The 48,592-nt window shown below is 74.5% G+C and carries 36 protein-coding genes, 1 tRNA gene and 1 riboswitch (1 of these 38 cut by a window edge); of the genes, 23 read left to right on the top strand and 14 right to left on the bottom strand.

What is annotated here, in order from left to right:
- Positions 1-577 precede the first annotated feature (577 nt).
- Entirely contained in the window at positions 578-739 is a 162-nt protein-coding gene (locus tag ACFV1L_RS00970; protein ID WP_380361723.1) for a hypothetical protein, read from the bottom strand.
- 125 nt (positions 740-864) lie between these two features.
- Here ACFV1L_RS00970 and ACFV1L_RS00965 point away from each other — a divergent pair, with 125 nt between their 5' ends.
- The 4 genes from ACFV1L_RS00965 (at position 865) to ACFV1L_RS00950 (ending at position 5,489) form a co-directional block, all read left to right on the top strand.
- Positions 865-1,476, top strand: coding sequence for a hypothetical protein (locus ACFV1L_RS00965; protein WP_380361722.1), 612 nt, complete (start codon positions 865-867; stop codon positions 1,474-1,476).
- Between the two features lie 116 nt (positions 1,477-1,592).
- On the top strand, positions 1,593-2,111 hold the full coding sequence (locus tag ACFV1L_RS00960) for a SigE family RNA polymerase sigma factor (RefSeq protein ID WP_380361720.1): 519 nt from the start codon (positions 1,593-1,595) through the stop codon (positions 2,109-2,111).
- 163 nt (positions 2,112-2,274) lie between these two features.
- On the top strand, positions 2,275-3,195 hold the full coding sequence (locus ACFV1L_RS00955) for a hypothetical protein (protein WP_380361718.1): 921 nt from the start codon (positions 2,275-2,277) through the stop codon (positions 3,193-3,195).
- 95 nt (positions 3,196-3,290) lie between these two features.
- Complete coding sequence (locus ACFV1L_RS00950) at positions 3,291-5,489, top strand: hypothetical protein (protein ID WP_380361716.1); 2,199 nt, start codon at positions 3,291-3,293, stop codon at positions 5,487-5,489.
- A 27-nt stretch (positions 5,490-5,516) separates the two neighbouring features.
- Here the strand turns inward: ACFV1L_RS00950 and ACFV1L_RS00945 are convergent, their stop codons facing one another.
- Together ACFV1L_RS00945 and ACFV1L_RS00940 are read right to left on the bottom strand one after the other, a co-directional pair.
- Entirely contained in the window at positions 5,517-7,169 is a 1,653-nt protein-coding gene (locus tag ACFV1L_RS00945; RefSeq protein WP_380361714.1) for a translation initiation factor 2, read from the bottom strand.
- Between the two features lie 181 nt (positions 7,170-7,350).
- Entirely contained in the window at positions 7,351-9,219 is a 1,869-nt protein-coding gene (locus ACFV1L_RS00940) for a flavin monoamine oxidase family protein (RefSeq protein ID WP_380361712.1), read from the bottom strand.
- Between the two features lie 189 nt (positions 9,220-9,408).
- Between ACFV1L_RS00940 and ACFV1L_RS00935 the strand changes: the two genes are divergently transcribed.
- Together ACFV1L_RS00935 and ACFV1L_RS00930 are read left to right on the top strand one after the other, a co-directional pair.
- Positions 9,409-10,674: an MFS transporter gene (locus tag ACFV1L_RS00935; protein WP_380361710.1), complete on the top strand. Its 1,266-nt coding sequence runs from the start codon at positions 9,409-9,411 to the stop codon at positions 10,672-10,674.
- Complete coding sequence (locus tag ACFV1L_RS00930; RefSeq protein ID WP_380361708.1) at positions 10,671-10,961, top strand: sulfurtransferase TusA family protein; 291 nt, start codon at positions 10,671-10,673, stop codon at positions 10,959-10,961. Before ACFV1L_RS00935 ends, ACFV1L_RS00930 begins: the two co-directional genes overlap by 4 nt.
- A 4-nt stretch (positions 10,962-10,965) precedes the next feature.
- Here ACFV1L_RS00930 and ACFV1L_RS00925 read toward each other — a convergent pair whose 3' ends face one another.
- Positions 10,966-12,267: a YncE family protein gene (locus tag ACFV1L_RS00925; RefSeq protein WP_380361707.1), complete on the bottom strand. Its 1,302-nt coding sequence runs from the start codon at positions 12,265-12,267 to the stop codon at positions 10,966-10,968.
- A gap of 416 nt (positions 12,268-12,683) precedes the next feature.
- A riboswitch (cobalamin riboswitch) is annotated at positions 12,684-12,828 on the top strand.
- A gap of 63 nt (positions 12,829-12,891) precedes the next feature.
- Here ACFV1L_RS00925 and ACFV1L_RS00920 point away from each other — a divergent pair.
- From ACFV1L_RS00920 to ACFV1L_RS00900, 5 genes are all read left to right on the top strand, one after another.
- Positions 12,892-13,341 (top strand): acyl-CoA thioesterase, encoded by a 450-nt coding sequence (locus ACFV1L_RS00920; protein ID WP_380361705.1) that lies wholly within the window; start codon positions 12,892-12,894, stop codon positions 13,339-13,341.
- 217 nt (positions 13,342-13,558) lie between these two features.
- Positions 13,559-15,283, top strand: a complete 1,725-nt coding sequence (locus tag ACFV1L_RS00915; protein WP_380361703.1) for a putative Ig domain-containing protein — start codon at positions 13,559-13,561, stop codon at positions 15,281-15,283.
- 230 nt (positions 15,284-15,513) lie between these two features.
- Positions 15,514-16,776 (top strand): MFS transporter, encoded by a 1,263-nt coding sequence (locus ACFV1L_RS00910; RefSeq protein ID WP_380361701.1) that lies wholly within the window; start codon positions 15,514-15,516, stop codon positions 16,774-16,776.
- Complete coding sequence (locus ACFV1L_RS00905; protein ID WP_380361699.1) at positions 16,773-20,072, top strand: type I polyketide synthase; 3,300 nt, start codon at positions 16,773-16,775, stop codon at positions 20,070-20,072. Before ACFV1L_RS00910 ends, ACFV1L_RS00905 begins: the two co-directional genes overlap by 4 nt.
- Positions 20,069-27,514, top strand: coding sequence for a MupA/Atu3671 family FMN-dependent luciferase-like monooxygenase (locus ACFV1L_RS00900; protein ID WP_380361697.1), 7,446 nt, complete (start codon positions 20,069-20,071; stop codon positions 27,512-27,514). Before ACFV1L_RS00905 ends, ACFV1L_RS00900 begins: the two co-directional genes overlap by 4 nt.
- A gap of 48 nt (positions 27,515-27,562) precedes the next feature.
- Here ACFV1L_RS00900 and ACFV1L_RS00895 read toward each other — a convergent pair.
- Positions 27,563-27,650, bottom strand: a tRNA-Leu gene (locus tag ACFV1L_RS00895).
- 247 nt (positions 27,651-27,897) lie between these two features.
- Between ACFV1L_RS00895 and ACFV1L_RS00890 the strand changes: the two genes are divergently transcribed.
- From ACFV1L_RS00890 to ACFV1L_RS00880, 3 genes are all read left to right on the top strand, one after another.
- On the top strand, positions 27,898-29,220 hold the full coding sequence (locus ACFV1L_RS00890; protein ID WP_380361696.1) for a M20/M25/M40 family metallo-hydrolase: 1,323 nt from the start codon (positions 27,898-27,900) through the stop codon (positions 29,218-29,220).
- A gap of 245 nt (positions 29,221-29,465) precedes the next feature.
- Complete coding sequence (locus tag ACFV1L_RS00885; protein ID WP_380361694.1) at positions 29,466-29,702, top strand: chaplin; 237 nt, start codon at positions 29,466-29,468, stop codon at positions 29,700-29,702.
- 381 nt (positions 29,703-30,083) lie between these two features.
- Positions 30,084-30,938, top strand: coding sequence for a chaplin (locus tag ACFV1L_RS00880; protein WP_380361692.1), 855 nt, complete (start codon positions 30,084-30,086; stop codon positions 30,936-30,938).
- A 119-nt stretch (positions 30,939-31,057) separates the two neighbouring features.
- Here the strand turns inward: ACFV1L_RS00880 and ACFV1L_RS00875 are convergent, their stop codons facing one another.
- Positions 31,058-31,267 (bottom strand): DUF5703 family protein, encoded by a 210-nt coding sequence (locus tag ACFV1L_RS00875; RefSeq protein ID WP_043912690.1) that lies wholly within the window; start codon positions 31,265-31,267, stop codon positions 31,058-31,060.
- Positions 31,268-31,633: 366 nt separating this feature from the next.
- On the opposite strand from ACFV1L_RS00875, the gene ACFV1L_RS00870 reads away from it, so the two are divergent.
- The gene (locus ACFV1L_RS00870) at positions 31,634-32,236 is read left to right on the top strand and encodes a hypothetical protein (RefSeq protein WP_380361690.1); all 603 of its coding nucleotides are present in this window, start codon (positions 31,634-31,636) and stop codon (positions 32,234-32,236) included.
- A gap of 81 nt (positions 32,237-32,317) precedes the next feature.
- Here ACFV1L_RS00870 and ACFV1L_RS00865 read toward each other — a convergent pair whose 3' ends face one another.
- The 3 genes from ACFV1L_RS00865 to ACFV1L_RS00855 all read right to left on the bottom strand — a co-directional run bounded on the left by ACFV1L_RS00865 (position 32,318) and on the right by ACFV1L_RS00855 (position 35,829).
- Complete coding sequence (locus ACFV1L_RS00865; protein ID WP_380361688.1) at positions 32,318-34,291, bottom strand: ATP-binding domain-containing protein; 1,974 nt, start codon at positions 34,289-34,291, stop codon at positions 32,318-32,320.
- A 28-nt stretch (positions 34,292-34,319) separates the two neighbouring features.
- The gene (locus tag ACFV1L_RS00860; RefSeq protein ID WP_380361687.1) at positions 34,320-35,297 is read right to left on the bottom strand and encodes an aldo/keto reductase; all 978 of its coding nucleotides are present in this window, start codon (positions 35,295-35,297) and stop codon (positions 34,320-34,322) included.
- 133 nt (positions 35,298-35,430) lie between these two features.
- Positions 35,431-35,829 (bottom strand): hypothetical protein, encoded by a 399-nt coding sequence (locus tag ACFV1L_RS00855; RefSeq protein WP_380361685.1) that lies wholly within the window; start codon positions 35,827-35,829, stop codon positions 35,431-35,433.
- Between the two features lie 112 nt (positions 35,830-35,941).
- On the opposite strand from ACFV1L_RS00855, the gene ACFV1L_RS00850 reads away from it, so the two are divergent.
- Together ACFV1L_RS00850 and ACFV1L_RS00845 are read left to right on the top strand one after the other, a co-directional pair.
- On the top strand, positions 35,942-36,988 hold the full coding sequence (locus tag ACFV1L_RS00850) for an LLM class F420-dependent oxidoreductase (protein ID WP_380361683.1): 1,047 nt from the start codon (positions 35,942-35,944) through the stop codon (positions 36,986-36,988).
- A 407-nt stretch (positions 36,989-37,395) separates the two neighbouring features.
- Positions 37,396-37,515 carry an LPXTG cell wall anchor domain-containing protein gene (locus ACFV1L_RS00845; protein ID WP_380361681.1) on the top strand — a complete coding sequence of 40 codons (120 nt, stop codon included), beginning with the start codon at positions 37,396-37,398 and terminating at the stop codon, positions 37,513-37,515.
- 30 nt (positions 37,516-37,545) lie between these two features.
- Here ACFV1L_RS00845 and ACFV1L_RS00840 read toward each other — a convergent pair whose 3' ends face one another.
- Entirely contained in the window at positions 37,546-38,604 is a 1,059-nt protein-coding gene (locus tag ACFV1L_RS00840) for a magnesium and cobalt transport protein CorA (protein ID WP_380361679.1), read from the bottom strand.
- Positions 38,605-38,667: 63 nt separating this feature from the next.
- Between ACFV1L_RS00840 and ACFV1L_RS00835 the strand changes: the two genes are divergently transcribed.
- From ACFV1L_RS00835 to mshC, 4 genes are all read left to right on the top strand, one after another.
- Entirely contained in the window at positions 38,668-39,363 is a 696-nt protein-coding gene (locus tag ACFV1L_RS00835) for a histidine phosphatase family protein (protein WP_380361678.1), read from the top strand.
- 134 nt (positions 39,364-39,497) lie between these two features.
- Entirely contained in the window at positions 39,498-40,061 is a 564-nt protein-coding gene (locus ACFV1L_RS00830; RefSeq protein ID WP_380361677.1) for a DUF3090 domain-containing protein, read from the top strand.
- Positions 40,031-40,912: an SCO1664 family protein gene (locus ACFV1L_RS00825; RefSeq protein WP_380361675.1), complete on the top strand. Its 882-nt coding sequence runs from the start codon at positions 40,031-40,033 to the stop codon at positions 40,910-40,912. The genes ACFV1L_RS00830 and ACFV1L_RS00825 overlap by 31 nt, the downstream gene beginning before the upstream one ends.
- Positions 40,913-41,001: 89 nt before the next feature.
- Positions 41,002-42,231 (top strand): cysteine--1-D-myo-inosityl 2-amino-2-deoxy-alpha-D-glucopyranoside ligase, encoded by a 1,230-nt coding sequence (mshC, locus tag ACFV1L_RS00820; RefSeq protein ID WP_380361673.1) that lies wholly within the window; start codon positions 41,002-41,004, stop codon positions 42,229-42,231.
- Between the two features lie 167 nt (positions 42,232-42,398).
- On the opposite strand, the gene ACFV1L_RS00815 is transcribed toward mshC, so the two are convergent.
- Positions 42,399-43,310 carry a PAC2 family protein gene (locus ACFV1L_RS00815; RefSeq protein ID WP_380361671.1) on the bottom strand — a complete coding sequence of 304 codons (912 nt, stop codon included), beginning with the start codon at positions 43,308-43,310 and terminating at the stop codon, positions 42,399-42,401.
- 118 nt (positions 43,311-43,428) lie between these two features.
- A complete protein-coding gene (locus tag ACFV1L_RS00810) occupies positions 43,429-44,181 on the bottom strand; it encodes a hypothetical protein (protein ID WP_380361669.1) in 753 nt (250 codons plus the stop codon).
- Between the two features lie 238 nt (positions 44,182-44,419).
- Here ACFV1L_RS00810 and adhP point away from each other — a divergent pair, with 238 nt between their 5' ends.
- Positions 44,420-45,433: an alcohol dehydrogenase AdhP gene (gene adhP / locus ACFV1L_RS00805; protein WP_380361667.1), complete on the top strand. Its 1,014-nt coding sequence runs from the start codon at positions 44,420-44,422 to the stop codon at positions 45,431-45,433.
- Between the two features lie 48 nt (positions 45,434-45,481).
- Here the strand turns inward: adhP and ACFV1L_RS00800 are convergent, their stop codons facing one another.
- Together ACFV1L_RS00800 and ACFV1L_RS00795 are read right to left on the bottom strand one after the other, a co-directional pair.
- Positions 45,482-47,008 carry an FMN-binding glutamate synthase family protein gene (locus tag ACFV1L_RS00800; protein ID WP_380361666.1) on the bottom strand — a complete coding sequence of 509 codons (1,527 nt, stop codon included), beginning with the start codon at positions 47,006-47,008 and terminating at the stop codon, positions 45,482-45,484.
- Between the two features lie 107 nt (positions 47,009-47,115).
- Entirely contained in the window at positions 47,116-48,228 is a 1,113-nt protein-coding gene (locus ACFV1L_RS00795; protein ID WP_380361664.1) for a hypothetical protein, read from the bottom strand.
- A 147-nt stretch (positions 48,229-48,375) separates the two neighbouring features.
- On the opposite strand from ACFV1L_RS00795, the gene metH reads away from it, so the two are divergent.
- Positions 48,376-48,592, top strand: the 5' portion of a protein-coding gene (gene metH / locus ACFV1L_RS00790) for a methionine synthase (protein WP_380361662.1). It continues 3,287 nt past the right edge of the window; only the first 217 of its 3,504 coding nucleotides appear in the window; it begins with the start codon at positions 48,376-48,378; its stop codon lies off the right edge, out of view.

Genomic DNA, 48,592 nt, shown 5'->3' with positions numbered 1-48,592 from the left:
GCCGGGGCGAGATCCGCAGGGGTGGGATCCGAGGGGTGCGGCATCCGGTGGTCGGTGACCGGCTGTGGCTGTGGCGGTGTGCCGTTCCTGCCCGGGGGCCGGCCGTGCGGCGGGTGGGAGTCCCTCGTCGAGCGGCTGCGCCGCCACTGCCCCGGCCGAACTGGTGCGGGGCGCCGCCGGGTTGGAGTGCGTCCAGCCGGGGCGAGATCCGCAGGGGTGGGATCCGAGGGGTGCGGCATCCGGTGGTCGGTGACCGGCTGTGGCTGTGGCGGTGTGCCGTTCCTGCCCGGGGCCGGCCGTGCGGCGGGTGGGAGTCCCTCGTCGAGCGGCTGCGCCGCCACTGCCCCGGCCGAACTGGCGCTGGGTGCCTGCGGGTTGGAGCATGGCAGCAGGGGTGGGAGCCCGTGGGCGGGCCTCGGGTGATCGGCGGGTGACCCGGCGCTGGGCCGTGGCGGTGTGCCTTCCCGGCCGGGGCGTGGGCCGGCGGCCGTCTGCTCCGTCACCGGCGTGCCCACCGTCGAGCAGAGGGGGCGCCACTGCTTCGGTCCGACCGTCGTGTCGGCGGGCCGGCGGTCGGTCAACCGCCTTGTGGTGGGGCCGGGTCGTGGTCGGATTCGGTGTCGGGGGGCTCGGGGTCGCACGCCGGACAGCGTCCGCGTTCGCGGACCTTGCCGCACTCCTCGCAGACCAGGTTCAGCCAGCAGGCGGGCTCGCCGCCCCCGCTCTCGACGTGTTCCATGCGGTCCAGTCTGCCGCAGTCCCACCGCGCGTGCGGCGACGGTGAGTTGGGAGTTTGCCACGGTGCGCGTCCGGGGCCTACGGTCGCTCCGTGAACGATCATCGGTACGGCCGGGGGGCGTGCGCGTGAACGGTGGGGCCGGGGCGGAGTACCGCGGTGAGGCGGCGCCCGGTAGTTGGACGGATCGGTTCCTCGGGCTGCCCGGGGGAGTCAAGGCCGGGCTGGTGGCGGGCGCGCTGGTGGTGCTGCTCGGCTGGGCGATCGGCCTGCACGCGGTGGTGAGCCCGGAGCGGGAGGCGATCCCGCTGCCCGACACGGTGGAGGGCGCGCAGCGGACGCACGCCGGCACGCCGGGGCGGAACCCCGGGTTCGACGACGGCGCCGCCGAGCGGTTCGGGATGGTGTGGACGAAGGCCGCCGCCTACTCGACCGACCCGGGCGGCCGCACCGGACAGCGGCGGGACGTCGACTGGCTCGTCCAAGTGGGTCGGAGGAACGGCGACTTCGAAGCCCGGACGGCCGCCGGCGTGGCGGACGGCACGCTCACCCGGATGCCGACCACGACCCTGGGCGGCGCCATGTACTGCACCGCGGACTACGGCAGGGAGGCCGCGTGCGTGTGGGCGAACGGCGCGACGGCCGTGCTGGTGGTCGAGTACGACTCCGACGCCCTGGAGGCCCGGGCCGCGGAGATCACCGGCGTGCTGGAGCGCACCGTCCAGCACCGCGAGAAGTGACAGCGGGCACCGGCCCGCCCGGCGTTACCCAATCTTGATCTTCGCGGCGCGACGAACGGCCCGGGGTGCGGCGTGTATGGAGAACGTCGACGAACACTTTCCATCCGGGGGACCACATGACCGAGGGGCTCGGCTTCGACGAGTTCGCGGCCAGTCGGGCACGCCGCCTGTTCCAGCTCGCCTACCTGATGTGCGGGGACTGGCACCAGGCGCAGGACCTCGTGCAGACCGCACTGTCCAAGATGTACCCGGTCTGGGGCAGGCTGCGGCGGTCCGACGGCGACGCCGGCGTCGACGCGTACGCCCGGAAGGTGCTGCTGCGCTGCTACCTGTCGCACCGTCGGCTGCGCCGGTCCAGCGAACTCGCGGTCGCCGAGTTCCCCGAGGAGCCGGCCGTCGGCGCCCGCGAGGGCAGCTCCGCCGCGCTGCGGATCACCCTGGTCGCCGCACTGCGCCAACTGCCGCCCCGCAACCGGGCCGCCGTGGTGCTGCGCTACCTGGAGGACTACAGCCTGGAGGAGACCGCCGAGGCGATGGGCATCACCATCAGTGCCGTGAAGAGCCTCAACTCCCGTTCGATGACCCGCCTGCGCGCCATCCTCGGCCCGGACCGCGCCCTGCTGCTCCAGGACTGACCCGCCGCCGCCCGGGATCGGCCCGCCGCCCGACGCCGCGCCACCGTCCGACGCCGCCCGCCGTCCGACCTCGGCCCACCGCCCGCACCATCCCCGACACCCGTGACACACCTGCCAGTACGGAAGGCATCGGACATTGGACCTGGACCAGGAGCTCTCCCGCATGATGGAGAGGAGCGTCAAGGAGCTGAGCGTCCCGGTTGCCGTGATCGTCGCCGAGAGCAGCCGCCGGGGACGCCGGCGCCGGCTGGCGCGTCGGCTGCGGACGGCCGCCACCGTGCTGACCGTCGTCGTGCTGGCGGGCGTCGGCGCGAACGCCGGACTGTCCACGCTGGCCGCGCAGGCGCCCAGCGGGAGCACCGGCCCGGCCGGGCCCGGCGCGTCCTCGCTCGCCGCCTCGCCGAGCCCGTCCGCCACCGGCGCGGAGGACGGCGCCGGCCCGCTCCCCTCGCCCTTCTACAGCCCGCTGCTGGACCTGCCGAAGGCCCCGGTGCTCGGCGAACCGGGGCCCAGCAGGTCCCCGAGCGGCGCGATGACGGTCAAGTTCACGCCCAAGCAGGTGTATTTCACGGTCAGCGGCCTGCTGCCGAAGAGCATGCAGTACCTCGAAACCCCCCAGCCGTACCCGCTCCCGCTCCCGTCCGGCACCGTCGGCGTGGCGATGCAGTACGTCGACGGCAGCGGCGAGCCCGCCGCCATCGAGGTGACGATGCGCCACTCCCGACTCCCGTTCCCGAAGGACGGGCGGGCGCCCGAACCGACCGACCTGCCGTTCCAGTGCGAGGAGACCGTCCGGGGCGACGGCACCCACAGCGTCGTGGGCTGTCACTACGGCTTCCTGCCGGACGGCAGCTGGGAGATGGTGGAGAGCAACGACGCGCTGGTGCCCGGCGTGTTCAGCAACCGGGTCAGGCTGTGGCGGCCGGACGGCACGGTGATGGAGTTCACCGAGTTCAGCGGGCTCCGCGACCGCGCCCAGGAGGGCGGGGCGCAGTCGACGCACCTGCGCACCACACCGCCGGTCCCGCTCGACATCTGGCGCGGCGTCGCGGAGAGCACCACCTGGCACTGGTTCTACGCCTGACCGCTCCGACTCGCGCCGACCGCTCCGACCCGCCCCGGCGGGCCCGGATCGCCGGTCTCCCGGTCGGCGACCCCCGCACCGCGTAGGGTTGACGCGTGAGCGAACAGACGCGCAACGTGGTGGGCGATCACGCCCGGCTGGACACCGTGGTGCAGGCGCACCACGTCGGCACCGTGAACGTCCATCAGGCCGCCGCCGTCGTCCACCTCCCGGCCTTCGAACTGCCGCCCGAGCGCGCCCACTTCGTCGACCGGGCCGAGGAGCAGCGCCGGATCGCCGCCCTCGCCGAACCGGCCGCCGATCCGGCCGACGGTCCCGCCGCCGATCCGGTCGGCGGTCCGGCCGCCGACGACCGCGGCAGCCGACCGCGGCTGGTCGCGATCAGCGGACTCGGCGGCATCGGCAAGACCGCCCTGTGCCTGCGCGTCGGCCACCGCCTGGCCGACCGCCACCCCGACGGCGCGCACTACATCGACCTCGACGACTACCGCCGCGACGGCGCGATCGACCCCGCCGAGGTCCTCGCCGACCTGCTGCCCGGCCTCGGCGTCGAACGGGCATGGCTGGGACGGGACTTCCGCTCCCTGGTCCGCCAGTACTGGGCCCGCACCCGCGGCGGCCGCCGGCTCCTGGTGCTCGACAACGCCCGCACCGGCGCCGAGATCCAGCCGCTGCTGCCCGCGTCCGCCGCCGGCCTGGTGCTGGTCACCAGCCACGGCCCGCTGTACGACCTCGGCGACACCGCCCCGCTGGAACTCGCCCTCGCCCCGCTCGGCACCGACCGGACCGCCGAACTGCTGCGCCTGCTCCTCGGCGAGCAGCGCTGGGCCGCCGCCGAACCCGCCGCCGTGCACGCCCTCGCCACCGCCTGCGCCGGACTGCCGAAGGCCGCCGAAGTGGCGGGCGAACTCGCCCGCCGCCTCCCGCACCGCAGCCTCGCCGCGCTCGCCGAACGCCTCACCGCCGAACTCCACCAGCAGGGGAGTGCCCCCGTGGAAGCCGTCTGGGACGCCGCGTACGCCGAACTCTCTCCCAGCGCCGCCCAGTTGTACCGCACCCTTGCGCAGTGCCCGGGCCCGTGCGCCACCGAGCACACCGCCGCCGCGCTGCTCGGCACCGGCCTCACGGCCGCCGAGGACGCCCTCGCCGAACTCGTCACCGCCGGTCTGCTCGACTACCGGGCCGGCGGCTACCGCCGGCACGCCCTGGTCCGCGGTCACGCCCACCGCCGTGCCGAACAGGCCGACCCCACCGGCGTCGAACGCGCCGGGGCGCGGGCCCGCGTGCTGCACTGGCTGCGCCGCCAGGCCGCCCGCGCCGACCTGGCGATCGCCGGCCGCCGGCTCACCGTCGAGCCGGAGGTCCCGGCCCTGCCGGGCGTTCCCGACGCGGACCTCGGCACCGCCAAGTCCGGTGCGCTGCACTGGATGGAGGCCAACCGGCAGGCCCTGTACGGCGCCGTCTCGCTCGCCCACGACGCCGGCCGCGACGACGACGCCGTGGCCCTCGCCGAATCGCTGTGGACGCACTTCCTCGACCACCCCCGGCACGCCGACGCGATCGACGCCTTCACGGCCGCCGTGTCCGCCGCCGACCGCGCCGAGAACCTCCGCGCCCGGGTGCGCACCCGCTGCCTGCTGGCCCGGCCGCTGTGGGAGACCGCCCGGTTCGAGGAGGCCGCCGCCGCCCTCGACCGGGCCCGCGCCCTCGCCGACCTGCTCGGCGAGGACTTCGCGGACCGCCGGCTGGCCGCCTCCGCCGTCGACTTCCGCGGCCAACTCGCCCTGGCCGAAGGCGAATGGTCCGCCGCGCACGGCGACCCCGGCACCGCCGGGGAGTGCTTCGCAGCCGCCCGCGCGGCGTTCGACGCGGCCCGCGCGATCCACCTGGCGATCGGCAACGCGTACGGTGCGGCGCTGCAGACCTACCAGAGCGCGAAGGCGGCCGCCGCCGCGGGCGAACAGACCGCCGCCGCCGATCTGTTCGCGCAGGCGCACGAGGCGTTCGCGGGCCTGGCGGACCGTCGGCGGATGACCGCCCGCGCCCGTCACGGCCTCGGCCGGGCGCTGCTCGGCGGTGGCCGACTCGCCGATGCCGAGGCGCACTTGGCTGCCGCGCTCGCCGACGCCGAGACCCGCCGCTCCAGCTTCGACGAGGCCCGCGTCCGCCTCGACCTCGCCGACCTCGCTGACCGCACCGCCCGGCCTGAGGAAGCCGCCCGTCACCGCGCCCGCGCCGCCGAGCTCCGCGCCGCGCACGGGGCGGAGACCGGAGCGGAAGGCAGCCTGGCGTAGCCCGGCGGGAGTTGGGGGAGGGCCGGGTCAGAGCTCGGCAGCCAGCTCCTCCGGACGGGCCGGGCGGAGCGCCAGGCGGTGGGTGAACGGGCCTGTGGTGCAGGTGAGTTCGCCGGGCGGTTCGGCGCCGGGGTGTGCGCCGAGCCAGGCGTGGACGGCGGACACGGCGACCGTGGGGTCGAGGCGGTGGACGCGCCCGTCCGCGCGGGTCGCGGCGAGGCGGACGGCCAGCGGGCCGTGGCCGCGGTGCAGCAGGACGCAGTGCTCGGGGGAGAGAACGGCGGCGGCCGTCCGGCAGGCGGGGAGTTCGGCGAGGACGTGCGCCGTCCAGCCGTCGACCGTCCAGCGGCCCGAGCCCGCGCGGCGCCAGAGGACGGCGGCGCTCCGGAGCTGGGCGAGGGCGGCCACCGGGTGCTCGGCCGACAGGTGGTGGACCGGCAGGTCGGTGGCGGCCGGGAAGCGCTCCACCCGGACCTGCTGCCCGGCCACCTCGGCGCGCACCGCCAGCGCCGCGGCCTCCGACCGGGGCACCGCCGGAACCGGCAGCGGCTCGGCGGGGACGGCGTGCCGAGGGGGCGTCAGGTCGAGCAGCCGGTACAGCTCGCCGCGCAGCAGGCCCAGCGCCTCCCCGGGCCGCCCGAACGCCTCCGCCGCCGCCCCGGCCCCGGGCGGCGCGGCGGCCCGCTCCGCGGGCCGTAGGTCGAGGGCGCGGACGGTCTCCGGGCCGGTGAAGCGCGGGGCGGCGGCGAGCAGCCGGGCCATCGGCGTGCCGGCGATCAACTCCCGTCCGCCGTCGTACGCGTCGAGCATCGGGCGGCCGAGCGCCGCCGCGTACAGCGCGGTCGAGCCGTGGTCGGTGACCACCGCGTCGGCGGCGACCAGGACGGCCGCCCAGTCCTGGTGCGGGGAGGGCAGCAGCAGGCCGGCCCGGAGCGCCGGGCGGAGCTGCTCCGTCAGGTCGAGGCGGCTGCGCCCGCCGACCTCGTTGGGGTGGACGAGCAGCGCGACCCGGTAGCGGTCCACCGGCAGGCGGTGCACCAACTCGCCCGGCAGGTCCGGGCGTCGGGACAGCAGGCTCTCCGGGCCCCAGGTGGACAGCAGCGCCAGCAGCGTCCGGTCGCCGAGGCCGAGCGCCGCCCGGTAGGTCTCGCGGCGGGCGTCGGACTCCAGTATCCGGTCCAGCGTGGGGTCGCCCACGACGACCGCCCGGGTGGCCGCCGGCGGGCAGAACTCGGCCAGCCGGGACAGCTGTTCGGCGTGGCCGAGGCCGTGCAGGTCGGCCCAGGGCACGCCGTCGGAGAGCAGGAACGCCGGGTCGAGCCCGGACGGCAGCTCGGCCGAACCCTCGTCCCGGAGCGCCTTGTTGAAGCCCGCACCGTGCGGCAGCAGGGCCCGGGCGCGGCCGGACAGGCCCGCCAGGGCGCCCTTGGGACTGGTGGTCAGGATCAGGTCGAAGGGCCGGCCGACGGCCTGCTCGAAGTCGATCACCCGGGCGCCGGAGCGGTCCAGCGCGGCCAGCGCCTCCAGGTCGAAGCGGGAGCCGGGGACCAGGGTGAACCAGCGGGAGATCCGGCCGTCGCCCTCGAACACCGGCAGGATGTCCAGCAGTCGGTGCAGCGCCACCGCCGAGCGGAACGCCAGCAGCACCGAGCGCCGCTGGTCCCCGCCGGTGTCGCGCATGCGCCGATGGTATCCGCGCCGCCGCCCCGGCGTCCGTCGGGACACGGCCGCCGGCGGGCCCGGCTCCGTCGCCCGGACGGCCGGACGGCCGACGGGACGCCGGACGACGGCGGAACGCCGAACGCGCCCGCCGCCCCGCCGGATTGACGGGGCGGCGGGGCGATGGGCGCGGGCGGGGCGGTCAGGAGCCGGCGGCAACCTGGATCGCGGCCTCCACGCCGGAGGCGATCGCGCCGGACACCCAGGCGTGGTAGCGCGGCATGCAGTGGTCGCCGGCGAAGAACAGCCGGTTGTCCACGGGGGTGGCCACGTGCGGGCCGAGGCTGAGCAGTTGGCCGGGCGTCTCGATGACGGCCTCGCCCAGCGCCCAGCGGTTGCGCAGCCAGGACTGCGAGACGTGCCGGTCGGTGACGTAGCGGCGGATCCGCTCGCCGAACAGGCCGGCCAGGTGGTCCAGCGCCTCGGTGTGCCGGTCGGCGGGGGTGAGGGCGTCGAAGCGCAGCGCGTCCTCGGCCCAGTTGTAGGCGGCCAGCACGACGCCGCCGGGTGCGCCGCCGTCGCTGGGGTGGGAGGGGAAGTAGACGAACCGGCCGGCCTCGTCGGAGACGCAGCCGCCGCCGACCGCGCCCACCGCCGGGCCGTGCGGGGCGGGCCGGTAGTCGTCGCCGAGCTTCTCCCGCCAGGCGTCCTCGTCCCACTCCCACCAGCGCTCGGTGAACTCCAGCAGCACCTTGTGCGCGGTGTCGTGCTTGAGTTCGTTGATCGCCCGCCGCTTGCCGTAGGGGAGCAGCGGTTCGAAGTCGACGTGCCGCAGCGCCGCGAACGGCACCGCCAGCACCACCGCGTCGGCCCGGTACTCGGTGCGGGGGCCGCCGATCGCGCCGTCGCAGGCCTCGTCCTCCGGGCCGGTCTCCGGCTCGGCGAAGACCGTCACGCCGCTGTCGTCCGTCCGGACCCGGGTGACGACCTGGCCGCGTTCGATGGCCAGGCCCTGGGAGAGCGCCTCGGTGAGGGCGTCGGTGCCCGCGCTGAACTCGAAGTAGGTGACGGACGGGTTGATGTCGCCGGCGTCGAACACCGAGTGCAGGAAGCCGTAGGACAGCCGGCTGGTCAGGTTCTCCAGGGTGCCGACCGCCTGGATCTGGGCGTCCTTCCAGCCCTCGCTCTCCTCCAGGTAGCGCAGCAGCGAGTAGCCGTCCATGTCGTACAGCAGGTTCGCCATGCCGGTGACCCGCTGCTCGATCGGCTTGTCGGTCCAGGTGCCGTCGTCGTTCTTGACCATGGTGTAGGCGCGGGCGGTGTCCAGTGCCCTGTCGAAGGCCTGCCCGGTGGTCTGGCCGCTGTCCCAGCCGAAGCTCTTGTTGACCGGGCCCGGGTCGGCCGCGTACGCCTTCTTGCTGACGGTCTGTCCGTTGACGTGGACGAAGCGCTCGCCGAGGCCCGCCGGCGCCTTGTACTCGGGGGCGTTGCCGGTGGCGAACTGCTCGCCCGTCCACGAGGTGTAGACCACCCGGGCGTCGTTCGAGACGACGTCCGGCACCGGCGGGACGTCCACCAGGTGGAACGGGCGGCGCGGCACGTTCAGGTGGTCGGCCAGCGCGAGGGTCAGCACGTGGCTTGACGGGAAGCGCATCGCGCCCGCCTCGGCGTGCAGCCGGGAGTCCTGCCAGACGTCGCCGCGGAAGGTCTTCACCCGGCCGCCGACCCGGCTGCGGTTGGCCTCCAGCAGCCGCACGTTGTGGCCGGCCGCCTGGAGCAGCCGGGCGCACACCATGCCGGCCACGCCCGCGCCGACCACCAGCACGTCGCGGGTCGCGGTCTGCCGCAGGCGCTGACGGCCCGTCAGCAGCTTCAGGTACTCCAGCGTCAGGTCGTTGTGGTCGGCGTCGGTCAGCAGGATCCGGCGCGCCATGATCAGCGCCGCCTCCTGCCGCGCCGGGTCCGGCGGCGCAGCGCCCGCCGCGCGAGAAGTACCGGCCCCGGGGCCGGCCAGGGCGGCAGCCGTCACCGCGCCGCCGGAGGCAAAGAGCAGTCCGCGTCGAGAGATCACCGGCCCAGGGTGGCAGCGCCGCACCCCTCGACACGCGAGCTCGGCTCACGAACGACCCGCCCGTCACCCGCCCGGTGGGCACTTGCGGTGAACGGGGGCGCGCACCGCTTCCGAACGCACGCCGGGCGCGGGGCCGGGTCGGCCGGGGCCTATCGTATTCCATAGAAACATGGAGAATCAGGAGAATCCGTGACCAGCACCGCCACCGCCCCGCCGCCCGCCGAACTGGCCGTCGACCCCGCCGTCCAGCGGCACATCCTGCGGACCCTGGTCACCTCCCAGATCCTCAGCGGCGCCGGGCTCGCCGCCGGCATCACCGTCGGCGCGCTGCTCGCCCAGGACATGCTCGGCAGCACCGGACTCGCCGGCCTGCCCAGCGCGCTGTTCACCGCCGGCAGCGCCCTCGCCGCGATCGTGGTCAGCCGATTGTCCGGCACCCGTGGGCGCCGGGCCGGACTCGCCGCCGGCTACGCGACCGGCGCCCTCGGCAGCGTCGGCGTGATCGCCGCCGCCGCGCTCGACAGCCCCGTCCTGCTGTTCCTCGCGCTGTTCGTCTACGGCGCCGGCACCGCCACCAACCTCCAGGCCCGGTACGCCGGAGCGGACCTCGCCGCCCCCGGGCACCGGGCCCGCGCCGTCTCCACCGTGCTGGTCGCCACCACCCTCGGCGGCGTCCTCGGCCCCAACCTGGCCGCGCCCACCGGCGTCCTCGCCCACGCCCTCCACCTGCCGCGCCTGGCCGGGCCGTTCCTGCTGGCCGGACTCGCCTACGCCGCCGCCGCGCTCGTCCTCGCCACCCGGCTGCACCCCGACCCGCTGCTGCTCGCCCGCGCCGCCGCTGCCGCCCCCACGGCCGGGAGCGACCCGCAGCCGACCGACGCCGCGTCAACCGCCCGCACCCGCAACCGCGTCCTGCTCGGCGCCCAGGTGATGGTGGTCACCCAGGTGGTGATGGTCGGCGTGATGACCATGACGCCCGTCCACCTGCACGACGCGGGTCGGGGCACCGCCGCGTCCGGACTCGTCATCGCCCTGCACGTCGCCGCGATGTACCTGCCCTCCCCGCTCACCGGACGGCTGGTCGACCGGCACGGCCCGCTGACCGTCGGCACCGCCGCCGGACTCACCCTGCTCGCCGCCGGCCTGCTCGCCGCCGCTGCCCCCGCCCGCTCCGTCCCGCTGCTCGCCCTCGCGCTCGTCCTGCTCGGCCTCGGCTGGAACTTCGGCCTGGTCGCCGGCACCGCACTCCTCACCGATGCCGTCCCGCTGGACCGCCGCGCCAGGACCCAGGGCAGCGTGGACGTCGCCATCGCGATCGCCGGCGCCACCGGCGGCCTGGCCTCCGGCGTCGTCGCCGACCGGGCCGGCTACTCCGTCCTCGCCCTCGGCGCCGGCCTGCTCGCCCTGCTGGTCCTGCCCGCCCTCGCCACCGCTGCCACCCGGAGCCGGCGGTGACGGCCCCTCAGTGCCCCGGGACGCCCGGACTCACCGTCGACGGCCGCGGACTGCTCTGCGTCGCCCTGCTGCTGCGCCTGCGCGCGGCCGTCGCCGACGCCCCCGCCGACACCCTGGTGCACGTGCTGGCCACCGACCCCGCCGCGCCGCTCGACCTCCCCGCCTGGTGCCACCTCACCGGCCACCGGTACCTCGGCCCGGTCGACGACCAGACCTACGCGCTGCGCCTGGCCGCCGACCCGGCCCCCACCCGCGCCGACGCCCCCTGGCACCGCGCGGACGGCTGACGGGTCAGCCCGCGGCGGGGCCGCTCCAGCCCGCCGGGACGTGGCCGAGGCGGACCCGCTGCGGGTGGTCGCCGACGTCGACCCCCGACGTGGGCAGCCCGGTGGCGAAGTCGATGACGGTGACCCGGTCGGCGCCGCTCTCCGAGATGATGCAGGACTTCCCGTCGCCGCTGACCGTCGCCCAGTACGGCTTGGACGCCGGCACCAGCGGCCCCTCCTGGAGGGTCGCCCGGTCCACCACCGTGGCGTAGTCGTCCATCGTGCCCGCGACGCAGAGCCGGCCGCCGTCCGGGCTCATCGACAGGCCGTGGTGGCGCGAGTCGTTGACCCAGGTGGTGCGGTCCTCGCTGGTCGCGGGATTCTTCGGCAGCGTCTTGACGCGGGTGATCCGGTCGCTCGCCACGTCGTACTCCACGAACCCGTTGAAGAAGGAGACCTGGAAGTACAGCGTCCCGCCGTCCGGGGCGAACACCGCCGGCCGCACCGCGTTGGACAGGTCGGAGCGGCCGACGGCGTCCAGCCGCTGGCGCATGTCGATGGTGCGCACCGTCCGGAAGGTGTCGGCGTCGACGACCGTGATGTGCCGGTCGCCCTTCGTCCAGTCCAGCCACGGCGCGTCCAGGGCGGTGGTGACCTCGCCGATCGACATGTTCCAGATCTGCCGGCCGCCGTCCGTGTACAGGTTCTCGTGCGGCTTGTCGCCGGCGGCGAACGAGCCGAGCAGCCGGCCGGTGGCGATGTCCAGCACCTGCACGGTGTTCGCGGTGGACGCGGAGACCACCACCCGGGTGCCGTCCGGCGACAGCGCCATGTGGTCGGAGCGGTAGCCGTCCACCGGGAAACGCCAGTTGATCCGACCCGTGGCCAGATCGACCGAGACCACGTCGGCGAAGCTCGGCCGCGAGACCACCAGCGCGGAGCCGTCCGGCGTGGTGTACATGTCGTCGACGAACTGGTCGTGGCCCTCCCCGGGGCCCAGCCGCACGCCCAGGAAGTAGGCCAGCTTCACCGGGTTCAGGGCGATCTCGGCCAGCCGCTGGTCCTTGTCCGGGACGACGTTGACCCGGCCCACCCGCGCCAGCGCCCCGCGCGAGGTCACCGCGTCCGCCGTGCCGTCCCAGTTGTTGCCGACGAACAGCACCTCCCGCAGACCGTCGGCCGCGGGGGTCGACGCGGCCGCCGCGTCCGGGGCGGCCGCACCCGCCCGGGCCACCGCGCCCGGACCGGACACCGCCAGGACACACACCGCCGCGACGCCTGCGAGGCGACTCGCACGTCGAGAGCGCCGGAACGGGGAACGGGACATCACGGCTCCTTCACGCGGACAGGCCAAGGGGGAACGCCCGGAGACCGGCGCCGGGACGCGCCGTGGCGCGGGCGTTACTCGACAGTAGGGAGGTGGGCCGGGGCTGACAAGACATCGGGAGCGAACTGGGGCCGTGGAAGCGGGAGTTGAGGTCCACGCGGGTGGTGGCCGGCGGTCCCGCCGCCCGAGGCCGCCCCGGGCGGCGGACCGGTCCGCGCCGCAGCTCCCGGAGGCGACGGCCGCGGCCGTCGCCTCCGGCGGCGCCGCGTCGGCGTCCTCGGCCGGGACGACCCGCGCGCCCCGCCGCCGGAGCGTCGCCGACCCGCCCCGCCGACCGCCGTCAGGAGCACCTCGGAACGGGATATAGGCTGGTCGGGCAGCGGTTCGCCCCCGTCCGACCAGGCCGGGCGCGTCGCAAGAGGGAACCTGGTGCGAGTCCAGGACTGCCTCGCAGCGGTGAGCGGGAACGACCGCCGTCACACGCACTGGGCCCGACCGGCCCGGGAAGCGACGGCCAGTAGGAAGCCCCCCACGGGAGAGGGCCCGCGAGTCCGAAGACCTGCCGCCGCCCGCAGCGCCCACCGGCGCCGCGGCCCGAGTCGCAACTCGCGAAGGAGAGTTGACGTGGCAGACCAGACCGCGACACCCGTGATGACCGCCGCCAAGCCCGCGGAGGCGTCCGAGGTCACGCTCGCGCACATCATGAGCGAGCACGACACCAACCTGTACGGCACCATCCACGGCGGCGTGGTGATGAAGCTCATCGACGACGCCGCCGGCGCGGCCGCCGCCCGGCACGCCGAGGGCCCGGCCGTCACGGCCGCGGTGGACGGCATGTCCTTCCTCGCCCCCGTCCGGGCCGGCGACCTGCTCACCGCGCACGCCGAGCTCGAACGGGCCGGCCGTACCTCGATGACCGTCCGGGTCAGCGTCACCGCGCAGCGCTGGAACGCCGCCGCCGGCCCGGTCACCGAGGTCGCCACCGCGCGGCTCACCTTCGTCGCCGTCGACGCCGACAGCCGCCCGCGGCCGGTCCCGGCGCTGCTCCCGGCGGAGCCTGCCGCGACCGCCTGACGTCCTGTCACCGTCCGGGCCCCGGAGCGCCGATCCCCTTCGGTGCTCCGGGGCCTGCGGTCTACGTGATCACTCTCACGTCGAACAAACCGCCGCATTTGCGGCGGCGTGAGATCGACATGTTCCGTTCAAGCTCCGCTTACCCCACCATGGCAGCGTGTGCCCGCCTACGCGCGTAGCGCACCCCATGGTTCCTGTGGTTCGAGGAGATTGACAGATGATCAGAACGTGGAAGGCCGCCCGCCCGCTGGCCCTCACCGCCGCCGCCCTGGTGGCCGCAGCCGGAGCGAGCGCCGTCCCGCAGCACGCCACCGCCGCCACCCCCAAGACCACCACCGCCGCGGCCGCCGCCGCCACCCCCAAGCGGGTGCTCTTCGACAACTCCAAGGCGGAGACCGCGGGCAACGCGGACTGGATCATCTCCACCAGCCAGCCCGACCCGCTGGCGCAGAACGCCAACCCCACCGGCGAGACCAGCTGGACCGGCGCCATCTCCGCCTGGGGCGTGGCCCTGCAGAAGACCGGCAACTACAGCCTGAAGACCCTGCCGGCCGGCAACACCATCACCTACGGCACCGGTGGCGCGCTCGACCTCGCCAACTTCGACGAGTTCGTGCTGCCCGAGCCCAACGTGCGGCTCAGCGACGCCGAGAAGACCGCCGTGATGAAGTTCGTCCAGAACGGCGGCGGCCTGTTCCTGATCTCCGACCACACCGTCAGCGACCGCAACAACGACGGCTGGGACTCCCCGGCCATCATCAACGACCTGCTGACCACCAACAGCGTCGACAACACCGACCCGTTCGGCTTCTCCGTCGACCTGCTGAACATCACCACCGACAACCCGCGGGCGATCACCGACGCCACCGACCCGGTGCTGAACGGCTCCTTCGGCAAGGTCACCGGCTCGATCATCCGCAACGGCACCACCTTCACCCTCAAGCCCGCCGACAACCCCAACGTCAAGGGCCTGGTCTACCGCACCGGGTACAGCGGCAACACCGGCGCGGCGTTCGCCACCTCGACCTTCGGCAACGGCCGGGTCGCGATCTGGGGCGACTCCTCGCCGATCGACGACGGCACCGGCCAGTCCGGCAACACCCTGTACAACGGCTGGAACGACCCGGCCGGCACCGACGCCGCGCTCGCCCTCAACGCCACCGCCTGGCTCGCCCAGGGCGGCTCCACCGGCAACACCGGCTCGGTCTCGCTCACCAACCCGGGCGCCCGCACCGCCACCGTCGGCACCGCGACCAGCCTCCAGCTGTCCGCCACCGACACCGCCGGCGGCACCCTGGGCTACGCGGCCACCGGCCTGCCCGCCGGACTGACCGTCAACTCCGCCACCGGCCTGATCAGCGGCACGCCCACCACCGCGGGCACCTCCACGGTGACCGTCACCGCCACCGACTCCACCGGGCCGTCCGCCACCGCCACCTTCACCTGGACGGTCGCCGCGAGCGGCGGCAGCACCTGCACCGCCGCCCAGCTGATCACCAACCCCGGCTTCGAGACCGGCTCCACCTCCGGCTGGACCGAGACCAACAGCGGCGGCTCCAGCACCATCAACAGCAGCAGCAGCGAGCCCGCCCACAGCGGCAGCTACGACGCCTGGCTGGACGGCTACGGCGCCGCCAACACCGACACCCTCGCCCAGACCGTCACCCTGCCGACCGGCTGCAGCAGCTACAACCTCAGCTTCTGGCTGCACATCGACAGCGCCTCCTCGGCCACCACGGTGTTCGACACCCTCGCCGTGACGGCCAACGGGACCACCCTCGCCACCTACAGCAACACCAACGCGGCCAGCGGCTACCAGCAGCGCACCTTCAACCTCGCCGCCTACGCCGGCCAGACCGTCACCCTGAAGTTCACCGGCACCGAGGACTACACCAAGCAGACCTCGTTCGTCCTGGACGACATCACCCTCAACGTGTCCTGACCCCACCCGGAGACCCCCGGGCCGGCCCCACCCGGCCCGGGACTTCGCGGCCGCGCACGGGCGGACCCGCCGCGCTGCGCCGCCGGATGATTCTCCTTTACTCCCCGATTACTTCCGTTCTGGAATCCAGGCCGCTTTGTGAAGGTCTTGCCATGAGGATCTTGGCCTTCCTAGACTGCGGCAGCCATGGCTGGTCGCGTCCATGCCACAGGCTCGGAGTGGGGGTCGAGGTGAAACGTTTCCGCCTGCTCGTCGCGGGTAACGCGGTTTCCGCGTACGGCAGTTATCTCAACATGGTCGCGCTCAACGTCTTCGTGTACCACCTGACGGGCAGTGCCCTGACGGCCGGCCTGTACATGGCGGTGCGGCTGCTCACCAGCGTGGCGTCCGGAGTCGTCGCGGGCGCACTCGCTTCACGGATTCCGCGCAAACGCCTGATGGTGGGGGCAGACCTCACCCAGGCGACCGCACTGGTCCTGCTGCTGCTGGCACCGTCGGGCGCGCGGGTCGCGCTGCTGTTCGGACTCGCGGTCGTGGCCGGCGCCTGCTCGACCGTCTCCGGGGTGTCGCTGCGCAGCGCGGTCCCCGAGATCGTCGGCGCCGACCTGCGGACCAGGGCCAACAGCCTGCTGGCGACCGGCCGTTCGCTGGCGATGGTGGCCGGGTTCGGCTCCGCGAGCGTCATCGTCGCCCAACTCGGCTACCGCTGGGCCTTCGCCCTCGACGCACTGACGTTCCTGGTCTCGGCGAGCGTGCTGCTGTCGCTGCCGATCCGCACCGAGGCCGCGCGGGCCGACGACCCGCCGGCACCCGCCGCCAAGGCGAAGGACGGCGGCGGACGGTGGGCCACCGTGGTGCTGCTGCGGTCGATGCCCGTCGTCGCCGTGATGGTCCTGGTCCGGGCGGTCGACGGCCTCGGCTCCTCGTCCCACAACGTCGCCCTGCCGATCTACTCCGACGCCCTCGACCACGCCCACCCGGCCGCGTTCATCAGCCAGTTCTGGGCGACCTGGGCGATCGGCAACATCGCCGTGCAGCAGATCCTCTCCCGCTGGACGTCCCGCACCGGCCGCAGCCCGGGGGAGCGGGTCTTCGCCCTGGGCGCCTGCGTGATGTCGGCCGCGTTCATCCTGGTCTTCGCCGGCCTGCCGACCGCCCTGGCGGTCGTCGTCGCCCTGCTGGCCGGCATGGCCGACGGGCTGACCGAAGTCGCCTACGTCTCCCGGCTGCAGACCGTCCCGGACGCGCAACGGGCCCGCGTGTTCGGCCTGTCGGCGTCGGTGGAGAACCTCGGCTTCGGCCTCGGCATGATCCTCAGCGGCGTACTGCTGGAGCACTTCTCCCCCCTGCGGGTGGTCGGCGGCTTCCACGGCCTCGCCATCGTGCTCTGCGTCGGATTCCTGCTCCTGCTGGTGCGGGGCGCGGCCACCCGACGGGCCGCCCCGGCGCCGGCCGGCGACCCGGTCCCCGCGTCCGAAGGAGAACGGGTATGACCACCCCCGCCGACCGCCGGGTCGCCGTCATCGGCGTCGCGCTGCGCCTCCCCGGCGCCACCACCCCCGACGCCTTCTGGCGGGTGGTGCGCGACGGCGAGGACCGCGTCCGGCACTTCACGGACGACGAACTCGCCGCCGCCGGGATCCCGCCCGAGAAGTACCGGGCACCGGACTTCGTGGGCGCCAGCGCCGTCCTGGACGGCGACATCTCCCAGTTCGACGCCGCGTTCTTCGGCATGAGCGGCCGGGAGGCCGCCTGCACCGACCCGCAGCACCGCCTCTTCCTCGAAGTCGCCTACCACGCCCTGGAGAACGCAGGCTACCCGCGGGAACGCCCGGGCACCCGGATCGGCGTCTACGCCAGCACCGGCTACGAGCTGTACTCGCTGCAGACCTACCTGATCAACAACGTGCTGCGCGGAGCGCTCGCCGAGGACTGGCTCTCGCGCCTGCAGGTGCTGATCGGCAACTACCCCGACTTCACCGCCACCCGCGCCTCCTTCCGGCTGGACCTGACCGGCCCCGCCTTCAACATCCAGACGGGGTGCTCCAGTTCGCTCGTCGCCGTGCAGACCGCCGCACAGGCCGTGCTGTCCGGCGAGACCGACCTCGCGCTCGTCGGAGCCGCGGCCATCCACACACCGCAGGTGCTGGGCTACCAGTACGTCAAGGGCTCGATCCTGTCGAAGACCGGCCGGGTACGGGCGTTCGACGCGGCGGCGGACGGCACGGTCGGCGGCAACGGCGTGGTGGCGGTCGTCCTCAAGCGGCTCGACCGCGCCCTCGCCGACCGGGACACCGTCCACGGCGTCATCAGCGGATGGGGCGTCAGCAACGACGGCGCTGCCAAACACACCTACACCGCGCCCAGTGCGGCCGGCCAGCAGACCGCGATCCGCAGGGCGCTGGAGACGGCCGGGATCGGCGCGGACGAGATCGGCCTGCTGGAGACCCACGGCACCGGCACGCTCAAGGGCGACCCGATCGAGTTCGACGGCGCCACCGCGGCGTTCCGCGTCGACACCGACCGCACCGGCTACTGCGCGATCGGCTCGACCAAGTCCAACATCGGCCACCTGGACGTGGCTTCGGGCCTGGTCGGCCTGATCAAGGCGATGCTCGCGGTGCGCCACGGGGTGATCCCGCCGATGGCCAACTTCCGGAGCCCCAACCCGGGGATCGACCTCGCCGCCAGCCCCTTCTACATCCCCCGCGAGGCCCGGCCCTGGCCGCGCGACGGACGCCCGCGCCGCGCCGGCGTCACCTCCCTCGGCGTCGGCGGCACCAACGTCCACGTCCTGCTGGAGGAGCCGCCGCCGACCCCCGCGCCCGAGGACGGCGCCCACCCCGTTCCCGGCGTGCTGCTGGTCTCCGGACGCGACCCGCAGGCGCTCACCGCGAACGCCCGCGCCCTGCGCACCCACCTGCGCCGGCACCCCGACACGTCGATGCCCGACCTGGTCACCACCGCCGCGCTCGGCCGCACCCACGGACGCCACCGGCTCGCCGTGCGCGGCGAGAGTCCGGCGGCGCTCGCCGACGCGCTCGACCGCTGGCTGACCGGAGCGGCCCCGGCCGCCGGCGGGCGCGGCCCGGTGTGGTCCGGCCTCGCACCGCGCGAGGGCGGGCGGCCGGTCGGCTTCCTGTTCGCGGGCCAGGGCAGCCCGTTCCGCGGCATGGCCGCACCCTTCGACCGGAGGTTCCCGGCGGTCGCGGACGTCCTCGACGCCTGCGAGGCGCAGTACCGCCGGGAGTACGGCACGCCGCTGCTGGACGCGTTCCGCACCGGCCCGGAAGCCGACGGGACCGAGACCTGGCCGACCGCCACCGCGCAGCCCGCGCTGTTCGCCCTCCAGGCGGCGCTCACCCGCCTGTGGGAGCAGGCCGGGGTGCGGCCCGCGGTCGTCGCCGGACACAGCGCCGGGGAGTACGCGGCCCTGGCGGCTGCCGGGGCGCTCACCGTGCCCGACGGGCTGCGGCTCACCGCCGAACGCGGCCGGCTCATGCAGGCCTGCCCGCCCGGGGCGATGGTCGCCGTCGCCGCCGACCGCGCCACCGCGGACCGGCTCGCCGACGAGGTACCGGGGTTGGAGGTCGCCGTCGCCAACGGCGAGCGCTCGCACGTCCTGGGCGGACCGGTCGAGGCGGCCGAGAAGCTGGTCGCCCTGCTCGCCGAACGCGGCATCCCCGGCGACCGGCTCCCGGTCGACCGGGCCTTCCACACGGCGCTGACCGAACCGGCGCTCGACGCGTTCCGCAGCGTCCTGGAAGGCACCGCCTTCCGGCCGCTGACCGTCCCGTTCGTGAGCGGGCTGGACGGCCGGATCCGCCCCGTGGGCTGGGTGCCCGACGCCGACTACTTCCTGCGGCACGCCCGCGAGCCGGTCCGGTTCGACGCCGTGCTCGCGACGCTCGGGGCGCACGCCGACGGCGAGCCCGTGCTGCTGGACCTCGGCCCGCACCACACGCTCGGCGGCCTCGCCGGGCGCGCCCTGCCGCACGCCACCGTCGCCTCGGCGACCCGCCGCGGCGCGGGCACCGACCCCCTCTGGTCCGCGGCCGCCGCCCTGCACTGCGCAGGCGCGCCCGTGGACTGGCACCACCTGCTGGACGGCACCCCCGGCGGCCGCATCCCGCTGCCCGCCTACCGCTTCCAGCGCCGGCACTACTGGACAGGCCCCGCACAGACGATCAGCACCTTCGGTGAACCTACGGAAGACGAGGACGCAGTGGAACTGAGCAGCACGGGCACGGTCACCGCCGACGACGTACGCCGCCGCATCGTGGAAGTGACGGTCGAGCAATTCGGCGCGGATCCGGGGGCGGTGACCGACGACACCTCCTTCTTCGACCTGGGCGCCGACTCGCTGCAGCTGATCCACCTGCTGCGGCTCATCGAGCAGGAGCACCAGGTGAAGGTCGCGATGCGCGAACTCTTCGAGGAGGCCGGAACGCCGCGCCTGCTGGCCGAGCTGATCGTGGGCCGGCTCCCGGGCGCCCCGGCTCCCGGGCAGACCCCGGTGGCCGCGCCCGCGCCCGTCGAGCCGGTCGTCGCCGAGCCGGTCGAGCCGGTCGTCGCCGCGCCCGTCGCTCCCGCACCCGCCGCCGTCGTGGCCGCCGCACCCGTCCCCGCCGCTCCGGCCGCGGCCCCGGTCTACGCGACGCGCCAGGAGGTCGAGGACCTGGCCCGCCAGATCCAGCAACTCACCCAGATCCAGCTGCAGATGATGACGCAGCTCGCCGAGCTGGTGTCCCGTCAGCTGGCTTCCCTCCCCGCGGCCGGTGGCCGATGAACGCGCCGCAGCCGGACGGCCTCGCGGCCGTCACCGCCGCCGCCGACGGCGACCTCGCCGCGATGGCGGAGCTCTCGCGGCGGATCTCCGCGCAACTGGCCGGGACGGTCCCGGCGGCCCCGTCCGGCGCCGCACCGCGGATGCACGGGCCGCGGGTGGCCGTCGACCGCGCGTCCGGCATGGTCAGCGGCGCCGGGCCCGACTCCCGCAAGCGGCACCTGGACGACCTCGTCCGCCGGTACACCGCGAAGACGCCCACGTCGAAGGAGCTGGCGCAGCGCCACCGCCGGGTGCTGGCCGACAGCCGGGCCGTGGTCGGCTTCCGCTCCAGCACCAAGGAGATGCTGTACCCGATCGCGGCACGCGGCGCGTCCGGCGTGTCGATCACCGACATCGACGGCAACCGCTACACCGACATCACCATGGGCTTCGGCGTCCTGATGTTCGGGCACGAGCCGCCGTTCGTCCGCGAGGCGGTGCGCGAACACCTGTCGCGCGGCGTGCAGTTGGGGCCGCGCAACGCCGAGACGGGTGAGGCCGCCGAACTGCTCGCCGAGATCACCGGCATGGAGCGGGTGGCGTTCGCCAACTCCGGGACGGAGGCCAACTCGGCGGCGATCCGGCTCGCCCGCGCCGCCACCGGGCGCCGGAAGATCGTGACGTTCCACGGCTCGTACCACGGCCACGCGGACAACGTCCTCGGCCGCGCGGCGGGGAAGGGCGAGGAGCGCTCCACCGCCCCCGTGTCGATCGGCATCCCGGACAGCGCGGTCGCCGACCTGCTCGTCCTCGACTACGGCGACCCGGCCTCGCTGCGGATCATCGAGGAGCAGGCGCAGTCCGTCGCCGCCTGCATCATCGAGCCGGTGCAGAGCCGCCACCCGTCCCTGCAACCCGTCGAGTTCGTCCGGGAGTTGCGCGCGCTCACCCGGCGCCACGGGATCGTGCTCATGTTCGACGAGATGCTCACCGGCTTCCGCCCGGCGCTGCGCGGCGCGCAGGAGCTGTACGGCGTGACGCCGGACCTGGCCACCTACGGCAAACTGCTCGGCGGCGGTTTCCCGATCGGCGCCATCGCCGGCCGGGCCGACATCATGGACGGCGTCGACGGCGGGTACTGGAGCTACGGGGACGCCAGCTACCCGCCGGGCGAGACCACCTTCTTCGGCGGCACCTACATCCAGCACCCGGTGTCGATGGTCGCGGCCCGCGCCGTCCTCAGCCACCTCAAGGCGCAGGGGCCCTCGCTCCAGCAGCGGCTCAACAGCCGGACGGACCGGTTCGCCGCCGAGCTCAACGGCTTCTTCGAGGCCGAGGAATTCCCGCTGCGGCTCGCGCACTTCGGCTCGATGTTCCGCTTCGAGCACCGCGCGGACATGGAACTGCTGTACCACCACCTGCTGCTGCGCGGAGTGTTCGTGTGGGAGTGGCGGAACTTCTTCCTGTCCACCGCGCACACGGACGAGGACCTCGCCGTGGTCACGGACGCCGTGCAGGGCTCGCTGCGCGAGCTGCGCGACGCCGGATTCTTCCCGACCACCCGCACCCGCACCCCGGCGGCCACCCCGGCCGCCCCGGCCACCCCCGCGCCGGCCCGGACTCCGGCACCGGTCGGCGCGATGCCGCTCTCCGCCCCGGCCGCCGCCCCGGCCGCCCCGGCCGCCACCCCGGCCCCGGCTCCCGCCACCCCGGCCCCGGCTCCCGCCACCCCGGCCCCGGCCGTCCCGGCTCCCGTCAGCACTCCTGTCCCGGCCGCCGGCGGGGCCCGCCCGGCCGGCCCCGACTTCGGCATCTACTTCTTCGGCGACTACCCGGAGGAGGAGGCCCCCCGCCCGGACAGGTACGCCACGATCCTGGAGACCGCCCGCTTCGCCGACACCCACGGCTTCCATTCGCTCTGGATGCCCGAACGCCACTTCCACTCCTTCGGCGGCCTGTTCCCCAACCCCGCCGTGCTCGGGGCGGCCCTCGCCCGGGAGACGGAACGCGTCCGGATCAACGCCGGCTCGGTCGTCCTGCCGCTCCACGACCCGATCCGGGTCGCCGAGGAGTGGTCGATGGTGGACAACCTCTCCGGCGGCCGGGTCGGCATCGGCTGCGCGAGCGGCTGGAACGCCAACGACTTCGTCTTCTTCCCGGACCGGTTCGGCCGCCACAAGGAGTCGATGTTCGAGCAGCTCGCCGACGTCCGGGCGCTGTGGCGCGGCGAGGCCCTCAGCCGCACCGTCGGGGACGGCAGCGAGGCCGCGATCCGGCTGTTCCCGCGTCCGGTGCAGGACCTGCCGCCGATGTTCACGGCCGTCGTCGGCAATCCGGCCTCCTACGAACTGGCCGCCCGCCACGACCTGGGCGTCGTCACCAACCTGATGTCCCAGAGCATCGACCAGCTGCGTGACAACATCGCCCGGTACCGTCGCGCCCGCGCCGCCCACGGCCTCGACCCGGCCGCGGGACGGGTCGCCGTCCTGCTGCACACCCTGCTCGGCGACGACCACGACCGGGCGCGGGAGGCGGCGTTCGAACCGCTCTCGCGGTACATGAGGGCCTCGCTCTCGCTGTTCGGCGGGGTGACCAACAGCCTCGGGTACAACGTCGACCTGTCGTCGCTGAGCCAGGACGACCAGGAGGTGCTGTTCGCCCGCGCCTACCGCCGCTACTGCGACGACCGGGCGCTGATCGGCACCCCCGACACCGTGGCCCCCGTGGTGGACGCCGTCACCGAGGCCGGCGTCGACGAGATCGTCGCACTGGTCGACTTCGGCGTCCCGGAGACCGCCCTGCGGGCCGGCCTGCCCCACCTCGACGCGCTGCGCCGCTGCTACGCCGCCCGCCGCGCCGCGCCCGTCCCGGCACCGCCCGGGGGGACCGGCGCGGGCGAGCCGGAGGCGTGGCAGCACCCGCTCTCCTCCGGCCAGCAGCGGATCTGGACGCAGGAGCGGATCATGCCGGGCGGCACCGCCTACAACGAGTCCAAGGCCCTCCTGCTGGACGGCCCGCTGGACGTCCCCGCGCTCCGGTCCGCCCTGCGGTCGCTGGTGGCCCGCCACGAGAGCCTGCGCACCGTCTTCCGCGAGGCCGGACCGGGCGAGCCCGTGCAGGTCGTCCTGCCCCCGCACGAGCCGGACTTCGAGCTGATCGACCGATCGGCCGCCACCCCGGCCGGGGCCGACCCGCACGCCGCCGTGCAGGACGTGCTCGACGCGGAGAGCGCCCGCCGCTTCGACCTGGCGGACGGCCCGCTCTTCGTCACCCGGCTGGTGAGGCTCGCCGAGCAGCGCCACGTCCTGGTCCTCTCGCTGCACCACATCGTGGTGGACGCCGAGTCGGCGTCCGTGATGACCCGCGACCTGTCCGCCTTCTACCGCGCCGCGACGGCCGGCCGGACCGTCCCGGACGGCGAACTGCCCGCGCTCACCCGGTCGTACGCCGACCACGCCCGGGCGCAGCGGGCCGCCGCCGACAGCCCCGGGACGTCGGCCGACCTCGCGTACTGGCGGAAGGCCCTCGGCGGCGACCTGCCGGTACTGGACCTCCCCACCGACCGGCCCCGCCCCCCGGTGATGACCTCGGCGGGCAGGGCCGCGTTCCGCACCCTCGCCCCCGAACTCTCGGACGGGCTGCGGAAACTGAGCCGCAGTCGGCGGGCGACGCTGTTCATGACCCTGATCGCGGGCTACGCGGCGCTGCTGCACCGCCTCACCGGCGACCGGGACGTGGTGATCGGCACGCCGATCTCCGACCGCCCCGAGGGCTCGGAGGACCTGGTCGGATTCTTCGTCAACACCCTGGCGCTGCGCGTCGACCTGTCCGGCGACCCCGACTTCGCCACCCTCCTCGACCGGGTGCGGCGCACCGCGCTGGACGCCTACGACCACGCCGCCGTCCCGTTCGAGGCGGTGGTGCGGGAGCTGGCGCCGAGCCGCGCCACCGACCGCACACCGGTCTTCCAGGTGCTCGCCGAGTTCGAACGGGACGAGCCGTTCCGCCTCGACCTGCCGGGCGTGCGGGCCACCGCCCTGGACGCCGGGCCCGACAAGGCCCTCACCGACCTGTGCGTGTACTTCACCGACGGCGGCCCGGCCGAGGGCATCCGCTGCCACCTCGAGTACAACACCGACCTGTTCGACCCCGCGACGATCGACCGCTGGTTCACCGCCTTCGCCGACATCCTGCGGCAGGCCGTGGCGGACGCCGCGACGCCGCTGTCCCGCCTCGGCGCCACCACCGCCCCGGCGGCGGCCGACGGCCTCCGCGGCCCGGTCCGCGAGGTGCCCGACACGACCGTGCACGCCTGGGTCGCCCGGCAGGCGGCCCGCCACCCGGGCCGCGCGGCCGTGGTCGACGGCGAAACCGTCCTCACCTACAGCGAGTTGGAGCGACGGGCGGCCCGGCTCGCCGCCGCCGTCCGGCACCGGCTCGGCCCGCCCGAGCCCGGGGTGCACCGGCCGGTCCCGCTCTGGCTGGACCGCTCGCCCGACCTGGTCGTGGCGATGCTCGCCGTCCTCAAGGCCGGCCACGGCTACGCTCCGATCGACCCGGGCCTCGGGCTCGCCCGCGCCAACGCCGTCCTCGCCGACTGCGCCTCGCCGCTGCTGCTGACCACCGGCGACGCGGCGGCCGGCCTCGACCTGCCCGCCGGGGCCACCGTGCTCGACGTCAACGACCCCGGCAGCGCCCCCGCCCTCACCGCCGCCGACGACACGGCGACGCCGTCCTCGCTCTGCTACGCGCTGCACACCTCCGGAACGACCGGACGCCCCAAGGGAGTCGCCGTCCCGCACCGCAACCTGGTGGCGTTCTGCCAGTGGCACCACCGGTACTTCGCGACCACCTCCGAGGACCGCACGGCACTGCTGTCCAGCGTCGCCTTCGACGGATCGCTGATGGAGATCTGGCCGACCCTCACCGCGGGCGCCACCCTCGTCGTCGCCGACGACGAGACCCGCAAGGACCCGCTGGCGCTGGCCCGCTGGTACACCGTGCACGGCATCACCTTCTCCTTCCTCACCACCGCCTTCGGCGAGGCGCTGATCGGCCTCGACCAGCGGCACCGGCCGCCGCTGCGCCACCTGGCCGTCGGCGGCGACGTGCTGCGGGTCCGGCCGCACGCCTCCGCGCCGTACCGGGTCACCAACGTCTACGGGCCGACGGAGGCCACCGTCCTGTGCACGGTGGCGACCGTCGCACCCGAGGGCGCCGAGAGCGGCCCGATCCCGATCGGCCTGCCCGTGGACAACGTCCGGGTGCGGCTGCTGGACCCCGACGGCCGGCCGGTGCCCGACGGGACGCCCGGCGAACTGCACGTCGCGGGCGCCGGAGTCGCGCTCGGCTACCTGAACCGGCCGGAGGAGACCGCCGCCCGGTTCCTGCCCGACCCGGAGGGCGGCCCCGGAGCGCTCGCGTACCGCACCGGCGACCTGGTGCGGCGCGACCCCGCCACCGGACTGCTGGAGTTCTGCGGACGCGTCGACGACCAGGTGAAGATCCGCGGGTTCCGGGTCGAACCGGGCGAGGCCACCGCACAGCTGCGCCAGGTGTGGGGCGTGCGGGACGCCGCCGTCGTCGCCCGCCGCGACGCGCGCGGCGACGCCTTCCTGGCCGGCTACGTCGTCCCCGCCGAGCCGCTGGACGGCGACGACGCGACGGCCGCCGCCCAGCGCACCGCCTTCGCGGTGCTGACCGCCGGGGCGCTCGGCCGCCGGGTGCCGGAGTACCTGGTGCCGCGCGTCTGGGCGGTCCTGCCGCGGCTGCCGCTCACCGGCATCGGCAAGCTGGACCGCGCCGCCCTGCCCGAACCCGACATCACCGTTCCGACGACGCCCGCCCCGCAGGCGCCCCCCGCGCCCGGGGCGGTGGACCCCCGCCCGACGCGGACCCTGGAGCGGGTGCGCGAGCTGTGGGCGGCCGAGTTCGGCCTCGACGCGCAGGCGGTCGACCCGCACGCCTCGTTCTTCGCCCTCGGCGGCCACTCGATCACCGCGATCCGGCTGGTGAACCGGGTCCGGGAGGCCCTCGGAGTGGACGTGCCCGTCACCCGGCTCTTCCAGCAGCCCACCCCGGCCGCGATGGCCGCCTTCGTGGACGCCGCCGGCGGCGCACCCGCACCGTCGCCGCTCCCGACCGCCGCCCCCGACCGCCCCCCGCTCACCGTCACGCAGGCACGGTTCGTCGACCGGATCGGCAAGCTCCCGGTGCCAGAGGTGTTCAACGTCGCGCTGCGTCTCCTCCTCACCGGCCCGCTGGACGTCGCCGCGCTCCACACCGCCCTCACCGGACTGACGGAACGCCACGAGTCCCTGCGCACCCGGTGCGTGCGCGGCGAGCGGCCCGAGGACTGGTGGCAGGACGTCCTGCCCGCCGCACCGGTCCGGCCCCCCGTCGAGGACCTGAGGGGCCTGCCCGAGACCGAACGGGAGGCGGAGCTGTCCCGGATCAGCACCGAGGCGGCCAGGCACCCGTTCGACATCGCGGCGGGCGCCCACCCGGCGATCCGGCTGGTGCGCACCGGCGAGGAGTCCTGGGCGCTGGTGTTCGTCATGCACCACTCGATGTGCGACGGCTGGGCCGTCAGCCTGCTGCTCAAGGAGCTCGCCGCCCTGTACCGGGCGGCGGTGACCGGTGAGCCGCACGGCCTGCCGCCGGCGACCCAGCAGACCGCCTACGCCCGGTCCGAGCAGGCCCGCGGCCAGGCCGACCGCGAGGACGACTACGCCTACTGGGAACGGCAGTTGAAGGACGCACCGCCCTTCACCCACGACCTCCCGCTGGACCGGCCGCGCCCCGAGAAGCTCAGCGGCCTGGGCCAGGTCGCCCAGTTCACGGTGCCGTCCGACGCGCGGCACCGGGTCGAGGAACTGGCCAGGCGGCTCGGCACCACCCCGTTCGCCGTCACGGTCACCGCCCTCGGCCGCTTCATGGGAACCCTCAACGGCCGCGACGACCACCTCGTCCAGGTCGCGTACGCCAACCGCGCGCGCCGCGAGGAGGAGACGCTGCTCGCCTGCACCGTCAGCTCGATGCTGCTGCGGCTGCGGACCGCATCCTCCACGCCGTTCGCCGACCAGGTCCGCGAGACCGCCCGCACCGCGGCCGAGGCCCTGGAACACCTGATGCCGCTGTCCGTCATCGGCCCGCGCCTGCGCGAACGCGGCCTGTCCGACGTCCCCGACCGGCTCGACCACGGCTTCCAGTACCAGAGCTCGCTGGAGACCGACATCGACCTGCCCGGCCTCACCGTCCGGGTCGAGGACCTCACCATCCCCGCGGCCCGCAGCGAGTTCAACCTCGGCCTCGTCCCCGCGGGCGACGTCTACGCCGGCTACCTCGAGTACACGACCGACCTCTGGGACGCCGAGACCATCGACTCCTGGACCGGCCGCTACACGGCCCTCCTGGACGACCTCGTCACCCGGGCCCTGTCCGACACCCCGGCCGGCGGGTAGCTCGGCGGAAAAAGCGGAAGACCCCAGGGGAACCTGGGGTCTTCCGGCTGGTGTCCGAGGGGGGACTTGAACCCCCACGCCCGATAAAGGGCACTAGCACCTCAAGCTAGCGCGTCTGCCATTCCGCCACCCGGACCGGGTGTTGTCTCCGCGGGCTGTTGTCCCGCGCTGACATGGACAACAGTAGCAAAGATCGCCTGCGAGTCCCAAAACCGGGGGCGGCGGGGTGGACGGGGCTTCGAAAGCGGGGGGTGTCGGGCACCCGCGCCCTTGGGGTGCGGCGGGTGCTGGGGGAGGATGGCGGAATGGCGCCCGCGGCCCCCGGCCGGCCGGGGCGGCGCGGACCGCAGCCGCGCCGGGCGGGCCGAGACAAGGTGGGAGCGATGAGTGTGGGCACCGAGCACCGGGTGACAGCCGAGTCGGAGGTCGCCGAGATCTGCCGCGACCTGATCCGCATCGACACCAGCAACTACGGCGACGGCTCGGGCCCGGGGGAGCGGAAGGCGGCCGAGTACGTCGCCGAGCAGCTCGCCGAGTTCGGGCTGGAACCGCAGATCTTCGAATCGGCGAAGGGCCGCGCCTCCACGGTGGTGCGGATCGAGGGCGAGGACCGCTCCCGCCCCGGGCTGCTGATCCACGGCCACACCGACGTGGTGCCGGCCAACGCCGACGACTGGACGGTGCACCCGTTCTCCGGGGAGATCACCGACGGCTGCGTGTGGGGCCGCGGCGCGGTCGACATGAAGGACATGGACGCGATGACCCTCGCGGTCGTCCGCGACCGGCTGCGCACCGGCCGCAAGCCCCCGCGCGACCTGGTGCTGGCGTTCCTCGCCGACGAGGAGGCCGGCGGCACCTACGGCGCCCGGTTCCTGGTGGACCGTCACCCCGAGCTGTTCGAGGGCGTCACCGAGGCGATCGGCGAGGTCGGCGGCTTCTCCTTCACCGTCAACGACCAGGCCCGGCTGTACCTGGTCGAGACGGCGGAGAAGGGCATGCACTGGATGCGCCTGACCGTCGAGGGCCGGGCCGGCCACGGCTCGATGGAGAACGACGACAACGCGATCACCGAACTGTGCGAGGCGGTGGCCCGGCTCGGCCGGCACCAGTTCCCGCTGCGGATCACCAAGACCGTCCGGGCGTTCCTCGACGAGCTCTCCGACGCCCTCGGCGTCCGGCTCGACCCGGAGGACATGGACGAGACGCTCCGGGTGCTCGGCGGCATCGCCAAGATGATCGGCACCACCCTGCGCAACACCGCCCAGCCGACCATGCTCGGCGCCGGCTACAAGGTCAACGTGATCCCCGGCCAGGCCACCGCGCACGTCGACGGCCGCTTCCTGCCCGGCTACGAGGAGGAGTTCCTCGCCGAGCTGGACAGCGTGCTCGGCCCGCGCGTCAAGCGCGAGAGCCTGCACTACGACAAGGCGCTGGAGACCAGCTTCGACGGCGCCCTGGTCGAGGCCATGCAGACCGCGCTGCGCGCCGAGGACCCGATCGCCCGGGCCGTCCCCTACTGCCTGTCCGGCGGCACCGACGCCAAGTCCTTCCAGGACCTGGGCATCCGCTGCTTCGGCTTCGCCCCGCTCCAGCTCCCGCCGGACCTGGACTTCGCCGGCATGTTCCACGGCGTGGACGAGCGGGTGCCGGTGGACGGCCTGAAGTTCGGCGTCCGGGTGCTCGACCGCTTCATCGACCTGTCCTGACGCCGGATCGGCCCGCCCTGGCGCCGCGCTGCGGCGGCGGGTGGTCGGCCCCGGCGACGGCCCGGGCGAGTATGAGAAACAGCCCAGCATCAAAGCTGGACAGCTGGAGAGATGGCGATCATCTGTTCGCTTGATCACTTCAACGGGTGAATGTCGGCCCGGCCCCGCATCCGCGGCGCCGGGCCTTCGTTCATCCGGATGCAGCCCGGGGGAACGGGCTGGAAGCGACCAGGAGGAACAGACAGATGAAGGCCAAGAAGATCGCCGCCGTTGCCGCCGCCACCGGTGGACTGCTGCTCGCCGGTGCGGGTGCCGCCTCGGCGCACGCGACCGCGGAGGGCGCTGCGGCCGGCTCCCCGGGCGTGCTCTCCGGCAACGTCATCCAGATCCCGGTGCACGTCCCGGTGAACGTCTGCGGCAACACCATCAACGTGATCGGCCTGCTGAACCCGGCCTTCGGCAACAGCTGCGCGAACGCCTGATCAACCCGGGCCCCCGCCCCCGCGCGTCCCTGTCGACGCGCGGGGGCGGACGCATGTCCGGGGGCATTTCCGGAGGAATTCCGGACGGGCCTCCCGGTGGTTTTCCGGCAGCTTCCCCGTGCGGGTGAACGTCGCGGTTCCCGGCATACCGCCAAGCTCACCCGATCGGATGAACTGACTGCATCCGGCTCAACCTTCACCATTCAACGTCGTTGAAGGTAGTGCTGCCGCAAATGCGGCACTGAATTCCGACTATCGGACCGATGAGCGGTTCCGGCGGATGGAATTCAGAAATCGCCGGATGTCGGTTCATCAGTCCACCGGACAAGAAAACAAGGGGAGTCAATGCGACAGGTCGCCAGGAAAGGCCTCCTCACGGCCATGGCCACCGGCAGCGTGCTGGCCTCGACCGCGGGCTACGCCTATGCCACCGCCGATGCGCAGGGCGTGGCCGCCAACTCGCCGGGCGTCGCCTCGGGGAACGCGGTGCAGGTCCCCGTGGAGCTCCCCGTGAACGCGTGCGGCAACACCATCAACGTGATCGGCCTGCTCAACCCGGCGTACGGCAACGACTGCTCGAACAGCAGCCCGGCCGCCCAGCACGGCAGCACCGCCGGCTCGGGCACCAGCGGCTCCGGCACCGAGGGCTCCGGCCACGGCGGCCCCGGCTCCGGCTCCGACGGGTCGGGCACCGGCGGCTGGGGCCACCCGGGCTCCGGCGGCTCCGGCGGCTCCGGCGGCCCGACCGGCTCCACGGGCTCGGACGACACCAAGTCCGGCTCCCCGGCCGGTTCCGGCGCCACGGCGAGCGGCACCACCGGCAACTCGCCGGGCGTGCTCTCGGGCAACCAGGCGCAGGTGCCGGTCTCCGCCCCGGTCAACGCCTGCGGCAACTCGGTCAACGTGGTGGGCATCGGCAACCCGGCGTTCGGCAACGAGTGCGCCAACGTCCCGGCGCCCGAGCAGCCCCCGACGCCGCCGTGCACCGGCGAGGAGTGCCCGCCGGTCGGCCCGCCGACCACGCCGCCCACCACCCCGCCCACGACGCCGCCGACCACCCCGCCCGGCAAGGTCGTCGTCCCGCCCCCGCCGGCCGAGGTCCGGGGCGTGCACGGCGAGCAGCAGCTGGCCTCCACCGGCGCGTCCGGCCTGGAGGTGCTCGCCCCGGCCGGCTTCCTGATGCTGCTCGCCGGCGGCGTGCTGTACCGCCGCTCCCGGGCCGTCGGCCGCCACTGACCCCGGCCCCCGAGGAGGCCGCAGCCCGCGGGCCGCGGCTCCCGACGGAGCAGGAACGCCCGCGCCCGGGCGCCCCGTCACGCGATGCGACGGGGCGGCCCGGGCGCGGGCGTTGCGCGCTACCAGGTGGAACGGACCTGCCGGATGATGCGCCGCTTCAGTCGGACCGTCCGGCTGCCGTCCGGGTACAGCCGGAGCCGGTCGAGCTCCCACTGCCCGTACTCGGCGTGGTCGGTGAGGAGTTGGCGCGCGGCGTTGCGGGAGGTGCCGCGCGGCAGCCGAAGCGACTGGTACTCGTACTCCGGAAGCCGGACCGGTTTGGTAGGGATCAAGACCTCTCCTCCGCTGCTGTGCTGCCTGCAAGCCTACGGCGCGCCGCCGGCCGGCGGCCGGCGCGGGTGCGACCCGCCCCAGGTGGCGGGGACGAGCCTCGCCCCGCCCGGAGCTGACCGTCAATCAGTTTTCCCTTCCGGTACGGATACCCGCCCCGGGCCGCGCCGATGCGCGTACGGCCGACCCGGCGCGGACCGGCGGCGCGGGTGCGACCGGCGCGCGGAGCGCCGCCCCCGGGCCCGTGGAAAGTGCGGTGACAGAAAGGGGCGGAACGGACATCCAGGGTGAACTTGCCCGGTTTTCACGGCCGGAGGTGACAACCGCTGTGCGTGTCGTCGCCAGGTGGGGATAGCGTCTGCACCATGTCTGATGCCGCGCAGCTGACCATCACCGAGGTACGGGCCGCCGCCGAGGCGGTCAAGGCCGCCATCGACCGCCACCTGCAGGCGGTTTCCAGCTCCACCGAGCCCGGCGATCCGGTCGTCGTCCACGCGTACGAGGAGCTCGCGGCGGCCGCCATCGCCTACGACCAGATCCTGTACGAGGTCTACGACGAGGTCACCCCGTTCGAGATTCCGGGCGACGAGTCCGGGACGGGCTACCAGGGGCCCGAACAGCCCGAGGCGATCAGCGTGCTGATCCGCCGCGACTACCTGGTCGCCGACCCCAAGCGCCTGCGCGCCCAGGCCGAACGCGTCGACGACACGCTCACCCCCGGCGGGGGCGGCGACGCCGAGGTGACCGCGGCGATCGGCGTGCTGTTCGGCGAGTACGAACCGGACGAGATCGCCGCCCGGGCCGAGGAGTTCGGCCTGGAGGAGGGCGACTCCACGCTGTGGGTGTCGGCCGCCGAGCCCGCCGAGCCCGGCGAGTGGCTGCCCGAGCCGTTCGACGGCGCCGACCCGGAGCTGCTGATCTGCCGCTTCGACGTCAGCGAGGTCTACGACGACGAACTCGACGACTGACGGACGACCCGCGCAGGGCACCCGCCGCAGGGCCCGGGACGGCGAGCCGTCCCGGGCCCTGCGGCACACCGCGGGCGGCGGCTACTGGTCGGTGAGGACCGACCGCAGCCGGGTGGTGCGGGGCGCGGCGGGCCGCTCGGCGACCGCCTGGGCGAGCGCCGGGCCCGCCGCGTGGACCACCGACAGGTGCCGCTCGGCCCGGCCGAACGCCGTGTACACCCACTGCCTGGTCAGCTGCCCGGCCGCGTCCTCCGGCAGCACCACGACCACCGCGGGCCAGCGCCGGCCGACCGCCTGATGGGCCGTCACCGCCCAGCCGTGGCGCAGCCTGGCGGCCTGCTGCGGGGACAGCGTGAGCCGCCCGCCGTCGGCCAGCTCCAGGTGCAGGCCGGCGGCGTCGCCGTCCAGCACCCGCGCGGGCAGGTTGACGCCCAGCGCGGGGGAGTGCACCACCCGGTCGCCCGGGTCGAAGCCGCCGAACCGGCCCGGGCCGGGGTTCAGCCGGGCCTTCGCGGCGGCGTTCAGCGCCCGGGTGCCGGCCGGGCCGCCGTGACCCGGGGTGATCAGCACGGTCTGCTCGGACGGGATCGACAGGGCGCGCGGAATGGAGTCGGTGAGCAGCTGCACCGCGCGGTGCACGGCCTCGCCGCCGTCCTTGGCGGTGAGGATCACCACCTCCTTGTCGGGGGCGTCCACCGGCTGGAGCTCGCCGATGCCGATGCCCGACACCAGCTCGCCGATCGGCCCGAAGTCCGGGGTGCGCGACGCCACCGCCGGGCACGCCTTCGCGGCCAGCAGGTCGGCGAAGAACCGGCCCGGGCCGGCCGACCACAGGCCGCCCGGGTCGCCGGAGAGCACCAGCCGGGTGCCGTCCGCGAGCGCCTCCAGCAGGGTGGCCGCGGTCTCCACGTCCAGCAGCGGCGCGTCCAGCACCACCAGCACGTCCAGCGGCAGGGTGCCGTCCACCGCGCGCGGCAGCTCCGCGCCGCCGCCGTACAGCAGTTCGGCCAGCGTGCCGATCCGGCCGGCGGCGGGGGAGCCCTCGGGCAGCAGCGCGGCCAGCGAGTCCCGGCCCTGGCCGGTCCAGGTCGCGGCCCACACCCGCAGGCCGAGGCCGGCGGCGGCGTGCAGCAGCGCGGCCGGCTCGGCGCGGGCCGCCTCGCCGCCGGTGTGCAGCACCAGGCCGGACGCGGCGGCGGTGCGCACCAGCTCCTGCGCGGACCGGGACGGCGCGGCCGCGGCCGCCGCCTCCCACGCCGCCGGGCCGGGCTGCCCGGGCGCGGCCGGGCCGTCGGCGGCCGGACTCCCGTCGGGCGTCCCGCCCTCGGACGGCTCCTCCGCGCCTTCGTCCGCGGGCTCCTCGGCGTCCTCGCCCGGGGCGAAGGTGGAGAGCAGCCGGACCAGGCCCTCGCCGAGGCTCTCCTCCGCGAGCGCGAGGCGCTCCAGCGCGAGCAGCGTGCGGACCGGCGGCTCCTCGTCCTCGTCGTGGCTGCCGGGCGGCATCGGCAGCTCCTCCTGGAACGGCATCACCCGCCCGTCGACCAGCACCGCCTGGAGAGCGCCCGCCGGATCCGGCACGTGCTGGGCGCGCAGCGCCTCGGAGACCTCGCCGAGCTCCTGCGCGGAGTGCCCGCGCAGCGCGGCCTGCTCCAGCAGCCACGACACCAGCGCCTGGGCGCGGCGCGGGTCTCCCGGCCGGGCCTCCGGGCCGAGCAGCCCGCGGGCGAAGCCGTCGGCGTGCTCGGGGCGGACGCCGGGCAGCGCGAGCACCGCCCACGGGTCCTCGCGCAGCAGCTCGGCGGCGCCCTCGCCGAGCTCGGCGACCGCCGCCGGGGCGAGCTGCGCGGGCGCGCCGCCGGCCGCCAGCACCTCGGCGACGGCGCCCAGCGCGGCCTGCCGCTGGGCGTCGGAGGCCGGGCCGTCGGCCCGCGGCGCGGGGGCTGACGGGCCGTCGGCGCCGCTCTTGCCGACGGCCCGGATCGCTTCGGCGAGGGCGGCGACGGTACCGGCGTGCTGCTCGGCGGCCGGGGCCGGGCTCTCCTCGGGGGTGGTCATGCGGAAGGCTCCTTCAACGGGTGGGCGGCTACAGCTCCGTCCAGCCCTGGTCCGGGTAGCGGTGCACCGGGGCCGACACGTCGTCCAGGGCAGCGCGGATCTCACCCGGAAGCGTAAGGGCCTCCACCGACAGTGAGGACTGCAGCTGGGCGGCGGTGCGGGCCCCCAGCAGGGCGGCCGACACGCCCGGACGGTCGCGCACCCAGGCGAGGGCGACCTTCAGCGGGCTGGACGCCAGGCCGTCTGCGGCGGTGGCCAGCGCGTCCACGATCCGCCGGGACGCCTCGCCCAGGTACGGCTTGACCGAGCCGGCCGGGTGCTGCGCGGCGCCGCGCGACTCCGGCGGCACGCCGTGCCGGTACTTGCCGGTCAGCACGCCCCGGCCCAGCGGCGAGCAGGCCAGCAGGCCCACGCCGGCGTCGATCGCGGCGGGCAGCGCCTCGCGTTCGATGCCGCGCTGGAGCAGCGAGTACTCGAGCTGGACGGCCGCCAGCGGGGTGCGGCCGGGCGAAGCGTGCTGCCGGGCAGCGGACTTGGCGAGCTGCCAGCCGCTGTACTGGCACACCCCGACGTACCGGGCCCGGCCGGAGGAGACCGCCAGGTCGAGCGCGTGCAGGGTCTCCTCGGTGGGGGTGGCCGGGTCGTACGCGTGCACCTGCCACAGGTCGACGTGGTCGGTGCCGAGGCGGCGCAGCGAGGCGTCCAGGGAGTTCAGCAGGTGGCCGCGGGAGGCGTCGGCGCGGGGCGAGCCGGGCAGGGCGCCGGCCTTGGTGGCGATGACCAGTTCGGAGCGCGGGATCAGACTGTCCGTCAGGCGCGACAGCAGGTACTCGGCGCCGCCGTCGGCGTACAGGTCCGCGGTGTCGACCAGCGTGCCGCCCGCGTCCACGAACGCCTTCAACTGCTCGGCGGCCTCGTGCTCGTCGGTGTCCCGGCCCCAGGTGAGGGTGCCCAGGCCGAGCCGGGAGACCCGCAGGCCGGTGCGTCCGAGCAGTCGCTGTTCCATCGCACCCTCCGTCCACGCGCGGCGCCGCCGCACGACGGCGCAGGTCGGGGGCGGTGCCCCCCACGTGGAGCGAGAGTAGCGGCGAAACCCCTTGTCACCGGGGACGACCCGCTCGGCCGACGTGGTGTCGGGCTCAGCAGTGGGTCTCCACGAACAGCAGGACGCGGCCGTCGCCGTCGGCGAACTCGTACGCCCGGTGGGACGGCAGCGCGTCGGCGTCGAATCCGGCCCGCGCCTCCAGCCAGGCGGCCGGGCGCTCCTCGGGGGCGAGGAAGCGCGGCATCCACAGTCGGAGCCGCTCGTCGTAGTCCACGCCCATCGTCATGCGGTCGGCGGTGACGGCGAGCCGCTTGGCCCGGCGGACGTCGAGCGGTCCGCGGACCAGGCGCCAGCGGCAGCCGTCGGCGTCGGTGAAGCCGCGGTCGCGGACGGGCATCGGGTCGAAGCGAACCCCGGACTCGTCCTCGGGCGGTGCGGGCGTGGCCGCCGGCAGATCGGCGAGGGCGGCGGCGCGGCGCTGCTTCCTGGTCATCCGGGCAGATTGCCACGGCGGTGCGGGGGACGACGCGGCTACCGGTCAGTAGCATGACGTCCGGCTGGGGGACCGCCCTCGCCGCACCACCCGACTGGAAGGCTGTGGGCACATGCGACTCGGGATCAACCTCGGCTACTGGGGACTCGGCCTGGACGCCGACAACATCGCCGTCGCCCAGGAGGCCGACCGGCTCGGCTACTCCGTCTGCTGGGCCGCCGAGGCCTACGGCTCGGACGCCGCCACCGTGCTGTCCTACGTCGCCGCGAAGACCGAGCGGATCGACGTCGGCTCGGCGATCTTCCAGATCCCGGCCCGCACCCCCGCGATGACCGCGATGACCGCCGCCACCCTCGACACCCTCTCCGGCGGCCGGTTCCGGCTGGGCCTCGGCGTCTCCGGCCCGCAGGTCTCCGAGGGCTGGTACGGCGTCAAGTTCGACAAGCCGCTGGCCCGCACCCGCGAGTACGTGGAGATCATCCGCAAGGCGATGTCCCGCGAGCGCCTGGTCCACGACGGCGCCAACTGGACGCTGCCGCTGCCCGGCGGCCCCGGCAAGGCGCTCAAGCTGACCGTCCACCCGGTGCGCGAACACCTGCCGATCTACATCGCCTCCATGGGCCCGAAGAACCTCGAACTCACCGGCGAGATCGCCGACGGCTGGCTCGGCCTGTTCTTCTCCCCCGAACACGCCTCCCTCTCCGTCGACGCCCTCGCCGCCGGCCGCGCCAAGGCCGGACTCACCCTCGACGGCTTCGACCTCTGCCCCACCGTCAACATCGCGGTCGGCGACGACATCCACGCCGCCGCCGACACCCTGCGCGACTACACCGCCCTCTACCTCGGCGGCATGGGCAGCAAGGAGAAGAACTTCTACAGCCAGCTCGCCCGCCGGATGGGCTTCGAGCAGGCCGCCGACGAGGTCCAGACCCGCTACCTCGCCCACGACAAGCCCGGCGCCGCCGCCGCCGTCCCGCACGACTTCATCGACGCCACCGCCCTCCTCGGCGACACCGCCCGCATCGCCGACCGCATGCAGGCGTACGCCGCCGCCGGCGTCACCACCCTCACCCTCGCCCCCGCCGGCTGGACCCTCGACGAGCGCATCGCCGCCCTCCGCACGGGAGTCGACGCCCTGGAGCGGGCCGGTCTCGCCTGACGCCGAAGCACCCCCGGGGCCGTGCCCGCCCGCCCGGCGACGCGAGCCGCCCCCGCGCGGGCCGCTTCCGGTTCGGCCCCGAGCCGTTCCACCCGCCGGTTCCGGGCCCGGGCCGCGCTGTGGCCAGCGAGCGTGAACAGCAGGTCCGTCCGGCCGGACACCGGCACCGGTTCCGGGACGTCCGACGCGTGGACGGTGCTCGGCAGGACGGTCAGCCGGACCTCGCCCGGCCGCCGAGCACAGGAACGGGGGCCGACGGAGCCGGGCGACCGGCGGGCCGGTGGCGGTCGTTCCCGCCGGGGCGCCCGCGTCGAACGGGAGAGCCCCGGCCGCCGGGGGAGTGCCGGACCGTTGCGGGCCGAGGCATTGCCGGACAACGGTCGGTCGTAGCCAAAGGGGTCTCGGGCGTGCTCGCCTCCACCGGCGTCGACGCCCCGCTCGGCAGCCTGGCCGCTGCGGGCGCGGCTTCGGTGGCCCTGGGCGCCGCCCTGGTGGCGGCCCGTCGTCGTCGGCTCCAGCAGCCCTGACGCGCAGCCGTCGAACGCGCGGGCCGGCCGTTACAGCCAGCCCGCGCGTTTGAACAGGCGGTGGAGGCCGAAGCAGACGCCGGCCATCAGTGCCAGTGCCGCGGGGTAGCCCCAGGGCTGGCGGAGTTCCGGCATGTGCTCGAAGTTCATGCCGTAGATGCCGGCGATCATGGTGGGGACGGCGGCGAGCGCGGCCCAGGCGGAGATCTTCCGCATGTCGTCGTTCTGCTGGACGCTGACCTGGGCGAGGTTGGCGGAGAGGATGTCGGAGAGCAGGCGGTCCAGGCTCTCCACCACTTCGTTGACCTTGGCCAGGTGGTCGGCGACGTCCCGGAAGTAGGGGCGCAGCTCGGCGGGCACGTACGGCACCCTGACCTCGCCGGAGCCGGAGCCGGAGCCTGAGCCCGAGCCGGTCCAGGACCCGGCACCGGAGCCGGGGGCGATGCCGGCGCCGGCCCGGGTGAGCCGCAGCGCGGGCTCCATCAGCGGGAAGGTGGCCTTGCGGAAGTTGACCACCTGCCGCTTGAAGCCGTAGATCCGCTCGGCGGCGCCGCGGACCCGGCCGGGGGAGAAGATCTCGGCCTCCAGCTCGTCCAGGTCGGTCTGGAGCTCGGTGGCCACGTCGAGGTACTGGTCGACGACCAGGTCGCAGATCGCGTAGAGCACGGCGGCGGGCCCGTGGGCGAGCAGTTCGGGCTGCTTCTCCAGCTCGGCCCGCAGGTCCTTGAGCGGGCTCTCCTCGCCGTGCCGGACGGTCATCACGTACGAGTCGCCCAGGAAGACCATCAGCTCGCCGATGGACACCGACTCGTCCTCGGGGTGGTACGCGGCGGTCTTCAGGACGGTGAACACCGAGTCCTGGTAGATGTCCAGCTTCGGGCGCTGATGGGCCGTCACCGCGTCCTCCACCGCCAGCGGGTGCAGGGCGAACTCCTCGGCGGCGTGGTCGAACTCGGCCTCCGTCGGGTCGGCCAGGCCGATCCAGACGAAGCCGTCGCCGGCCGCCCGGACCGCCTCCAGGGCGTCCGAGAAGTCCTCGGGTCCCTCGGTGCGCCGCCCGGCCCGGTAGGTGCCGCAATCCACGATCATGCCCGCCATTGTGACCCGAACTCCCGGCCCACCGGGAGGGGATCACCCCGTAGGCTTGGCCGTATGCCCACCCTGCTGCTCGTGCGCCACGGCCGGTCCACCGCCAACTCGGCCGGAATCCTGGCCGGCTGGACGCCCGGCGTCGACCTGGACGACACCGGCCGCGCCCAGGCCGCCGCCCTGCCGGAGCGACTGGCCGGCCTGCCGATCGCCCGGCTGGTCAGCAGCCCGCTGGAGCGCTGCCGGCAGACCCTGGAGCCGCTGGTCGCCGCCCGCCCCGAACTCGGCGCGCCCGACCTCGACGAGCGGCTCGGCGAGTGCCACTACGGCGAGTGGACCGGCCGGCCGCTGTCCGAGCTCGCCGACGAGCCGCTCTGGCGCACCGTCCAGGACCACGCCTCCGCGGCGGCGTTCCCCGGCGGCGAGTCGCTGCGCACGCTGAGCCACCGCACCGTGGACGCGGTGCGCGAGTGGAACGACAAGATCGCGGTCGAGCACGGCCAGGACGCGCTCTGGGCGGTCGCCACCCACGGCGACGTGATCAAGGCGATCGTCGCGGACGCCCTCGGCCTGCACCTCGACCACTTCCAGCGGATCTCCGTCGAGCCGTGCTCGGTCACCGCGATCCGCTACACGCCGAACCGCCCCTACCTGCTGCGCCTGGGCGACACCGGTTCGCTGGCCTCGCTCGCCCCGCGTCCGCACGGCCGCTCGGCCGGCGACGACGCGGTGGTCGGCGGCGACACCGGCACCGTCTAGCAGGGACACCGGCACCGTCCAGGCCCGCACACCCCGTCCCCCGGGAATCCGCACCACTCACGCCCCACGGCAGGGCCGTTTGGCCGTAGGGTGAGATCGAGAAGACCGCACACCCCCGTACCGGAGCGAGCAGCGTGTCCCGTCAGGTCCACTTCTACGACCAGCCCGAGCGGTTCGTGGCCGGCACCGTCGGCCAGCCCGGCGCCCGGGCGTTCTACCTGCAGGCCTCCTCGCGCGGCCGGATCACCAGCGTGCTGCTGGAGAAGGCCCAGGTCGCCGCCCTCGCCGAACGCATCGAGGAAGTCCTCGACGAGGCGCTGCGGCGCAGCGGCGGCGAGGCCCCGATCCCGGCCGCCGCGCCCGTCGAACTGCTCGACACCGCCCCGCTCGACCTGCCGCTGGAGCAGGAGTTCCGGGTCGGCACGATGGCGCTGGCCTGGGACGCCCGGGAGCTGTGCCTGGTGGTCGAGGCGCAGGCGTACGTCGAGGAGTCCGAGGACGAGGACGAGATCGAGGTCTTCGACGACGAGAACGGCCCCGACCTGCTGCGGGTGCGGCTCAGCGGCGCGATGGCCCGGGTGTTCGCCAAGCGCGCCCTGGACCTGGTCGCGGCCGGCCGCAAGCCGTGCCCGTTCTGCAACCTGCCGCTCGACCCGGAGGGCCACCTGTGCCCGCGCGCGAACGGCTACCGGCGCTGAGCGAGCAGCCGGCCGTGGAAGCCCCCGGCACCGACCCGGCCACCAGCGCCGCGCTGGCCGCCGACACCGCCGCCGCCCTCGCCCTGCTGCGCGAGGGCGCGCTCGCCGTCCACGGCCGGGTCACCGACGCCTCCAACGCCGTCCTCTACTGCACCGCCACGCTGGACGGCGTCACCGCCCCCTGCGTGTACAAGCCGGTCGCCGGCGAGCGCCCGCTGTGGGACTTCCCCGACGGCACGCTGGCCGGCCGGGAGACCGCCGCGCACGAGGTGTCGGCCGCCACCGGCTGGCAGCTGGTCCCGCCGACCGTGCTGCGCGAGGGCCCGGCCGGGCCCGGCATGGTCCAGCTGTGGATCGAGCCCGACCCGGACGCCCCCGAACTCCTCGACCTCCAGCCGCTGGACGGCCCCGCCGACGGCTGGCTCCCGATCGTCCGCGCCGAACTCGACGCCGGCCGCCAGGCCTGGCTGGTGCACCGCGACGACGAGCGGCTGCGCCGCCTCGCCGTGCTGGACGCCGTCCTCAACAACGCCGACCGCAAGGGCGGCCACTGGCTGCCCGCCGCCGACGGCCGGATCTACGGCATCGACCACGGCGTCACCTTCCACACCGAGCCCAAACTCCGTACCCTGCTGTGGGGTTGGGCCGACCGGCCGCTGACCGCCGAGGCCCTCGACGTCCTCGGCAAGCTCGCCACCGATCTGGACGGCGCGCTCGGCGAGCGGCTGCGCCCGCACCTGACGCCCGTCGAACTCGACGCGCTGCGGGCCCGGACCGGCGCGCTGCTGCGCTCCGGACGGCATCCGCTGCCGTCGGCTGACTGGCCGTCTATTCCCTGGCCGCCGGTCTGATACCGATCCGAAACAGAGAATGATCGGAATCAAGCCGATCATGCCAACAGGTTGGTCTTTCAAAACCGCGCACGGTTAGAGTCGGTGCCATGCATGCCTGGCCCGCCTCCGAGGTTCCCGCCCTTCCCGGTCAGGGGCTTCCCCTGCGCATTTACGACACCGCCACCAGCAGTGTCCGAGAAGTCGTGCCCACCGGCCCGACCGCCCGGCTCTACGTCTGCGGCATCACTCCCTACGACGCGACCCACCTGGGCCACGCAGCCACCTACAACACCTTCGACCTGGTCCAGCGGGTCTGGAAGGACGCCGGCCACGACGTCCTGTACGTCCAGAACGTCACCGACGTCGACGACCCGCTGCTGGAGCGGGCCGTCGCCACCGGCCAGGACTGGACCGAACTCGCCGCCCGCGAGACCGCGCTGTTCCGCGAGGACATGACCGCGCTGCGGATGCTGCCGCCCGCGCACTACGTGGGCGCCGTCGAGTCCATCCCGTGGATCGTCCCGCTCGTCCAGCAGCTGCTCGCCTCCGGCGCCGCGTACGAGGTCGACGGCGACATCTACTTCTCCGTCGAGTCCGACCCGCACTTCGGCGAGGTCTCCGGCCTCACCCGCGAGCAGATGCTCCCGATCTTCGCCGAGCGCGGCGGCGACCCCGAGCGCCCCGGCAAGAAGAACCCGCTGGACGCCCTGCTCTGGCTCTCCGCCCGCCCCGGCGAACCCGCCTGGGACACCGAGCTCGGCCACGGCCGGCCCGGCTGGCACATCGAGTGCGTCGCCATCGCGCTCAAGTACCTCGGCATGGAGTTCGACCTCCAGGGCGGCGGCAGCGACCTGTCCTTCCCGCACCACGAGATGGGCGCCTCGCACGCGCAGGTCGCCCTCGGCGCCCACCCCTACGCCCGCGCCTACGTGCACGCCGGCATGGTCGCCCTCGACGGCCACAAGATGTCGAAGTCCCGCGGCAACCTGGTGTTCGTCTCCGCCCTGCGCCGCGACGGGATCGACCCGGCCGCGATCAGGCTCGCGCTGCTCGCCCACCACTACCGCAGCGACTGGGAGTGGACGGCCGACGACCTCGACGCCGCCCTCACCCGCCTCGCGACGTGGCGGGCCGCGGTCTCCCGCCCCGACGGGCCCTCCGCGACGTCGCTGCTCGCCGAGATCCGCGAGGCCCTCGCCAACGACCTCGACGCCCCCGCGGCCCTCGCGGCGGTCGACCGCTGGGCGGCGACCGCCCACGCGCAGGGCGGCGACGACACCGGCGCCCCGGGCCTGGTCTCCCGCGCGGTGGACGCCCTCCTGGGCGTAGCGCTGTAAGGCGCAAGCGCAGGCGGGTGCGAAAACAGGGGCGCGGGGAACTGCGCGAACAACCGGCACCCGTCAGCCAGGTCGCGATCAACGGCACGTCATTGCCTGCGTCGCGATCTTGCTGGCGGGTGCCTTCCGCTTCGCGCAGTTCCCCGCGCCCTGACGGGGCTCGGAAATCAGTCCTCGTCCTCGTCCTTGGGACGCTCCGTCGCGTGCCCCGTGACGGGCTTCTCGCCCTTGGGGCCCTGGTTCTCGCGGCGGCGCAGGTAGCGCTCGAATTCGCGGGCGATCGCGTCGCCGGACGCCTCCGGGAGTTCCGCGGTGTCCTGGGCCTCTTCCAACTGCTGGACGTACTCGGCGACTTCGGAGTCCTCCGCGGCGAGCTGGTCGACGCCGAGCTGCCAGGCGCGGGCGTCGTCGGCGAGTTCGCCCGGCGGGATGCGCAGGTCGAGGAGGTCTTCCAGCTTGTTGATCAGGGCCAGGGTGGCCTTGGGGTTGGGCGGCTGGGAGACGTAGTGCGGGACGGCGGCCCAGAAGGTGACGGCGGGGACGCCGGCGTGGGCGCAGGCCTCCTGGAGGACGCCGACGATGCCGGTGGGGCCCTCGTAGCGGCTCTCCTCCAGGTCGAGGCTGCGGGCCACCGAGGAGTCGGAGGTGACGCCGGAGACCGGGACCGGCCGGGTGTGCGGGGTGTCGCCGAGCAGCGCGCCCAGGACGACGACCAGTTCGACGCCCAGCTCGTGGGCGAAGCCCAGCAGCTCGTTGCAGTAGGAGCGCCACCGCATGCTGGGTTCGATGCCGCGGACGAGCACCAGGTCGCGCGGCTTGGGCTCGGTGACCCGGACCACCGAGAGGCGGGTGGTGGGCCAGGTGATCCGGCGGACCCCGCCGTCGAGCCAGATGGTGGGCCGGTTGACCTGGAAGTCGTAGTAGTCCTCGGCGTCGAGCGCGGCGAACACCTTGCCGCCCCAGGTCTCGTCGAGGTGTCCGAGCGCGGCGGAGGCCGCGTCGCCGGCGTCGTTCCAGCCCTCGAAGGCGCAGATCATCACCGGGTCGATCAACTCGGGCAGGTCTTCCAGCTCGATCACCCGGCATCTCCCTCCGTCCGTGGCGGGGGCACTGCCGCCCCCTGGTCCCTACCTGCCCAGCCTACGGGCTTTGAATGCCACCCGTGGCCGGACAGGAGGTGTGCAAGCCTAGCCGCCGTCAGTCGACGGGTTCGGCGCACGCGACGGTCGGGTTCATCGCGAGGGCTCCGGGCGGGGCGGGGATGGTGAACGTGACGGTGGCTTCGTCGGGGCAGGTCTGCTCGGTGCTGCCCTTGAGGCTGACGGTCTGCTTGACGTACTCCTTGTCGACCTTGTACTCGGGCTTGTGGTCGCCCTGGCCGTCGCAGCGGGTCTCGGCGACGCTCTGGGAGCCGCTCGCGGTCTTCGTGGCGTAGACGCAGTCGCCGACCACGATGCCGGGGCCGCCGCCCCCGCCGGGCTCGCCGGGGTGCGGGTCGTGCAGGTTGCGCAGGCAGGCCCAGGCGGAGCGGTTGCGGGCGACGTTCGTCAGCGCGTTCTGGGTGAGGTCGAGGGCGACGTCGGTGCCGTCGGGGCAGTCCGCGCCGTGCGGGAGGGCGGCGGCGACGCCGGTCAGGGTGCCGCTGCGCTTGGTGACCTTGGCCTCGGCGTTCGGGCTGTCGCAGGGGACCATCTCGTAGTGGGCGGTGGTCCCGCTGCCGCCCGGGCCGAGGGCGCGGGCGCAGCTGCCCTCGGCGAAGTAGGAGTCGTCCAGTTGGGCGGGGGCGACGGTGCTGCGGCTCGGGCTCGGGCTGCTGGCGGCGGCGGTGGGGGAGGGGCTCGACGGGGGTGCGGCCTTGGCGTTCTTGGCGGGCTCGCAGCCGACCAGGAGCAGGCCGGCGGTGAGCAGGGCCAGTGCGGTCCCGGCGGTGCGCGTCCGGGTGCGCTTCATGACGTTCCTCCGTACCGGTGCGGTGTTCCGTGGGCAGGCCGAACTGCCCAACCCGCCTCGGAATGACGGGTGTTGGTCAACGTTATCGTGACGGGCCGTCAGCCCGGCCGGGCGGTGGGCGGGGCGTGATCTCCACCGCGGTCGGCGCGCCCCTTCGCGGTTCGCGGTGGCAGCCAGCAGGCTGGGCGCAGCGCTGTCCCTTTTGTCGGATTCACGGGCTCTGCGAGGAGAGAAGGTCATGAAGGCAGCTGTCGTCCGGGACTTCACCAAGCCGCTGGAGATCGAGGACCGCGAGGTGCCGGCCCCGGCGCCGCACCAGGTGCTGGTGCGGATCGAGTGCTCCGGCCTGTGCCACACCGACATCCACGCCGCGCACGGCGACTGGCCGGTCAAGCCGTCCCCGCCGTTCGTGCCCGGCCACGAGGGCGTGGGCATCGTGGAGGCGGCCGGCCCGGAGGTCCGGCACGTCAAGGTCGGCGAGCGGGTCGCCATTCCCTGGCTGGCCGACGCGTGCGGGCGCTGCGACTACTGCGTCACCGGCTGGGAGACGCTCTGCCCGGCCCAGCACAACTCCGGCTACTCGGTGGACGGCGCGTACGCCGAGTACGCCCTCGCGCACGGCGACTACGTGGTCCCGGTGCCGGACGGGGTGGACCCGATGGACGCCGCCCCGCTGTCCTGCGCCGGCGTGACCACCTACAAGGCCGTCAAGCTGTCCGGTGCCCGCCCCGGCACCCGGGTGCTGGTCTCCGGCATCGGCGGCCTCGGCCACCTCGCCCTCCAGTACGCCCGGATCTTCGGCGCCGAGACCGTCGCCGTCGACATCACCGACGACAAGCTGAAGCTCGCCAGGGAGCTCGGCGCCGACCACGTCATCGACGCCCGGATCCAGGACGTCGCGCACGAGGTGCAGAAGCTCGGCGGCGCGGACGGCGCCGTCTCACTGGCCGTCAGCAACGCCTCGTTCCGTGCCGCCTACGACTCGCTGCGCCGCGGCGGCACGCTCGCCCTGGTCGCGCTGCCCGCCGGGGGCGAGCTGACCCTGCCGGTGTTCGAGACGGTGCTGAACGGCACCAGGGTGGTCGGCTCGATCGTCGGCACCCGGCAGGACCTGGCGGAGGTGTTCCGGCTGCACCAGCTGGGGCGGACCAGGGTGATCCGGGAGACCCGCCGGCTGGAGGACGTCAACGCGTGCTTCGAGGACGTCCTCGCGGGCAAGGTGTCGGCCCGGCTGGTGTTCGACCTGCGCTGAGCCGCGCAGGGAGCGGAACCGCGCCGGTCCCGCCCCCCCGGCCGGGCGTCAGAGCGCCCGGCCGCCGGTCATCAGCGCCGTGATCTCCGCGGCGAGGTCCGGGCCGAGCTCGCCCCAGCCCTCCTTGTAGCCGTACACGCCGGCCAGCGTCCGGGCCTCGTAGTCGCCGTTCAGGACCTCGATGTCGTCGGCGGTGATCAGCGCCGGGTGGGCGACGCCCAGCGCGGCGGAGACCTTCGTCAACTCCTTGCGCAGGGTGCGCAGGTAGACCGCCGCACGGTTGCCCTTGGACGCCGGGTCGATGCCGCGGGCCAGCCACGGGTTCTGGGTGGCGATGCCGGTCGGGCACCTGTCGGTGTGGCACTTCTGGGCCTGGATGCAGCCGATCGACAGCATCGCCTCCCGCGCCACGTTGATCATGTCGGCACCCAGCGCGAACGCCACCGCGGCGTTCTCCGGCAGGCCGAGCTTGCCGGAGCCGATGAACGTCAGACGGTCCGTCAGGCCCAGCTCGGCGAAGGTGCCGTAGACCCGGGAGAAGCCCATCCGGAACGGCAGCGACACCGAGTCCGCGAACATCCGCGGCGCCGCGCCGGTGCCGCCCTCGCCGCCGTCCACCGTCACGAAGTCGACGCCCCGGTCGCCGCGCGCCATCAGCCCGGCCAGCTCCTGCCAGAAGTCCAGCTCGCCGACGGCGCTCTTGATGCCGACCGGCAGCCCCGTCTCGGCGGCCAGCAGCTCGACGAAGTCCAGCATCGAGTCGACGTCGCCGAACGCCGAGTGCCGCGACGGCGACGCGCAGTCCCGGCCGACCGGGATGCCGCGGATCGCCGCGATCTCCGGCGTGACCTTCGCGCCCGGGAGCAGCCCGCCCAGGCCCGGCTTGGCGCCCTGCGACAGCTTGATCTCGATCGCCCGCACCGGAGCGCCCGCGACCACCTCCTTCAGCCGGCCCAGGTCGAAGCCGCCGTCCTCGTTGCGGCAGCCGAAGTACGAGGTGCCCAGCTGCAGCACCAGGTCGGCGCCGTTGCGGTGGTACGGCGACAGGCCGCCCTCGCCGGTGTTGTGCATCGCCCCGGCCTGCGCGGCGCCCTGGTTGAGCGCCTTGACGGCCGCTCCGGACAGCGAGCCGAAGCTCATCGCGGAGACGTTCACCACGCTGCCCGGGCGGAAGGCCTTCGCGCGCCCGCGCGGACCGCCCAGCACCTTCGCCGACGGCAGCGGGGCCTGCGGGTCGTGCAGGTCCGGCAGCGGCCCCGCGAAGGTGCGCTGCTTCAGGTAGGCGCGGCCCTGCGCCCCGGCGACGTCCACCTCGGTGCCGAACCCGAAGTAGTTGTTCTCCTCCTTCGCGGAGGCGTATATCCAGCTCCGCTGGTCGCGGCTGAACGGCCGCTCCTCCTCGTTGGAGGACACGATGTACTGCCGCAGCTCCGGCCCGATCGTCTCCAGCAGGTACCGGGCGTGCCCGAGCACCGGGAAGTTCCTCAGCAGTGCGTGCTTCTTCTGGACCAGGTCGCGGGCGGCGAGGACCGCCACCGCGGCGGCCGCGGCCGCGCCGATCTTCCGGGCGTGCATGGACGTTCGTCCCTCCGTGGGTGCCGGCCCCGTCCCCACACGGCGGAGCCGGACCGATGCTAGGAGGCCCCCCGCACCGCGCCGCGGTCAGGGGGCCCGGTGCGCGGCTAGGTGCACCAGCCGTCGCGGTACGCCGCCCAGTGGTCCGGGGTGGCCGCGAAGTCGACGTACAGGGCCAGGCCGAAGTTCTGCCGGGCGCCCGGGCCGAGCGCCAGCCGGGCGCCGCGGACCGCCGCGCGGACCGTCTCGGCGTCGCCCCGGTGGGTCGGGGTGTCGTCCCAGTAGGCGGGCAGGCCCATCAGCAGGTCGACGCCGGCCGGGGTGTGGGCGAGCGCCAGCGAGGTCTGGCGGGCGACGTAGCCGCCGTACAGCGACTCCACCGGCATCGACGTGTCGTAGGACATCACCGCGACCTGGTCGACCCGTTTCGCGGCCTGCGCGAAGTAGTCGGTGCTCCACCACTTGCCGTGGTCGGTGAGCGCGAAGCTCACCCGCCCGACCATCGGCACCGGTTCGATCTGCGGGGCGGCGATGGACAGCGGGGCGTTCCGGGAGGCGGTCAGCGCGTGCACCTGGTCGAGCAGCGCCAGGAAGCCGGGGGAGCCGTTGTGCACCGGCTCCAGGTCGAAGTGGACGCCGTCGAAGCCCAGGTCGAGGACCTGCTTCGCGGACGCGGTGATCCGGTCCCGGACCTCCGGTTGGTCCAGGTGCACGCCGACCTTCTCCGGCGCCACCACGTCGCCCAGCCAGGACTGGATCCGCACCCCCGGCATCGCCGCCCGGGCCCGGGCCAGGAAGTCCGACACGCCCGGGGCCCGCTTCGGGTCGAGCGAGCCGTCGTGCTCCAGCGGCCCGGTGTGCACGTACAGGTCGTGGATGCCGGTGCCGCGCACCCGCCCCGCCAGCACCGCCAGGTCGGCGTCGGTGCGCCGCCCGTCCACCCAGGCGTGGCCCAGCCAGATCGCGTCCCGGCCGCGGGTCCGGGCGTCGGCCGCGGGATCGCCGGTGTAGCACAGGCGCAGCGCCAGCGCCCCGCCCAGCACCGGCAGCGCCAGCAGCGCGAGCAGGACCGCGCCGGCCGTCAGCACCCGTCGTCGGCGGGTCCACCGGGCGCGTTCGCGCCAGCGGCGACGCGCCCGGGCGGGAAGCGTCCGCCATTCGGACGTGAACACGGTGCGGGCGCGGCGGCGCCACCTGCTGGGACGCGGTGAAGCGGGCATGATCGGGCTCCCTTCCGGTGGACAGGGACGCCCACGATGCGAAATGGGTTCCGACGCACCGCCGTCGGGCGGATACCCTGACCGGGTGCGCCCCAGGTCAAGGTGGGGCCGCATAGCCGACAGCCGTCGCACTCAGGGAGCAGCCTCATGGCCACCGTTGTATCCGCATCCGCCCAGCAGGACCGCGCCGACGCCTTGCGCGAGGCCCTCGCCACCCGGGTGGTGGTGGCAGACGGAGCGATGGGAACGATGCTCCAGGCCCAGGACCCGACGCTGGAGGACTTCCAGCAGTTGGAGGGCTGCAACGAGATCCTGAACGTGACCCGCCCGGACATCGTCCGCTCCGTGCACGACGCGTACTTCG

Source organism: Kitasatospora sp. NPDC059646 (genome assembly GCF_042734615.1).
Lineage (GTDB): Bacteria > Actinomycetota > Actinomycetes > Streptomycetales > Streptomycetaceae > Kitasatospora.
The sequence above is the reverse complement of the archived record's forward strand: the minus strand, read 5'-3'. Positions and strand labels throughout refer to the sequence as shown.

Excerpts from the sequence above, each read along its gene's own strand:
- ACFV1L_RS00970 (WP_380361723.1), bottom strand. The coding sequence starts at position 739 with ATGGAACACGTCGAGAGCGGGGGCGGCGAGCCCGCCTGCTGGCTGAAC.
- ACFV1L_RS00960 (WP_380361720.1), top strand. The coding sequence starts at position 1,593 with ATGACCGAGGGGCTCGGCTTCGACGAGTTCGCGGCCAGTCGGGCACGC.
- ACFV1L_RS00955 (WP_380361718.1), top strand. The coding sequence starts at position 2,275 with ATGATGGAGAGGAGCGTCAAGGAGCTGAGCGTCCCGGTTGCCGTGATC.
- ACFV1L_RS00945 (WP_380361714.1), bottom strand. The coding sequence starts at position 7,169 with ATGCGCGACACCGGCGGGGACCAGCGGCGCTCGGTGCTGCTGGCGTTC.
- ACFV1L_RS00925 (WP_380361707.1), bottom strand. The coding sequence starts at position 12,267 with ATGTCCCGTTCCCCGTTCCGGCGCTCTCGACGTGCGAGTCGCCTCGCA.
- ACFV1L_RS00915 (WP_380361703.1), top strand. The coding sequence starts at position 13,559 with ATGATCAGAACGTGGAAGGCCGCCCGCCCGCTGGCCCTCACCGCCGCC.
- ACFV1L_RS00905 (WP_380361699.1), top strand. The coding sequence starts at position 16,773 with ATGACCACCCCCGCCGACCGCCGGGTCGCCGTCATCGGCGTCGCGCTG.
- ACFV1L_RS00900 (WP_380361697.1), top strand. The coding sequence starts at position 20,069 with ATGAACGCGCCGCAGCCGGACGGCCTCGCGGCCGTCACCGCCGCCGCC.
- ACFV1L_RS00890 (WP_380361696.1), top strand. The coding sequence starts at position 27,898 with ATGAGTGTGGGCACCGAGCACCGGGTGACAGCCGAGTCGGAGGTCGCC.
- ACFV1L_RS00885 (WP_380361694.1), top strand. The coding sequence starts at position 29,466 with ATGAAGGCCAAGAAGATCGCCGCCGTTGCCGCCGCCACCGGTGGACTG.
- ACFV1L_RS00880 (WP_380361692.1), top strand. The coding sequence starts at position 30,084 with ATGGCCACCGGCAGCGTGCTGGCCTCGACCGCGGGCTACGCCTATGCC.
- ACFV1L_RS00870 (WP_380361690.1), top strand. The coding sequence starts at position 31,634 with ATGTCTGATGCCGCGCAGCTGACCATCACCGAGGTACGGGCCGCCGCC.
- ACFV1L_RS00865 (WP_380361688.1), bottom strand. The coding sequence starts at position 34,291 with ATGACCACCCCCGAGGAGAGCCCGGCCCCGGCCGCCGAGCAGCACGCC.
- ACFV1L_RS00860 (WP_380361687.1), bottom strand. The coding sequence starts at position 35,297 with ATGGAACAGCGACTGCTCGGACGCACCGGCCTGCGGGTCTCCCGGCTC.
- ACFV1L_RS00855 (WP_380361685.1), bottom strand. The coding sequence starts at position 35,829 with ATGACCAGGAAGCAGCGCCGCGCCGCCGCCCTCGCCGATCTGCCGGCG.
- ACFV1L_RS00850 (WP_380361683.1), top strand. The coding sequence starts at position 35,942 with ATGCGACTCGGGATCAACCTCGGCTACTGGGGACTCGGCCTGGACGCC.
- ACFV1L_RS00840 (WP_380361679.1), bottom strand. The coding sequence starts at position 38,604 with ATGATCGTGGATTGCGGCACCTACCGGGCCGGGCGGCGCACCGAGGGA.
- ACFV1L_RS00835 (WP_380361678.1), top strand. The coding sequence starts at position 38,668 with ATGCCCACCCTGCTGCTCGTGCGCCACGGCCGGTCCACCGCCAACTCG.
- mshC (WP_380361673.1), top strand. The coding sequence starts at position 41,002 with ATGCATGCCTGGCCCGCCTCCGAGGTTCCCGCCCTTCCCGGTCAGGGG.
- ACFV1L_RS00810 (WP_380361669.1), bottom strand. The coding sequence starts at position 44,181 with ATGAAGCGCACCCGGACGCGCACCGCCGGGACCGCACTGGCCCTGCTC.
- adhP (WP_380361667.1), top strand. The coding sequence starts at position 44,420 with ATGAAGGCAGCTGTCGTCCGGGACTTCACCAAGCCGCTGGAGATCGAG.
- ACFV1L_RS00800 (WP_380361666.1), bottom strand. The coding sequence starts at position 47,008 with ATGCACGCCCGGAAGATCGGCGCGGCCGCGGCCGCCGCGGTGGCGGTC.
- ACFV1L_RS00795 (WP_380361664.1), bottom strand. The coding sequence starts at position 48,228 with ATGCCCGCTTCACCGCGTCCCAGCAGGTGGCGCCGCCGCGCCCGCACC.